This window comes from Allobosea sp. RIT-PG3_2 (assembly GCF_057321085.1).
The window spans coordinates 557,553-613,810 of sequence record NZ_JBXWCA010000003.1; the positions used below are offsets into that span (position 1 = coordinate 557,553).

At 67.0% G+C, this 56,258-nt stretch carries 53 protein-coding genes and 1 riboswitch (2 of these 54 cut by a window edge); of the genes, 31 read left to right on the plus strand and 22 right to left on the minus strand.

All coding sequences use genetic code 11. The features are described from left to right. Positions 1-275, plus strand: partial view of a pyruvate, phosphate dikinase gene (ppdK, locus tag AC2FAN_RS12960; protein WP_265052315.1) — the end only. 2,410 nt of this gene lie to the left of the window's left edge; only the last 275 of its 2,685 coding nucleotides appear in the window; its start codon lies off the left edge, out of view; it ends in the stop codon at positions 273-275. 22 nt (positions 276-297) lie between these two features. On the opposite strand, the gene AC2FAN_RS12965 is transcribed toward ppdK, so the two are convergent. Both AC2FAN_RS12965 and AC2FAN_RS12970 read right to left on the minus strand, forming a co-directional pair. Continuing rightward, positions 298-684: a type II toxin-antitoxin system VapC family toxin gene (locus tag AC2FAN_RS12965; RefSeq protein WP_485174462.1), complete on the minus strand. Its 387-nt coding sequence runs from the start codon at positions 682-684 to the stop codon at positions 298-300. Continuing rightward, positions 681-926: a type II toxin-antitoxin system Phd/YefM family antitoxin gene (locus AC2FAN_RS12970; protein ID WP_265052317.1), complete on the minus strand. Its 246-nt coding sequence runs from the start codon at positions 924-926 to the stop codon at positions 681-683. Before AC2FAN_RS12970 ends, AC2FAN_RS12965 begins: the two co-directional genes overlap by 4 nt. A gap of 112 nt (positions 927-1,038) precedes the next feature. On the opposite strand from AC2FAN_RS12970, the gene AC2FAN_RS12975 reads away from it, so the two are divergent. Then, positions 1,039-1,740 (plus strand): HAD family hydrolase, encoded by a 702-nt coding sequence (locus tag AC2FAN_RS12975; RefSeq protein ID WP_485174465.1) that lies wholly within the window; start codon positions 1,039-1,041, stop codon positions 1,738-1,740. 18 nt (positions 1,741-1,758) lie between these two features. Here the strand turns inward: AC2FAN_RS12975 and AC2FAN_RS12980 are convergent, their stop codons facing one another. Beyond that, positions 1,759-2,253, minus strand: a complete 495-nt coding sequence (locus AC2FAN_RS12980; RefSeq protein ID WP_485174467.1) for a GFA family protein — start codon at positions 2,251-2,253, stop codon at positions 1,759-1,761. A gap of 274 nt (positions 2,254-2,527) precedes the next feature. On the opposite strand from AC2FAN_RS12980, the gene AC2FAN_RS12985 reads away from it, so the two are divergent. The 4 genes from AC2FAN_RS12985 to AC2FAN_RS13000 all read left to right on the plus strand — a co-directional run bounded on the left by AC2FAN_RS12985 (position 2,528) and on the right by AC2FAN_RS13000 (position 4,997). Further along, positions 2,528-2,737, plus strand: coding sequence for a cold-shock protein (locus AC2FAN_RS12985; protein WP_265052320.1), 210 nt, complete (start codon positions 2,528-2,530; stop codon positions 2,735-2,737). A 174-nt stretch (positions 2,738-2,911) separates the two neighbouring features. After that, positions 2,912-4,357, plus strand: coding sequence for a DEAD/DEAH box helicase (locus AC2FAN_RS12990; protein ID WP_485174469.1), 1,446 nt, complete (start codon positions 2,912-2,914; stop codon positions 4,355-4,357). A gap of 92 nt (positions 4,358-4,449) precedes the next feature. Next, positions 4,450-4,719: a translation initiation factor IF-1 gene (gene infA / locus AC2FAN_RS12995; protein ID WP_047578165.1), complete on the plus strand. Its 270-nt coding sequence runs from the start codon at positions 4,450-4,452 to the stop codon at positions 4,717-4,719. Positions 4,720-4,730: 11 nt separating this feature from the next. Beyond that, complete coding sequence (locus tag AC2FAN_RS13000) at positions 4,731-4,997, plus strand: hypothetical protein (protein WP_265052322.1); 267 nt, start codon at positions 4,731-4,733, stop codon at positions 4,995-4,997. A gap of 229 nt (positions 4,998-5,226) precedes the next feature. Here AC2FAN_RS13000 and AC2FAN_RS13005 read toward each other — a convergent pair whose 3' ends face one another. Together AC2FAN_RS13005 and AC2FAN_RS13010 are read right to left on the minus strand one after the other, a co-directional pair. Continuing rightward, positions 5,227-5,820 carry a hypothetical protein gene (locus AC2FAN_RS13005; protein ID WP_265052323.1) on the minus strand — a complete coding sequence of 198 codons (594 nt, stop codon included), beginning with the start codon at positions 5,818-5,820 and terminating at the stop codon, positions 5,227-5,229. A gap of 177 nt (positions 5,821-5,997) precedes the next feature. Next, positions 5,998-7,305 carry a cell wall hydrolase gene (locus tag AC2FAN_RS13010; RefSeq protein ID WP_476805105.1) on the minus strand — a complete coding sequence of 436 codons (1,308 nt, stop codon included), beginning with the start codon at positions 7,303-7,305 and terminating at the stop codon, positions 5,998-6,000. Positions 7,306-7,540: 235 nt separating this feature from the next. On the opposite strand from AC2FAN_RS13010, the gene AC2FAN_RS13015 reads away from it, so the two are divergent. Further along, positions 7,541-8,773: an MFS transporter gene (locus AC2FAN_RS13015; RefSeq protein WP_485174472.1), complete on the plus strand. Its 1,233-nt coding sequence runs from the start codon at positions 7,541-7,543 to the stop codon at positions 8,771-8,773. Between the two features lie 99 nt (positions 8,774-8,872). Further along, positions 8,873-9,859 (plus strand): acrylyl-CoA reductase (NADPH), encoded by a 987-nt coding sequence (acuI, locus tag AC2FAN_RS13020; RefSeq protein WP_485174474.1) that lies wholly within the window; start codon positions 8,873-8,875, stop codon positions 9,857-9,859. Between the two features lie 66 nt (positions 9,860-9,925). Here the strand turns inward: acuI and AC2FAN_RS13025 are convergent, their stop codons facing one another. The 3 genes from AC2FAN_RS13025 to AC2FAN_RS13035 form a co-directional block, all read right to left on the minus strand. Then, positions 9,926-10,510: a DJ-1/PfpI family protein gene (locus AC2FAN_RS13025; RefSeq protein WP_485174586.1), complete on the minus strand. Its 585-nt coding sequence runs from the start codon at positions 10,508-10,510 to the stop codon at positions 9,926-9,928. Between the two features lie 107 nt (positions 10,511-10,617). Then, a riboswitch (ZMP/ZTP riboswitch) is annotated at positions 10,618-10,698 on the minus strand. 43 nt (positions 10,699-10,741) lie between these two features. After that, a complete protein-coding gene (locus AC2FAN_RS13030) occupies positions 10,742-11,641 on the minus strand; it encodes a LysR family transcriptional regulator (RefSeq protein ID WP_485174476.1) in 900 nt (299 codons plus the stop codon). An 85-nt stretch (positions 11,642-11,726) separates the two neighbouring features. Beyond that, entirely contained in the window at positions 11,727-12,704 is a 978-nt protein-coding gene (locus AC2FAN_RS13035; protein ID WP_485174478.1) for an L-threonylcarbamoyladenylate synthase, read from the minus strand. Between the two features lie 174 nt (positions 12,705-12,878). Between AC2FAN_RS13035 and AC2FAN_RS13040 the strand changes: the two genes are divergently transcribed. After that, positions 12,879-14,654 carry an acyl-CoA dehydrogenase family protein gene (locus AC2FAN_RS13040; RefSeq protein WP_485174480.1) on the plus strand — a complete coding sequence of 592 codons (1,776 nt, stop codon included), beginning with the start codon at positions 12,879-12,881 and terminating at the stop codon, positions 14,652-14,654. A gap of 17 nt (positions 14,655-14,671) precedes the next feature. Here the strand turns inward: AC2FAN_RS13040 and AC2FAN_RS13045 are convergent, their stop codons facing one another. Then, the gene (locus AC2FAN_RS13045; RefSeq protein WP_485174482.1) at positions 14,672-15,466 is read right to left on the minus strand and encodes a class I SAM-dependent methyltransferase; all 795 of its coding nucleotides are present in this window, start codon (positions 15,464-15,466) and stop codon (positions 14,672-14,674) included. Between the two features lie 284 nt (positions 15,467-15,750). Between AC2FAN_RS13045 and AC2FAN_RS13050 the strand changes: the two genes are divergently transcribed. The 4 genes from AC2FAN_RS13050 (at position 15,751) to AC2FAN_RS13065 (ending at position 20,357) form a co-directional block, all read left to right on the plus strand. Further along, entirely contained in the window at positions 15,751-16,632 is an 882-nt protein-coding gene (locus tag AC2FAN_RS13050; RefSeq protein WP_485174483.1) for an SDR family NAD(P)-dependent oxidoreductase, read from the plus strand. Then, on the plus strand, positions 16,616-17,476 hold the full coding sequence (locus AC2FAN_RS13055; protein ID WP_485174485.1) for an SDR family oxidoreductase: 861 nt from the start codon (positions 16,616-16,618) through the stop codon (positions 17,474-17,476). The genes AC2FAN_RS13050 and AC2FAN_RS13055 overlap by 17 nt, the downstream gene beginning before the upstream one ends. A 79-nt stretch (positions 17,477-17,555) precedes the next feature. Next, entirely contained in the window at positions 17,556-18,545 is a 990-nt protein-coding gene (locus AC2FAN_RS13060; protein WP_265052334.1) for a magnesium transporter CorA family protein, read from the plus strand. A gap of 33 nt (positions 18,546-18,578) precedes the next feature. After that, entirely contained in the window at positions 18,579-20,357 is a 1,779-nt protein-coding gene (locus tag AC2FAN_RS13065; protein ID WP_485174487.1) for an SLC13 family permease, read from the plus strand. Between the two features lie 27 nt (positions 20,358-20,384). Here the strand turns inward: AC2FAN_RS13065 and corA are convergent, their stop codons facing one another. Together corA and AC2FAN_RS13075 are read right to left on the minus strand one after the other, a co-directional pair. Then, positions 20,385-21,443 (minus strand): magnesium/cobalt transporter CorA, encoded by a 1,059-nt coding sequence (corA, locus tag AC2FAN_RS13070; protein ID WP_485174489.1) that lies wholly within the window; start codon positions 21,441-21,443, stop codon positions 20,385-20,387. 112 nt (positions 21,444-21,555) lie between these two features. Next, positions 21,556-22,602: a cysteine synthase A gene (locus tag AC2FAN_RS13075; RefSeq protein WP_485174491.1), complete on the minus strand. Its 1,047-nt coding sequence runs from the start codon at positions 22,600-22,602 to the stop codon at positions 21,556-21,558. Positions 22,603-22,691: 89 nt separating this feature from the next. On the opposite strand from AC2FAN_RS13075, the gene AC2FAN_RS13080 reads away from it, so the two are divergent. The 5 genes from AC2FAN_RS13080 to AC2FAN_RS13100 all read left to right on the plus strand — a co-directional run bounded on the left by AC2FAN_RS13080 (position 22,692) and on the right by AC2FAN_RS13100 (position 28,605). Then, a complete protein-coding gene (locus AC2FAN_RS13080; protein WP_485174492.1) occupies positions 22,692-23,981 on the plus strand; it encodes a class I SAM-dependent RNA methyltransferase in 1,290 nt (429 codons plus the stop codon). A 15-nt stretch (positions 23,982-23,996) separates the two neighbouring features. Further along, complete coding sequence (locus AC2FAN_RS13085; RefSeq protein WP_485174494.1) at positions 23,997-25,409, plus strand: FAD-binding oxidoreductase; 1,413 nt, start codon at positions 23,997-23,999, stop codon at positions 25,407-25,409. 268 nt (positions 25,410-25,677) lie between these two features. Continuing rightward, positions 25,678-26,751 carry an ABC transporter substrate-binding protein gene (locus AC2FAN_RS13090; RefSeq protein ID WP_485174588.1) on the plus strand — a complete coding sequence of 358 codons (1,074 nt, stop codon included), beginning with the start codon at positions 25,678-25,680 and terminating at the stop codon, positions 26,749-26,751. Positions 26,752-26,841: 90 nt separating this feature from the next. Further along, the gene (locus AC2FAN_RS13095) at positions 26,842-27,642 is read left to right on the plus strand and encodes an ABC transporter ATP-binding protein (protein WP_485174496.1); all 801 of its coding nucleotides are present in this window, start codon (positions 26,842-26,844) and stop codon (positions 27,640-27,642) included. A 186-nt stretch (positions 27,643-27,828) separates the two neighbouring features. Continuing rightward, positions 27,829-28,605 (plus strand): ABC transporter permease, encoded by a 777-nt coding sequence (locus tag AC2FAN_RS13100; protein ID WP_265052340.1) that lies wholly within the window; start codon positions 27,829-27,831, stop codon positions 28,603-28,605. Between the two features lie 202 nt (positions 28,606-28,807). Here AC2FAN_RS13100 and AC2FAN_RS13105 read toward each other — a convergent pair whose 3' ends face one another. Beyond that, entirely contained in the window at positions 28,808-30,406 is a 1,599-nt protein-coding gene (locus tag AC2FAN_RS13105; RefSeq protein ID WP_485174498.1) for a gamma-glutamyltransferase family protein, read from the minus strand. A 49-nt stretch (positions 30,407-30,455) separates the two neighbouring features. Then, a complete protein-coding gene (locus AC2FAN_RS13110; RefSeq protein ID WP_485174500.1) occupies positions 30,456-31,223 on the minus strand; it encodes an SOS response-associated peptidase in 768 nt (255 codons plus the stop codon). 87 nt (positions 31,224-31,310) lie between these two features. On the opposite strand from AC2FAN_RS13110, the gene AC2FAN_RS13115 reads away from it, so the two are divergent. After that, positions 31,311-31,811 (plus strand): hypothetical protein, encoded by a 501-nt coding sequence (locus tag AC2FAN_RS13115; protein ID WP_485174502.1) that lies wholly within the window; start codon positions 31,311-31,313, stop codon positions 31,809-31,811. Here AC2FAN_RS13115 and AC2FAN_RS13120 read toward each other — a convergent pair whose 3' ends face one another. Together AC2FAN_RS13120 and dxs are read right to left on the minus strand one after the other, a co-directional pair. Further along, positions 31,812-32,540, minus strand: a complete 729-nt coding sequence (locus AC2FAN_RS13120; RefSeq protein ID WP_485174504.1) for a TlyA family RNA methyltransferase — start codon at positions 32,538-32,540, stop codon at positions 31,812-31,814. A 197-nt stretch (positions 32,541-32,737) separates the two neighbouring features. Then, positions 32,738-34,648 carry a 1-deoxy-D-xylulose-5-phosphate synthase gene (gene dxs, locus AC2FAN_RS13125; protein ID WP_485174506.1) on the minus strand — a complete coding sequence of 637 codons (1,911 nt, stop codon included), beginning with the start codon at positions 34,646-34,648 and terminating at the stop codon, positions 32,738-32,740. A 180-nt stretch (positions 34,649-34,828) separates the two neighbouring features. Here dxs and AC2FAN_RS13130 point away from each other — a divergent pair, with 180 nt between their 5' ends. Next, positions 34,829-36,058, plus strand: a complete 1,230-nt coding sequence (locus tag AC2FAN_RS13130) for an MFS transporter (RefSeq protein ID WP_485174508.1) — start codon at positions 34,829-34,831, stop codon at positions 36,056-36,058. 206 nt (positions 36,059-36,264) lie between these two features. Here the strand turns inward: AC2FAN_RS13130 and AC2FAN_RS13135 are convergent, their stop codons facing one another. The 4 genes from AC2FAN_RS13135 to AC2FAN_RS13150 form a co-directional block, all read right to left on the minus strand. Beyond that, entirely contained in the window at positions 36,265-37,185 is a 921-nt protein-coding gene (locus AC2FAN_RS13135; RefSeq protein ID WP_476805125.1) for a pirin family protein, read from the minus strand. A gap of 128 nt (positions 37,186-37,313) precedes the next feature. Beyond that, positions 37,314-37,583, minus strand: coding sequence for an exodeoxyribonuclease VII small subunit (locus AC2FAN_RS13140; RefSeq protein ID WP_476805126.1), 270 nt, complete (start codon positions 37,581-37,583; stop codon positions 37,314-37,316). A gap of 287 nt (positions 37,584-37,870) precedes the next feature. Next, on the minus strand, positions 37,871-38,335 hold the full coding sequence (locus AC2FAN_RS13145; protein WP_173049670.1) for an Lrp/AsnC family transcriptional regulator: 465 nt from the start codon (positions 38,333-38,335) through the stop codon (positions 37,871-37,873). A gap of 148 nt (positions 38,336-38,483) precedes the next feature. Beyond that, positions 38,484-38,996 (minus strand): tyrosine phosphatase family protein, encoded by a 513-nt coding sequence (locus AC2FAN_RS13150; protein WP_265052349.1) that lies wholly within the window; start codon positions 38,994-38,996, stop codon positions 38,484-38,486. Between the two features lie 120 nt (positions 38,997-39,116). On the opposite strand from AC2FAN_RS13150, the gene AC2FAN_RS13155 reads away from it, so the two are divergent. Further along, on the plus strand, positions 39,117-39,677 hold the full coding sequence (locus AC2FAN_RS13155; RefSeq protein ID WP_485174510.1) for a thioesterase family protein: 561 nt from the start codon (positions 39,117-39,119) through the stop codon (positions 39,675-39,677). Between the two features lie 6 nt (positions 39,678-39,683). On the opposite strand, the gene AC2FAN_RS13160 is transcribed toward AC2FAN_RS13155, so the two are convergent. Continuing rightward, on the minus strand, positions 39,684-43,256 hold the full coding sequence (locus AC2FAN_RS13160) for a PAS domain-containing hybrid sensor histidine kinase/response regulator (RefSeq protein ID WP_485174512.1): 3,573 nt from the start codon (positions 43,254-43,256) through the stop codon (positions 39,684-39,686). Positions 43,257-43,536: 280 nt separating this feature from the next. On the opposite strand from AC2FAN_RS13160, the gene mscL reads away from it, so the two are divergent. From mscL to AC2FAN_RS13180, 4 genes are all read left to right on the plus strand, one after another. Then, positions 43,537-43,956, plus strand: coding sequence for a large conductance mechanosensitive channel protein MscL (gene mscL / locus AC2FAN_RS13165; RefSeq protein WP_265052353.1), 420 nt, complete (start codon positions 43,537-43,539; stop codon positions 43,954-43,956). A 122-nt stretch (positions 43,957-44,078) separates the two neighbouring features. Further along, positions 44,079-45,272, plus strand: coding sequence for a pyridoxal phosphate-dependent aminotransferase (locus tag AC2FAN_RS13170; RefSeq protein WP_485174514.1), 1,194 nt, complete (start codon positions 44,079-44,081; stop codon positions 45,270-45,272). A 119-nt stretch (positions 45,273-45,391) separates the two neighbouring features. Beyond that, on the plus strand, positions 45,392-46,456 hold the full coding sequence (locus AC2FAN_RS13175) for an AbrB family transcriptional regulator (RefSeq protein WP_485174516.1): 1,065 nt from the start codon (positions 45,392-45,394) through the stop codon (positions 46,454-46,456). A 134-nt stretch (positions 46,457-46,590) separates the two neighbouring features. After that, positions 46,591-47,946 (plus strand): protoporphyrinogen/coproporphyrinogen oxidase, encoded by a 1,356-nt coding sequence (locus AC2FAN_RS13180; RefSeq protein WP_485174518.1) that lies wholly within the window; start codon positions 46,591-46,593, stop codon positions 47,944-47,946. Positions 47,947-48,137: 191 nt separating this feature from the next. Here AC2FAN_RS13180 and AC2FAN_RS13185 read toward each other — a convergent pair whose 3' ends face one another. Beyond that, on the minus strand, positions 48,138-49,070 hold the full coding sequence (locus tag AC2FAN_RS13185; RefSeq protein ID WP_485174520.1) for an SMP-30/gluconolactonase/LRE family protein: 933 nt from the start codon (positions 49,068-49,070) through the stop codon (positions 48,138-48,140). Positions 49,071-49,221: 151 nt separating this feature from the next. Beyond that, entirely contained in the window at positions 49,222-50,127 is a 906-nt protein-coding gene (locus AC2FAN_RS13190) for a LysR family transcriptional regulator (RefSeq protein ID WP_485174522.1), read from the minus strand. Positions 50,128-50,265: 138 nt separating this feature from the next. On the opposite strand from AC2FAN_RS13190, the gene AC2FAN_RS13195 reads away from it, so the two are divergent. From AC2FAN_RS13195 to hisS, 6 genes are all read left to right on the plus strand, one after another. Continuing rightward, the gene (locus AC2FAN_RS13195) at positions 50,266-51,702 is read left to right on the plus strand and encodes an FAD-linked oxidase C-terminal domain-containing protein (protein WP_485174524.1); all 1,437 of its coding nucleotides are present in this window, start codon (positions 50,266-50,268) and stop codon (positions 51,700-51,702) included. A gap of 171 nt (positions 51,703-51,873) precedes the next feature. Next, on the plus strand, positions 51,874-52,161 hold the full coding sequence (locus AC2FAN_RS13200; RefSeq protein WP_485174526.1) for a GIY-YIG nuclease family protein: 288 nt from the start codon (positions 51,874-51,876) through the stop codon (positions 52,159-52,161). A gap of 169 nt (positions 52,162-52,330) precedes the next feature. Beyond that, positions 52,331-53,518 (plus strand): glycolate oxidase subunit GlcE, encoded by a 1,188-nt coding sequence (gene glcE / locus AC2FAN_RS13205; protein WP_485174528.1) that lies wholly within the window; start codon positions 52,331-52,333, stop codon positions 53,516-53,518. A 74-nt stretch (positions 53,519-53,592) separates the two neighbouring features. Beyond that, positions 53,593-54,153 (plus strand): DUF2585 domain-containing protein, encoded by a 561-nt coding sequence (locus AC2FAN_RS13210; protein WP_485174530.1) that lies wholly within the window; start codon positions 53,593-53,595, stop codon positions 54,151-54,153. Between the two features lie 3 nt (positions 54,154-54,156). Then, entirely contained in the window at positions 54,157-55,530 is a 1,374-nt protein-coding gene (gene glcF / locus AC2FAN_RS13215; RefSeq protein ID WP_485174532.1) for a glycolate oxidase subunit GlcF, read from the plus strand. 196 nt (positions 55,531-55,726) lie between these two features. Then, positions 55,727-56,258, plus strand: partial view of a histidine--tRNA ligase gene (hisS, locus tag AC2FAN_RS13220; protein ID WP_485174534.1) — the beginning only. Its footprint extends 1,043 nt past the window's final position; 532 of the gene's 1,575 nt are visible here — the first part of the coding sequence; its start codon is at positions 55,727-55,729; its stop codon lies off the right edge, out of view.

The following is a 56,258-nucleotide window of genomic DNA, read 5'->3' on the forward strand; positions in this document are numbered from 1 at the left end:
ACACCGCCAAGGGCCTGCTCGACGCCGATCCCTTCGTCACCATCGACCAGGAGGGCGTCGGCGAATTGGTGAAGCTTGCGGCCGAGCGCGGCCGCAAGACCCGCCCCGACATCAAGCTCGGCATCTGCGGCGAGCATGGCGGCGATCCGGCCTCGATCGGCTTCTGCGAGAGCGTCGGGCTGGATTATGTCTCCTGCTCGCCCTTCCGCGTGCCGATCGCGCGGCTTGCGGCGGCGCAGGCGGCGCTGGGCGCGGTGAAGCAGAAGGAAGGCTGATCGCCTTCCGGAGTGTTCGCTTCTAAACGGGCAGGATCGAGCCGGGATAGCGGGCGACGACCTCATCGGCGGTGACGAGCGTGATGCTTTCGACCAGGGCCTGCGCCAGCAGGAGCCGGTCGAAAGGGTCCTTGTGCAGCGTCGGCAGATGCATCGTCGCCACGGCGTGTGCGCCGGAGATCGGCAACTCGATATAGCCGTTGTCGATCAGGCCGCGCCGCAGCTGTGCCGGATCGACCGTGAAGTCCCGCCTGTCGAGGCCGCGCTTGATAGCGATCTCCCACAGGCTCGCGGCGCTGAACAATAGCGTATTGGAGGGATCGTCGAGCAGGGCTCGTGCCTTCGCCGACAGCTTCTCTGGTTCGCCGGCAGCCCAGAGCAGCAGATGCGTGTCGAGCAGAAGCTTCACGGGGGGGAGCCAAACAGGCTCGCGATCTCGTCCTCGCCCATGCGGTCGAAGTCGTCCGGGACCTCGAACTGTCCGCTCATGAAGCCGACGCGACGACTTTGGGCTCGGGCGGGTGCGTCCAACGGAACGACCTTCGCCATCGCCTTACCGGCTTTGGCGATGATAAAGCTCTCACCCTTGGCGGCGCGCTCGACAAGGCGGGAGAGGTGGGTCTTCGCTTCGTGGATGTTGATGACGTCCATGGCTGGCCTCGCTGGACTTAGTTTAACAGACTTAGTTCAATAAGGAAGTGATGCCAAGAGGCTTTTATTACCGCTCTGTCGTCGAGCCTGGTTTTGAGGAGAGCCGGTACCGATGCCGCATTTGACCACCATCGGCTTCGACGCCGACGACACGCTCTGGCAGAACGAGCAGTTCTTCCACATGACGGAGGAGCGCTTCGTCGCGCTGCTCGGCGAGCACGGTGAGGCGGCCGAGATTTCCGGGCGCCTACTGGAGGCCGAGAAGCGCAACCTCGGCTTCTACGGCTTCGGCATCAAGGGCTTCGTGCTCTCGATGATCGAAACTGCGATAGAGATCACGCGCGGCCAGGTTCCGGCCTCGGTGATCGGCGAAATCCTCGCCGCCGGCCGGGAGATGGCGGCTCATCCGGTCGAGACCCTGCCGCATGTGCGGGAGACGCTGGCAACCCTGTCGGGCGATTATCGGCTGGTGCTGATCACCAAGGGCGATCTTTTCGACCAGGAGCGCAAGCTGGCCCAGTCCGGCCTCGGCGATTTCTTCCACGCGGTCGAGATCGTCAGCGACAAGAAGGCCGCTACCTATGACCGCATCTTCGCCCGGCATGGCGACGGGGCAGGGCGGGCGATGATGGTCGGCAACTCGCTGAAATCCGATATCCTGCCGGCGTTGGACGCGGGTTCATGGGCGGTGCATGTGCCGCATGAACTGACCTGGGTGCTCGAGCAGGCCGAGGAGCCCGTGGGGCACGGGCGCTTTCATGCGATACCGCATCTCGGCCTTTCACTTGGCCTTGTCGCGCGGCTCGCGCGATAACCTGTCCGCAGCCGGTCTTCAATCGACCCAAAGGCCGCGTTTGCGATGCCATTCCTCGATCGATTCCTCCGGGTAATCGTCGAAGCTCTGGTCGTTCGCTGCGATATCCGGCTCGACCCAGCTGGCCTTGAAGCGCAGCATGAGATGGGTCTTCTCGGGAGCGCGCGGCATATGGCTGTCGATCGCCGAGGCAAATGGGTGCAGTAAATCCGGCCAGCGCGGGTCGAACAGCCATAGCGCCGTCCCGCAGATCTTGCAGAAGCGGCGCTGTGCTTGCGAGCGTTCGCAGTGGCCGTCATCGTCACGAATCTCGGCGCTGAAGCTGCCGATGGCGTCCTCGCCTTCGATCTTCAGCGTCGCGGCTTCGGCCGAGAGGTTGATCGCGAAGCCGCCACCGCCAGCCGTCTTGCGGCAAATCGAACAGTAGCAGAGCTGGTAAGGGACGGGCGCATGGCTTTCGGCCGAGAAGTGAACCGCTCCGCAACGGCATGAGCCCTTCAGCATGATCGGCATGATCGACCTCCTTTTACTGTCAAACATCCGCTTTCGCGGCCGGTTCCGCGATGTCTGTGGGTGCCTTGCTGGACCTGCCTTGCATTTCGTGCTAGGTCCCCCGATGTAAGACGAGATGCGGCCGGGTTCTGGCCACCCCTCCGCTCGGCGGCTTGTCCGGTCGGCGGTTACGAATCAGATCCACCACACATCGCTACAAGGCCATGGCGAGGCGTTCCGCGCGTCCCGCCGTGTCATCACGATAGACGCGGATCTGAAACGTAAGGACTAACCCATGAACAAGGGCACCGTGAAGTGGTTCAACGCCACCAAGGGCTACGGCTTCATCACCCCTGAGAACGGCGGCCAGGACGTTTTCGTCCACATCAGCGCCGTCGAGCGCGCCGGCCTGCGCGAGCTGCGCGAAGGCCAGGTCGTCTCCTTCGAGATGGTCGCCGATCGCAAGACCGGCAAGACCTCGGCCGGCAACCTCGCCGTCGCCTGATAACCTATTGACCGTGTGGGCTTTTGCCCGCTCGGTCCACGACAAGCCTGCCGGCGCTGTGGCTAGCGGTTCGCCGGCAGGATCGATTATCTGATATCAAGGCCGGATACGGGCCGGCGGCGCAGCCGAAACCACATGCGCCCCCCGTCATCACGGCGCCCAGAAAGCTTCTTCTTGACCAAGTTCACTGATCTCGGCCTCGCCGAGCCGCTGCTCAAGGCGCTCGCGACCGAGGGTTATGAGACGCCCACGCCGATCCAGGCCCAGGCGATCCCCCACATTCTGAAGGGCCGCGACCTGCTCGGCGCCGCCCAGACCGGCACCGGCAAGACCGCTGCCTTCTCGCTTCCGATGCTGCACCGGCTGCTCGGCAAGCCGCGCCAGATGCCGCAGCGTGCGGTGCGCGTGCTGATCCTGTCGCCGACGCGTGAGCTCGCCGCCCAGATCGAGACCTCGATCCGCACCTACGCGCAGTTCACCACGGTGCGTTCGACGGTGATCTTCGGCGGCGTCCCGGTCGGCAAGCAGATCCGCGCCCTCGGCGACAAGATCGACATCCTCGTCGCCACGCCCGGCCGCCTGCTCGACCTCGTCGACCAGCGCGCCGTCTCGCTGCGCGAGATCGAGTTCCTCGTCCTCGACGAGGCCGACCAGATGCTCGACCTCGGCTTCATCCACGCGCTGCGCCGCATCTCCACGCTGATCCCGAAGGAGCGCCAGACGCTGCTCTTCTCGGCGACCATGCCGAAGCCGATCCGCGAGATCGCCTCCGCCTATCTGACCGATCCGGTCGAGGTCGCCGTGACCCCGGTTGCGACCACCGCGGAGAAGATCGACCAGCGCGTCATCTTCACCGAGCCGAACGACAAGCCGGCGCTGCTGGCGAAGACGCTGAGCGTGCCGGAGATGGAGCGGGCGATCGTCTTCACCCGCACCAAGCACGGTGCAGACAAGGTCGTGCGTCAGCTCGATCAGGCCGGCATCGAGGCGGCGGCGATCCACGGCAACAAGAGTCAGGGCCAGCGCGAGCGTGCGCTCGGCGCCTTCCGCGACGGCAGCCTGCGCATCCTCGTCGCGACCGACATCGCCGCCCGCGGCATCGATGTCGACGGCATCAGCCATGTCGTGAACTACGACCTGCCGAACGTGCCGGAGACCTATGTCCACCGCATCGGCCGTACCGCGCGCGCCGGAGCGGCCGGCGTTGCCATCGCCTTCTGCACGCCGGAGGAGCGCGGCGACTTCGCCGCCATCGAGAAGCTGACGGGCATCAAGCCGACGCCGGTCGGCGAAGTGCCTTACTGGGATGGCCGCACGCCCAAGAAGCCGCAGCAGAATCGTGGCGGGCGCGGTCAGCAGCAGTCTCGCCCGCAGGGGCAGGGCCGTCCGCAGGGTCAGCCGGGCAAGCGTTCCGAACAGGGCGGTCACCACCATGCCGGTGGCGGCGCACGCCAGGAGCGCCATGAACGGCCGCGCAATCCCGAGCGCGCACCGCGTCCCGAGCAAGCGGCACAGCGAAAAGACGGTGCTTCGGCAAAAGAAGGGCTTGGCGGCGTCGCGTTCTTGCAGCAAAGAACACAGCAACCACGCACCAACGGCGCCCGGCGGCGCGCGCGCTGACGCGCGATCGGCCAGAACAGGGCGGGCCTCATACCGGTTTCTGACCGGGCGATGGCCCGCTTCCGCGCCAAAGGGCTCACGAAGGACGACAGATGGCGAAAGAAGAACTGCTTGAATTCGACGGCACCGTGGTTGAGGTGCTCCCGGACGGCAATTACCGGGTCAAGCTCGACAACGATCACGTGATCCTGGCCTATGCGGCCGGCAAGATGAAGAAGAACCGCATCCGCACCATCGCGGGCGACCGCGTCATCGTGGAAATGTCGCCTTACGATCTCGATCGCGGCCGCATCAACTTCCGCCAGAAGACGGCCGGTCCGGCCCCCGGCGGTCCTCCGCGTCAGAACTTCCGCCGTCGCTGAGCGATCTGCCGATGCGCCTGTCGCGAAATGAGCTTCTCTTCATCGCGCTGGGCGCCATTCTCGGTGCCGTGGTCGCTTACGCCGCGAAAGCCGGCTTCGTCGTTCAGGACGGAGCCTTTCCGCCTTTCGTCATCGTGCTGCTCGGCCTGGGGCTGACCGAGCTGCTGCTCGGTTATGTGGCCGGCCGTTCGCCGGGCACGTTGGTCGGCATGCCCGCCCGCTTCCTCGCCTTCGTCGTCGGCGTCGGCGTCTTCCTGCTCGGCGGCAAGTTCGTCTGAGCTGCTGCGGCGCGAAACACACGTTCCGTCATGCTCGGGCTCGCCCCGGGCATCTCGCAAGCCGGTGCTCTTCCTCCCGGACATTGCGGTTCTAGGCTCGCTCCGCCCGGGACAGATGACGCTTTCCCGCGAGAAAAATGACCAAGAAAAAACCCCGGCGCGAGGCCGGGGTGAAAGTGGTCGTTTCCGTGGTAAAAAAAGGGTCTGCGTAAAACTCTGCCCGACCGGCTCAGTAGCCGGCGCGGGACCAATACTGCGAGCCTTGGCTGACCAGGACCTGGCGCTGCCGCGTCTCGTAGACGGCGGGGATTTCTTCCCGCACGACTTCGGTAGGACGCACCATCACCTTGCGCTGACGCTGCGTGTAGACGGCCGGAACCATCTCGTATTCGACGGTCGCCGGCGAAACCTCGACCCGGCGGCTCTGCACGCCATATTGCGCGGGCACCACGACCCAGCAGCCGACCATGTTGCCCCAGGCGTCGCGGCTCACATCCCAGCGGCGGGTGGCCGGCGCGATCAAAACTGTCTCGGTCACCGTGTCGTAGACCGCAGCGCGGCGGTGCCCGATGCGCCGCTCCGGCGCGATCATCACATTGTCGGTCACGGTCTCGTATTCGGCGGGGACGACACGGTGCTGCGTCTGCGCAGGACGAACCTGGTAGGTCTCGTTGACCGTTCCGTAGACCGGCGGCGCGGTGACGAGGTTGTAGCAGGCGGAGCCGCGGCAACCGCCGGCCTGTGCAGCCGAGGCGCCGATGAGAAGCGCCGTCGTGAAGGCGGAGGCTGCAATGATCCGGGATGACGAGAGCGAGCGCAGCATGTTGGGCCTGACCTGTCGGTTCCGGCGTCAGCGCGCCGTTCGTTGAGGTCAGGAAGCCCGCTTGAAGTGATGAACGCAAGGTAAACGCTAAAACAAGGTAAAATTAACCAAGTCCGGCCTTGTGCCGATTTCACTCACATTGCCTTCAAGTGAATGGAAACGCTCGATTTTTAGCGATCAGGTCTGACCCGGCCGAAGCTGGTAGAACACGTGCTGGCCGATCGTGTCCATCTTCTTCAGCTTCTTTGCCCAGTACGGCCGGACATAGTTTGCGTGGTAGTGCGTGGAGGCGCCGACCTCCGGCAGGTAGGTCGTCCCGTCATAGACCTCGCGCGCGATCCTGACCGCGTCGCGCCAGGGGCCGGGCTCGGTGATCCGCAGCGACTTGCCCTCGCAGGTGAAGGTGAACTGGCAGGCGAGGTAGCGGTTGCTGTTCTGGTAGACGACGCCGCAGACGCTGCTCGGATAGAGGCCGCTCTTGGCCCGGTTGAGCACCACCTGCGCCACCGCAGCCTGGCCCAGAAGCGATTCCGAACGCGCCTCGAAATAAACCGCTTCCGCCAGGCAGCGCTGTTCCTTCGCCATGTTTTCCGGCGCGATCAACGCGGTGTAGTCCTGCTTTACGCCGGGCTCGGCCAGGCGCAGGTCGCGGTTGGTCGGGGCCGGCGCCGGGGCGAGCGCGATGCGCCCGCGCTGCTGCGGCGCGCCGTGGGAGGGCAGGGCCGGCGGCGTCAGCGTGCCGATGACCGAGCCGACCAGCGGCGTCGACGAGGATTGCCGGCTCGCCTCCTGCACGGAAGGCGAGGAGCCGTCGATGCTTTCCAGATGGAGCTCGGCCTGTCGCGCCGAGGTGATCTTCGGCTTGAGCGAGACCGGCGAGGAATCCGACAGCGCCGGATCGGTCAGCCCTTCCTCGTTGGCATAGGGCTCGAAACCTGTTTGAGGGCCGTCGACGGCTTCCGCAGCGCGCATGGCGTCGATCGAGAAGCCGCCCGAGATCAGCTTCGGCTGGGTGTCGCCGAAGACGACGCGTTCCAGTTCGACTGAAGGATGTTCGGTGAGGCCGGGCCGCAGGTTCGGCAGCAGGTCGCCCTTGGCGCTGCGGTCGACCTCGGGGAAAGTTGCCACTGTGCGCTTGAGGTCCTCGCGCGGCGCGCGGGGATCGACGACGACGCGCCGCTCCGGATCCTCGAAGGAGAGCTTGGCCTGTGTGACGGCGGAGGTCAGCGCGAGGCCGGGCAGGCGAAAGGCGCTGGCTGCGACCAGCATCGACGGTCCTTCGGCGAGTTCCGAGGCCGGGCCGGGCGCGGCCCGCACGATGGCGCTGGAGGGCAGGCCGGTCGGCCCGAAATTCTGGCCGGCAGACGCGGTAAAGGAGACGAGCAGCCCGACCGACAGCGCCCAGGGCGCGACCGTGTTCGCGGCCCATTTGATGCCGAGCGGGCGCGCACCTCGCCCATGCCTGTGCTGACGCCAATGACTCAAAGCGACACACCCGTCCCGATCGCACGGAACGAAGACGCAGCCGACAACCCGCGCGCCTTCGTTGGAATCCGTTATCGCCTCGGTAAGGTTGAGCGGCGGTTAACGCCGCCGCCATGCGCGCCATTCCATGCCGCTCCGTGATGCCAAACGTCACGAAATCGCGCTGGTTGGCGCCTGGACAGGGCGATAACGTGTAGCCACACATTCGACTCGTCGCGACTCCCCGGAGATATTCATGACGCCTGCTCCAGCGCGCAGCTACGCACCGGAGGTCATCGTCGCCGCCGGCTGCCTGATCGCCCTGATCACCTTCGGGCCGCGAGCCAGCGCCGGCCTCTTCCAGATCCCGATGACGCTGCAGTTCCACTGGGGGCGCGACACCTTCAGTCTGGCACTGGCGATCCAGAACCTGCTCTGGGGCCTCGGCGCGCCCTTTGCCGGTGCGATCGCCGACCGATACGGCACGGTGCGCGTGCTCTGCGTCGGCGCGCTTCTTTATGCAGCGGGCCTCGTGACGATGGCCTATGCCACCACCCCGCTCCAGCTCCATTTCGGCGCCGGCGTGCTGATCGGCTTCGGCCTCTCGGCCTGCTCGTTCAACCTCGTGCTCGCCGCCTTCGGCAAGCTCCTGCCGGAGCAGTGGCGGCCGATGGCCTTCGGCGCGGGCACGGCGGCTGGCTCCTTCGGCCAGTTCCTCTTCCCGCCGATCGGCAACATCCTGATCGACACGTTGGGCTGGCAGCAGGCGCTGGTGGTCTTCGCGTTCACGCTGCTGCCGATCCTGCCGATCTCGATCGTCATGGCGACGCGCAAGACGGGCGCTGCGGCAGGCGCCGCCGCGGCCAATCTGCCGAACCAGACGATCGTGCAGGCGCTGACCGAGGCCTTCAAGCATCGCAGCTACGTGCTGCTGGTGCTCGGCTTCTTCACCTGCGGCTTCCAACTCGCCTTCATCACCGTGCACATGCCGGCCTATCTCAAGGATGCCGGCCTGCCGGCCTGGGTCGGCGGCTGGACGCTGGCGGTGATCGGCCTCGCCAATGCCGTCGGCTCGCTCACTTCCGGCTGGCTCTCGACGCGGATGCCGAAGCGCCATCTGCTGGCCTGGATCTATCTCGGCCGCGCAGTCGCGATCGCCGCCTTCATCATGCTGCCGCCAAGCCCGACGACCGCGATCACCTTCGGCGTCGTCATCGGCCTGTTCTGGCTCTCGACCGTGCCGCCGACATCCTCGCTGGTCATGCTGATGTTCGGCACGAAATACATGGCGATGCTCTATGGCTTCGCCTTCTTCTCGCATCAGGTCGGCGGGTTCCTCGGGGTCTGGCTCGGCGGCGTGCTCTACGAATCGATGGGCAACTACCAGTTCGTCTGGTGGCTCTCGGTCGCGCTCGGCGTCGCCTCGGCGTTGATCAACCTGCCCATCGTCGAGCGGCCGGTACAAAGGCCGGAGGCGCAACCGGCCTGATCCGGAACACGCTTGGGCGCACGATTTGCGGGGTTGCGGCGGCGGGCCGCCGCTGCAACCTTGTCGGTCGTTGCGCTTTCAGCGGTTCGGGAGACGGTGATGACGACGTTCAAGGCCCTCGTGGCGACCAAGGGCGAGGCCGGGCCGAATCTCGCCTTCACCGATTTCGCCGAGAGCGACCTGATGGAGGGCGACGTCACCGTCCGCGTCACCCATTCCACGGTGAACTACAAGGACGGGCTCGCGCTCACCGGCAAGGCGCCGGTGGTGCGCCGCTGGCCGATGATCCCCGGGATCGACTTCGCCGGCCGGGTCGAGGACTCCGACAACCCTGATTTCAAGCCCGGCGATCTCGTCGTCCTCAATGGCTGGGGCACCGGCGAGACGCATCTCGGCGCCTACGCCCAGAAAGCCCGCGTAAAGGGCGACTGGCTGGTGCCGTTGCCGGAAGGCCTGACGCCCGCCGAGGCGATGGCGGTCGGCACCGCCGGCTACACCGCGATGCTCTGCGTGCTGGCGCTCGAAAGGCATGGGCTCAAGCCTGCCGATGGGCCGGTCGTGGTCACCGGCGCGGCGGGCGGTGTAGGCTCGGTCGCGATCACGCTGCTGGCCAAAGCCGGATGGCACGTCATCGCCTCGACCGGCCGTGCCGAGGAGGCCGGCTATCTGAAGAGCCTCGGCGCGGCCGAGATCATCGATCGCAACGAGCTCGCCGCGCCCGGCCGGCCGCTCGGCAAGGAGCGCTGGATTGCGGGTGTCGATGCTGTCGGCTCGCATACCCTGGCGAACCTGCTCTCGATGACGAAATATGGCGGCGCCATCGCCGCCTGCGGCCTGGCGCAGGGCATGGACCTGCCGGCTTCCGTCGCGCCCTTCATCCTGCGCGGCGTCGCGCTGCTCGGCGTCGATTCGGTGATGTGCCCGAAGCCGCGCCGGCTCGAAGCCTGGCAGCGCCTCGCGGCCGATCTCGACCGCGACAAGCTCGCCCTGATCACCACGACGATTCCTCTGGAAGCGGTGATCGAGACGGGCAGGGCCATCGTCGAGGGCAAGGTGAAGGGCCGCGTCGTTGTCGAGATCGGCTGATATTCCGGCTGAGACTTTGACAATGAGATGGATCGCTACCAAGCGCGCCGACGCACGAACAGCGATCTAGCCGAGCCGCGCTCCGGCGCGGCGTGTCACGGCTTCGCGCGCTTCCTGGAAGGCAGCGGTGTCGGCGCGGACGGACGCGATCAACTCGGCCGGTGTCGTAGCGGGAGAGCCTCCACTGAAGGGCGGCTGCGGATCATATTCCATCTGTAGCTGGACTTTTCGTGCGCGCTCTTCACCGAAGACGCTAGCCGCGAGGGAAAGCGCGAAGTCGATTCCGGAGGTGACGCCAGCGCCGGTGATGCGATTGCGGTCGTAGACGACGCGCTCGGCGACCGGCTCTGCTCCGAGCAGGCTCAACTGCGGGAGCGAGAGCCAGTGACAGGTGGCCCGGTAGCCTCTCAGGAGCCCCGCGGCGCCGAGCACCAGCGAGCCGGTGCAGACGGAGGTGATGTAGCGCGCGCTGCTGGCCTGTTCGCGGAGGAAAGCGAGGACGTCCTCGTCCTCCATCAGCGCGCCCTGACCCGGGCCGCCGGGCACGAACAGGATATCGGCCTGCGGGCAGGTCCGGAAATCGGCTGTCGGCAGGATTGTCAGCCCGTTGGCGTCCCGGACAGGCTCGATCGTTTTCCAGACCAGATCGATCTTGCACTCGCGGAAGCGCCAGAACTTCGAACGGGCCCGTCAGATCGAGTTGGGTCAGGCGCGGATAAAGAAGCATCGCAATCTGCATGAGCTTGTCACCGTCGAGAGGATGAGGCCCAGGCGCGCGGCTCGTGCGTTCGCGTTTCCCGATGGTGACCCATCTTGCTGCGCCAGTCGCGCGAACAGGATGAGTGTAGAGCGCTCGATTCGAACGAGCAACGCGGCTTTCGCCTACCCCTCGAACAGCGCCCGCTGCCGGGCAAGCTCGCCGCTGCAGAAATCCATGAAGGCGCGCACGCGCGGGACGTGGCGGATGTCGGGATGGGTCAGCACCCACAGGCCCGTCGCGAAATCGGCGTTCGGCGGTGAAAGTCGCGTAAGTTTCGGCCGCTGGTCGGCGATGAAGCAGGGGACCGGGCCGATGCCGAGGCCATGCTCGACCGCTTCCGCAATGCCGAGCACGGCCGAGCTCTTCAGCGCGATCCGCTCCGGCGCGACATGTTCGCGCACGAAGCGGGCGGCCTTTACATGCGAGAGCTGGTCGCCGAGAGCGACCCAGTCGCGCTGGTAGAGCAGGGTCGGGTCGGCTTTTTCCTCGGCCGTCACGCCATCCTCGCTGCGGCCATAGATCGCCCAGGCGATGGTGGCGATGCGCCGGCCGACCAGCGTCTCGCCCGGGGTGTCGCTCGCTCGGATGGCGATGTCCGCGTCGCGCTTCGACAGGTTGAGCGCCTGGTTGCCGACGACGACATCGAGCCGGATCAGCGGATGCGCCCGGCGAAAGGCGGCGAAGATCGGCAGCAGCACGTTCTGATAGAGCGTGTCGGTGGTGGTGATGCGCAGTTCGCCCGAAGGGGCGACGTCCCGCCCGGCGAGGCGGCGGGCGAAGGCGGTGACGTCCTCGTCCATGCGGCTCGCCAGCGCCGCCATCTCGGCGCCGGCGACGGTCGCGACATAGCCGGTCTTGCGCCGCTCGAAGAGCGGCATGCCGACGATCTCCTCGATCTGTCCGAGGCGCCGGAACACCGTGGAATGGTTGACCGACAGCGCTCCGGCCGCCCCGGTCAGCCCGTCATGATCGGCGATCGCCTTGACCAGCCGGAAATCGTCCCAGGCGAGCTTGGCATTCATTGTTGTTGCTTCCTCCAGCGCCCACGCAAGCCGAAATCTTGCATCGATGCAAGCTGGAGGAATTCAAATCCGAGAGAGCGGAGTGCTAGCGCGGTGCCGCCGCGCGCCGCAGCCGGTCGTTGATGGCCTCGCCAAGTCCGTGCTCGGGGATGCGCGCGACGGCGATCGTCCGGGGGCCCATCTCGTCGAGCCGGCGCATATAGCCGAAGAGATTGCTGGCGGCCTCGCGCAGGTCGCCGGCCGGGCTGAGGTTGAGCGAGGCCGGGACATCCGGCCCCGGCCCGAAGCCGAGCCAGGCCTCGCCGTCTTCAGGTGCATCGGCATCGAGCCGGACCCGCGCCGCCGGCGCATAATGGGAGCTGAGCATTCCCGGCGCGATCGGCGCATTCCCGGCTTCACCCGCCAGCACCAGCGGGCGCCCGATCAGATGCTCGATGGCCGCGCGCGGCACGCCGCCCGGCCTCAGCAGCCGCGGCGCACCGTCAAGGCAAGCGACGATGGTCGATTCCACGCCGACCTCGGTCGCGCCGGCATCGATGATGGCGTCGATCCGTCCGTCGAGATCGGCGAGGACATGCTGGGCGCTGGTGGCGCTGATCCGGCCGGAGCGATTGGCTGAGGGTGCGGCGATCGGCCGGCCGGCCGCTTCGAGAACGGCATGCGCCACGGGATGGGCCGGCACGCGCAGCGCGACGGAGGGCAGGCCCGCCCGCGCCAGTTCGCTCACCGTGCAACCGGATGATGCGGGCACGACCAGCGTCAGCGGCCCAGGCCAGAAGGCTTGCGCCAGCGCCAACGCATTGGCGTCGAACAGTCCCTGCCGGCGCGCGCTGGCGAGATCGGGCAGATGCGAGATCAGCGGGTTGAAGCTCGGCCGCTCCTTGGCGGCATAGATGCCGGCGACGGCCGTGCCGGAGGTCGCATCGGCCGCGAGCCCGTATACGGTCTCGGTCGGCATCGCGACGAGCCCACCATCGCGCAACAGCGCCGCCGCCTCCGCGATGCCGGCGGCGTCGGCTGAGAGGAGCTTGGTCGGGCGGGGGGCGGGCAGGGCTTGGCTCAAGGCGAGATTGACCGGGTATCGTTTACATATAAACTAACTGGCGGGCACGACACGGAACGAAGGTCGCGCTTGGCCAGCGTGGCATAGGCGATAGTTCCTCGCTACCATCGCGGCAACGGCAAAAGCGGGCTGCGGCGTCCTTCAGTGTCAGCGCCGGCCTCAGGGAGACGACCTATGAGCTATCGCGCCCCGGTTTCCGACATGCTCGCCACCATGCGCCATGTCGCAGGCCTCGACCGGCTGATCGGCGACGGGCTGACCCCGGAGCTGGAGGGCGGCGTCACCGAGGCCGTGCTGGATGAAGCCGCGAAATTCGCCGCCGACGTCATCGCGCCGCTGAACCGGGTCGGGGACGCCTATGGCTCGAAGCTTAAGGACGGCGCGGTCACCACCCCGCCAGGCTGGAAGGAAGCCTACAAGGCCTGGGCCGACGCCGGCTGGAACGCGCTGCCGGGGCCGGAGGCCTATGGCGGGCAGGGCCTGCCGACCCTGCTGCAATCGGCCTGCATCGAGATGTGGAACTCGGCCGCCTTCGCCTTCGCGCTCGGCCCGCTGCTGACAGTTGGCGCCATCGAGGCGATTTATGCCCATGGCTCGGATCATCTCAAGGAGACCTATCTCGCCAAGCTCGTCTCGGGCGAGTGGATGGGCACGATGAACCTGACCGAGCCGCAGGCGGGCTCGGACCTCAATGCGCTCCGCAGCAAGGCCGAGCGCCAACCGGACGGCACCTACCGCATCACCGGCCAGAAGATCTTCATCACCTATGGCGAGCACGACCTGACGGACAACATCGTCCATCTCGTCCTGGCGCGCCTGCCTGATGCCCCTCCCGGCACGCGCGGCATCTCGCTCTTCCTCGTGCCCAAATATCTGGTCAATGCCGATGGCTCGCTGGGCGCGCATAACGACCTGCGCTGCTCCGGCATCGAGCATAAGCTCGGCATTCATGCCTCGCCGACCTGCTCCATGGCTTTCGGCGACAAGGACGGCGCGATCGGCTGGCTGATCGGCGAGGAAAATCGCGGCCTCGCCTGCATGTTCACGATGATGAACAACGCCCGGCTCAATGTCGCGCTGCAGGGGGTTGCCATCGCCGAGCGCGCCTATCAGCAGGCGCTTGCCTTCGCCCATGATCGCAAGCAGGGTGCGGCGCTCGACGCGCCGAAGGGCGCGCCGATGAGCTCGATCATCGTCCATCCCGACGTTCGCCGCATGCTGATGGACATGCGCGCCAAGACGCAGGGCGCGCGGGCGATCTCCTATCTGGTGGCGGAGGCGCTCGACCGCTCGCATCGCGAGACGGACGAAGCCGGGCGCAAGGTGGCCGCCGAGCGCGCCGCGATCCTCACCCCCGTCGCCAAGGCCTATGCCACCGATATCGGCATCGACGTCGCCTCGACCGGCGTGCAGGTCCATGGCGGCATGGGTTTCGTCGAGGAGACGGGTGCCGCCCAGCATCTGCGCGACGCCCGCATCGCCGCAATCTATGAGGGCACCAACGGCATCCAGGCGATCGACCTCGTCACCCGCAAGCTGCCGCTTTCGGGCGGGGATGCGGTCCATGCGCTGATCACCGAGATGCGCTCTGTCGTCAGTGAGGTCGAGCGCGCCAACACGCCGGGCTTCGGCCATACGGCCGCCCGCCTCGGAGCAGCCGTCGATGCCCTGGAGACCGCCACCGAATGGATGCTGGGCGCGATCGGCACGAAGCCGGCGGACGCGCTGGCCGGCGCGACGCCCTACCTCAAGCTCTTCGCGCTGGCGCAGGGCGGTACGGGACTGGCGAAGAAGGCGCTCGCGACCCGATCCGAGGCGGACGGCACCGGCGATCTCGCCACGGCCCGTTTCTATGCCGAATGCATCGCGACCGAGGCGCCGGCGCTCGAACTCGCGGTGACGGAAGGCGCGGGCGCCATCGCCGACGCGGCTGCGGTCTTCGCGGCGTGAGCGCTGCGGCGTCCGGTTCAGGCGGCCGCGCCCTTGCGGGCGCGGATATGCAGGAACAGCGGCGCGATCAGCGTATCGGCCAGATAGGGCTTGGCTTCCGCGGTCTGCGCATCGACGCTCGGCTCTGCCATGTGCTCGATCGTGAGGCCGGCGGCGACGATCATCGCGACCCATTCGCTCAGCGTGCGGTGGAAGCGAGGGACGCGGAAGGGCTCGACGCCCGCCTTTTCTTGCTCGGGCGCCGCGCCGAAGCGCCAGACCTCGATCGCTCCGGCGGGATCGCTGAAATACTCGGTGATGAGCAGCCCGGTCACGTTGCCCTGCGCATCGCGCAGGACCTTGCGGTTCGGCGGCGCGAAGCAGGGATGCAGGATCGAGAACTGCAGGAAACCGCCGGGCCTCAGCACGCGCGCGGCCTCGGCGATGCCGAGATCCTGCCGGTGCATGTCCATCAGCGACATGAAGGCGGTGGCGAAGTCGAAGCTGTCGTCGGCGAAGGGCAGGGCGGTGCCGTCGCTCTCCAGATAGGTGATGCCCAGCGGCGCCTGCGCCTCGGCCTCGCGGGCGTGGCGGATGAAGGTCGGCGCGATGTCGATCGCCGTGATCCGCGCCCCGCGCTCGGCGAGCTTGCGCGTATTGCCACCTTCGCCGCAGCCGATGTCGAGGCCGTTCAACCCGGCGATATCAGGCAGGTTCGCCAGGAAGACCGGGGTGTTCTGCAGATCGCGATAAAGGTCGTAGCCGGCGCGGGCATGCCGCGTCCAGGTTTCGGCATTGGCCTCCCAGCACGCCGCTACATCGGTTCTGTCCATGATGCTGCTCCGCTGCGAGGGGAGCGGGGCTATAGAGCAGAGGGCGGAGCGTGGCTAGCTCGTTTTTGTTCAATCCGCGCAGTCATTCCGGGGCGCCGCGAAGCGGTGAGCCCGGAACCCAGAACCGACGCCTTGTATAAGGAAGCGTGCGGAGACGGATCGTTTCCTTGTCCAAGCACATCGGTTCTGGGTTCCGGGCTCTTCGCTTGCGCGAAGCCCCGGAATGACGATAGCGCCTATAAAATCGCGCAGTCCGGATCGGCAGCCTGGCGGAGCCTGGAGCCATGACCGCCGTTTCTCCCCCGCTCGCCGGCCGCATCTGCCTCGTTGCGGGCGCATCGCGTGGACTTGGGCGGGGCATCGCGCGGGCGCTGGGCGAAGCGGGCGCGACGGTCATCGTGACCGGGCGCTCCAGCGAGGCCGGTCCGCATACCGACCAGCGGCCGGAGACCTTCGAGGACGCCGCGCGCGAGGTCGAGGCGGCCGGCGGCAAGGGCCATCCCTATCGCTGCGACCACACCAGCGAGCGGGAGGTCGACGGGCTCGTCGCCTGGGCGCTGCGCCGTTTCGGCCGGCTCGACTGCGTCGTCGATGCGGTCTGGGGCGGTAACGAGGGCTATGACGGCGAGCGTTATCCCGATGGCTCGGCCTTCGGCACGCCCTTCTGGCGCCGCCCCGCCGCACGGCTGGGCGAGAGCTTCGAGAGCGGCGTCTATGCGCAGCTCCTGCTGGCACGGGCTGTGGCGCCGGCCATGGCGCAGATGCGCTCCGGTCTCATCGTCACCGTGAGCTTCGATACCGAGACCGGCTATCTCGGCGACGTCTTCTACGATCTCGCCAAGGCGGCGATGAATCGGTTGAGCTTCGCGATGGCGCAGGAACTCAGGCCGTTCGGAGTGACCGCGCTCGGGCTCTCGCCCGGCCATGTCCTGACCGAGCGCGTCCGCGACGCGGGTCTCGCAGCCGAGACGACCGAGACGCCGCTCTATGCCGGCCGTGCCGTCGCGGCGCTGGTGGCAGATCCCGAATTGGCGCGCCATGCGGGCCGAGTCCTCCATGTCGCCGATCTCGCGCGCGAATACGGCTTCACCGACCGGGATGGCTCGCAGCCGGGCCGCTACGTCATTACGAACGAACAGGGAGGCGGCGATGTCGCTCAAGGGTAAGACGCTCTTCATCACCGGTGGATCGCGCGGCATCGGGCTCGCCATCGCCATCAAGGCGGCGCGCGACGGGGCGAACGTCACGATCGCCGCCAAGACCGCCGAGCCGCATCCGAAACTGCAGGGCACGATCTATACCGCTGCCGCCGAGATCGAGGCGGCCGGCGGCAAGTGCCTGCCGCTGATGGTCGACGTCCGCGACGAGCAGAGCGTCGCGGAGGCGATCGCCAGGACCGCCGAGACCTTCGGCGGCATCGACATTGTCGTGAACAACGCCAGCGCGATCTCGCTGACCAACACGCAGATGACCGACATGAAGCGCTTCGATCTGATGCAGCAGATCAATACGCGCGGCACCTTCATGGTCTCGAAATACGCCATTCCCCATCTGGAGAAGGCCGAGAATCCGCATATCCTGATGCTCTCGCCGCCGCTCGACATGAAGACGCACTGGTTCGCGCCGCACCTGGCCTATTCCATCGCCAAATACGGCATGAGCCTGTGCGTGCTCGGCCTCGCCGGCGAGCTCGCCTCGAAGGGCATCGCCGTCAACGCGCTCTGGCCGCGCACGACGATTGCCACCGCCGCCGTCCAGAACCTGCTCGGCGGCGACAAGATGGTGCAGGCGAGCCGGACGCCTGAGATCCTCGCCGACGCCGCACACATGATCTTCTCGAAGCCTTCGCGGGAGTTTTCCGGCAACTTCCTGATCGATGACAGCTTCATGGCCGGCGAGGGCGTCACCGACTTCACGCCCTATCGCGTCGATCCCTCGGTGCCGCTCATGCCGGACTTCTTCGTGCCGGCCGACAGCAAGCCGCCGCAGGGCGTCAAGGGCGGGGTCTGAGGCGTCGCCGGTTTGACATCGCCCTCGGATCAGCGTTCCTGCCGGTCTCCATCCGGACCGTGCAGCGAGATTCGTGCCCATGCTGATGATCCACGGCATCTGCCCCGATTCGCGCAACAAGCTTCGCCATGCCGAGCTCGGGCTCGATGAGGCCTTTCCGGCCGAGGCGGTCTGGATCGACCTGCTCAACCCGACGCCCGAGGAGGACCGGCGGGTCGAGCAGCATCTCGGCATCTCCATACCGACACGCGAGGAGATGCACGATCTCGAGCCTTCCGAGATCATCTATACCGAGAACGGCGCGCGCTACATGACGGCGCGCGTCATCTGCCAGTCCGAGACGATCGTCCCCAAACTGGCTGATGTCACCTTCATCCTGACCGAGAAGGCGCTGGTGACGGTGCGCTATGACGAACCCGGCGCCTTCAACATCTTCCTCAACCGCGCCACCAAGCCCGGCGGCTGCGGCCCGCAGCCGGAAGCGGTGCTCGACGGGCTGATCGAGGCGATCGTCGACCGCGCCGCAGAAGTGCTGCGCGGGGTCGGCGACAAGGTCGACATGGCGTCGCGGCGAATCTTCGCCGGCCGCGGCCAGGATGTCGAACGGGGCGGCGTCTATCAGGTGGTGATCCAGCATATCGGCCAGCACGAGCACATCATCTCGAATGTCCGGGAGAGCATGATGTCGGTCGAGCGCGTGCTGCTGTTCCTGTCCGCCAACTACACCCGGCCGAAGAAGGCGCAGACCGGCTTCTCGGCCGAATGGCGCTCGGCCGTGCGCGACGTGCAGGCCATCGAGGAGCACGCCACCTTCCTCTCCAACAAACTGCAGTTCATGCTGGACGCCACGCTCGGCCTCGTCTCGATCGAGCAGAACAAGATCATCAAGCTGTTCTCGGTCGTCTCCGTGGCGCTGATGCCGCCGACCCTGATCGCCTCGATCTACGGCATGAACTTCAAGACGATGCCGGAGTTGGAGTGGCAATGGGGATACCCCCTGGCGATCGGGCTGATGATCCTGTTCGCCGTGCTGCCCTATCTGCTCTTTCGCTGGAAGAAATGGCTCTGAAGCCAGGCTTGCGGCGGCTGCCCTGACGACCGGATGACCCAGCCTCAGATTCTCTCCGTTCTCCTCGTCGCCGGCATGATGGCGGCCTTCCTGTGGGGCCGCCTGCGCTACGACATCGTCGCGATGCTGGCGCTGCTGCTCGGCGTCTCGCTCGGATTGGTCCCGACCGCGGACGCCTTCAAGGGCTTTTCGGACGACATCGTCATCATCGTCGGCAGCGCGCTGGTGCTGAGCGCCGCCGTGGCGCGCTCCCGTATCATCGAGCGGCTGTTCGCCAGGCTCGGCTCGCACCTGAGCTCGACACAGCTGCAGGTGCCGCTGCTCGTCTTCATGGTCGCCATCATGTCGGCGATCATCAAGAACATCGGCGCGCTCGCGATGATGCTGCCGATCGCTTATCAGCTCGCGCGCAAGGACGGGAAATCGCCTTCGGTCTTCCTGATGCCGATGGCCTTCGGCTCCCTGCTCGGCGGCATCGTCACGCTGGTCGGCACCTCGCCGAACGTCATCGTCGCGCGTGTGCGGCAGGAGCTTGGCGGCGAGCCCTTCCGGATGTTCGATTTCGCTCCCGTCGGCATTGTCGTGGCGCTGGCGGGCTGCATCTTCCTCAGCGTCGGCTACCGTCTGCTGCCGCGCGACCGGCGCGGCGCGGTCTCGCTCGATCAGGCGATCGACATCAAGGATTATCTCACCGAGGCGAAGCTCGGCGAGAAGTCGCCGCTCGCCGGCAGGACGGTCGCCGACCTCAAGGCCATCGCCGGCAGCGGCGCCGAAATCGTCTCGATCCTGCGCAACGAGCGGCGCGTGCAGGCGCCGCTGCCGGATGCGGGCCTGCGGGCCGGCGACATCCTGCTGCTGCGCGGCGACGCCGCCGTGCTCGAGCGCGTCGTCGCGGAAGGCGGGCTCGATCTCATCGGCAAGGACCGCCCGACGCAGAAGGGCGACGCGCTCGACCCCGACCGCATCGCCGAGGCGATCGTCGGGCCGGATTCGGTGCTCATTGGTCAGTCGGCCGGCGACATGGCGCTGCACAGCCGTTTCGGCGTCAACATGCTGGCGATCAGCCGTTCCGGCGAGCGCTTCAGCCAGCGGCTGCGCGACATCAGGCTGCGAGCCGGCGACATCGTCGTCATCCAGGGCGACGAGAAGCTCCTGCCGGAGAAGCTCTCGGAACTGGCGCTGCTGCCGCTTGCCGACCGGCTCGTGCCGCTGGGCTCGACACGCCGCGTGGTGCTGACCGTGACGATCGTGCTGGCGGCCATCATAGCTCTCGCCGCCGGCTTGGCCCCTGTGCCGCTCGTCTTCTTCGCGGCGGCTGTCCTGCTGATCGCCTGCCGCTGCGTGCCGCTGCGCGAGGCTTATCAGAGCATCGACGCGCCTATCCTGCTCATGCTGGCAGCGCTGATCCCGGTCAGCGACACCTTGCGCAGCACGGGCACCACCGATCTCTTCGCCTCCTGGCTCGCCACGATCGGCGGCGGGTTGCCCGGCTGGGCCTCGGTCGCGCTGATCCTGGTGGCGGCGATGGCGGTGACGCCCTTCCTCAACAACGCCGCGACGGTGCTGGTCATGGCGCCGATCGGCGCGGGATTCGCCAAAAATCCTGGCTACAATCCCGATGCCTTCCTGATGGCGGTGGCCATCGGCGCCGCGTGCGACTTCCTCACGCCGATCGGCCACCAGTGCAACACGCTGGTGATGGGGCCGGGCGGCTATCGCTTCAGCGACTATGCCCGTCTCGGCGCCCCGCTTTCGCTCATCGTCATCCTGCTGGCCGTGCCGATGATCCTGCTGGTCTGGCCCCTGCGCTGACGGAACACTGTCGGAAATCGCCGCCCGCTACAGCCAGCCATTGCGCTTGAAGCGCCAGTACAGGATGGCGCAGGACGTGACGATGACCGAGAGCACGGCGTAGTAGCCATAGTGCAGCTCGAGTTCCGGCATGTTCTTGAAATTCATGCCGTAAACGCCCGCGACCGCAGTCGGGACCGCCAGAATGGCGGCCCATGACGCCAGCCTCTTGGTGATCGCATTCTCCTGCCCCTGGCCGACGAGCAGGCTCGCTTCGAAAGCGAAGGCCAGCACCTCGCGCAAACTGTCGATCTTCTCCTGCACGGTACGCACATGGTCGGTGACGTCCCGAAACATCGGCGCGAGCGTCGGCCGCACCTGCGGCACGCTGCCATTGGTCAGCCGCTGGCAGACATCGACCAGCGGTGCGATGGCGTTGCGCAGGCGCAGCAGGTCGCGCCTGAGCATGTAGAGCCGCTCGATATCGGCGCGCGCCATTGGCCTGGCGAGGACCATGTCCTCGATCTCCTCGACCTCTTCATGGATCGCCTCGAGCACCGGCATGTAGTTGTCGACGATGAAATCGAGGATCGCGTAGAGGATGAAGTCCTCGCCCTTCGCCAGCGAGGTCGGGCAGGTTTCCCAGTGCTGCCGGACCGATGTGTACGAGGTCGAGGCACCGTGGCGCACACTGACGATGTAGCCGCGGCCGACGAAGATATGCGTCTCGCCGAAGGCGATGCGGCCCTCGATCAACTGCGCGGTGCGCGCCACTACGAACAGGGCGTCGCCATATTGCTCAAGCTTCGGGCGCTGATGGGCGTTCGTCGCGTCCTCGACAGCGAGTGGATGCAGGTTGAACTGCTGCTGCACGCATTTGAGCAGGGCGGCTTCGGGCTCCAGCAGCCCGATCCAGACGACATGGCCGTCCTTCTGCGCCCAGTCCCCCGCTTCCTCCACCGGGATGTCGGCGATGCGGACGCCATGGGCATAGACGCTCGATGCGACGACGCCGGCCGCATGGACGTGGCCCGGTTCGGCGGCAGCGTCGCGGGGCCCTTGTTCCGGAGCCGCCGAAGCGGCGAACCTGACATTCGAGACTGCCATGCGACCACCTCGTCGATCGCGGGATAACCAAAGGGCAGGCTAGAACTGTTGCAGCCCGGTGGAAATCACTTTTCTGGCAAAATGACCCGGGTGCCGGCGGGTCTGTCGGCTCTTACGCCAGCACCTTCGACATGACCTGCTTGAGGCTGGCATCGTCCCGCTCCAGCCAGCCCGGCACCGGCAGGTCTTTCGAGCGCAGGAATTCCGGGTTGAACAGCTTCGACTGGTAGCGCGTGCCGTAGTCGCAGAGCACCGTCACGATGGTGTGGCCGGGACCCATCTGCTTCGCCAGCCGAATCGCGCCGGCGACGTTGATGCCGGACGAGCCGCCGAGACAGAGTCCCTCGTGCTCCAGGAGATCGAAAACGATCTGCACCGCCTCCGCATCCGGGATCTGGAAGGCGGCATCGACAGCCAGGCCTTCGAGGTTGGCGGTGATCCGCCCCTGGCCGATGCCCTCGGTGATCGACGAGCCTTCCGATTTGAGCACGCCGCTCGTGTAATAGGAGTAGAGCGCCGCGCCCATCGGGTCGGCGAGCCCGATCATCACCTTCGGATTGCGCGCCTTGAGGGCGACGCCGACGCCAGCGAGCGTGCCGCCCGAGCCGACGGCGCAGATGAAGCCGTCGACCTTGCCGGCCGTCTGATCCCAGATCTCCGGGCCGGTCGTGTCGATATGGCCCTGACGATTGGCGGTATTGTCGAACTGGTTGGCCCAGACGGCGCCGTTGGGCTCGGTCTTGGCCAGCTCTTCGGCGAGCCGGCCGGAAACCTTCACATAGTTGTTCGGGTTGGCGTAGGGCGCGGCCGGCACCTCGACCAGCGTCGCGCCGGCGAGCCGCAGCATGTCCTTCTTTTCCTGGCTCTGCGTATCGGGGATGACGATCACCGAGCGATAGCCGAGCGCGTTGCCGACGAGCGCGATGCCGATGCCGGTATTGCCCGCCGTGCCCTCGACGATGACGCCGCCCGGCTTGAGCTGCCCCTTTGCCTCGGCGTCGCGGATGATGGCGAGCGCGGCGCGATCCTTCACCGACTGACCGGGATTCATGAACTCGGCCTTGCCGAGGATGGCGCAGCCGGTCTCCGCCGAAGCGCGCGCGAGCTTGATGAGCGGGGTGTTGCCGATGGCTTCGATGACGCCGTCGCGGATGGTCATGGCGAAATTTCCCAATTCGTCCTCGACCTGATAGGCGAAAGCTTCGTTCAGGTCATCATCGAGCCGGCCGACTGCCGGAGGTAGGAAGAATGCCCGCCGCCAAAACCGATCAGCAGCAGGCTTCCACCGGCAAGCTCGCGATGAACGAGATTCTCGTCATCGATCGCCTCGGCCAGCGCGGCGATGGCGTCGTGCAGGCGTCTTCCGGCCAGGTCTTCGTGCCCTACGCGTTGCCGGGCGAGACGGTGCGTGCCGTGGTCGATGGCGAGCGCGGCCAGCTCGTCGAGATCATCGCGCCCTCCGAATCCCGCATCGCCGCGATCTGCCCGCTCTTCACCCGTTGCGGCGGCTGCGCGGCGCAGCATATGGCGCCCGGCCTCTATCGCGAATGGAAGCGCCAGCAGGTCGTGACGGCACTGAGCCGCGCCGGCGTCGAGGCCCCTGTCGCCGATCTGATCGATGCCCATGGCGAGGGCCGTCGCCGCGTCACCTTCCATGCCCGCCGGCAGGGCGAGGCCATGGTGGTCGGCTTCATGGCGGCGCGCAGCCATGAATTGATCGCCGTCGAAGCCTGCCCGGTTCTGGCGCCGGGGCTGGCGCGGGCGCCGGCCGTCGCGCAGATGCTGGCGAACCGCATGGGCGGAGCGAACAAGCCGCTGGATATCCAGATCACCGCCTCCGAAGCCGGGCTCGATGTCGACATGCGTGGCCATGGCCCGCTCGGCGACAAGCTCAGGCTCGCTTTGACCCAACTCGCGGAACGGCTCGATCTCGCCCGGCTCTCCAACCATGGCGAGATCGTCGTCGAGCGTCGCCCGCCCTTGCAGCATATGGGCAAGGCTTTGGTCGCGCCGGCCGCAGGCGGCTTCCTGCAGGCGACGGCAGCGGGCGAGGAGATTCTGGCCGGGCTCGTCATGGCGGCGCTGCCGAAGGGCAAACGCGTCGCCGATCTCTTCGCCGGCTGCGGCCCGTTCAGCTTCCGCCTCGCCGAGCGCATGCAGGTCCTCGCCATCGAGAGCGACAAGGCGGCGACGCTGGCGCTGAGCCGGGGAGCAGGAGCGACGCAAGGCCTCAAGCCCATCACGACCGAGACGCGCGATCTCTTCCGCCGTCCGCTGCTGGAGCATGAGCTCAACGGCTTCGACGCCATCGTGCTCGATCCGCCGCGTGCCGGTGCGGAGGCCCAGGTCAAGCGGCTGGCGGCCTCGAAGGTCCGGGACGTGATCTACGTCTCCTGCGACGCCGGCAGCTTCGCGCGCGACGCTGCGACGCTGGCTGCGGGCGGATATGCGCTGGAAGGCGTGACACCGGTCGACCAGTTCCGCTATTCCGCCCATGTCGAACTTGTCGGCGTCTTCCGGCGCGGCAAGAAGGGCTGAGGGCAGGGCTTCAGGATGAGTGCAATTCTCGATCGCATGGCCGGTATCATCGGTGCGAAGAACGTCATCACCGATGCCGACGCGATGGTGCCCTATCTCAAGGAGTGGCGCGATCTCTTCCGTGGCAAGGCTCAAGGCATCGTTCGTCCGGGCTCGACGGCTGAGGTTGCCGAGCTGGTGAAGCTCGCGGCCGAGACCGGCACGACGCTGGTGCCGCAGGGCGGCAATACCGGCCTCGTCGGCGGCCAGATCCCGACCGCGGATGGCAGGGAGGTCATCCTCTCGCTGCAGCGCCTCGACAAGGTCCGCACCGTCGACACCGAAGGCGATACGATGATCGTCGAGGCCGGCGTGACCCTGAAGCGGGCGCAGGATGCGGCCGAGGCTGTCGGGCGCCTGTTCCCGCTCTCGCTCGCTTCCGAGGGCTCCTGCACGATCGGCGGCAACCTCGCCACCAATGCCGGCGGCACCGCCGTGCTCGCCTATGGCAATGCCCGCGAACTCTGCATGGGCCTGGAAGTGGTGCTGCCGGACGGCCGCATTTGGAACGGGCTGCGCCAGCTCCGCAAGGACAACACCGGCTACGATCTGAAGAACCTCTTCATCGGCGCCGAAGGCACGCTCGGCATCATCACGGCCGCCGTGCTCAAGCTCTTCCCGCTGCCGGCGGCGCGCGCCACGGCCTTCCTCGCCGTGCCCAGCCCGGAAGCGGCGCTGGAGCTGCTGAACGATGCCAAGGCGGGCGCGGGCGGCACGCTCACCACCTTCGAGCTGATGCCGCGCGTCGGGCTCGAATTCGTCCTGCGCCACGCCTCAGGCGCGCGCGACCCGCTCTCCGAGCCGTCGCCATGGTATGTGCTGATGGAGGTTTCGGCTCAAGTTGCCGCCGGGCTCGACGAGCATGTCGAGGCCTTCCTCGGCGAGGCCCTGGAGAAGGGCATCGTCACCGACGCGGCGCTCGCCGGCTCGCTGACCCAGCGCGCCGATTTCTGGAAGCTGCGCGAGATGATGTCGGAGGTGCAGACCTATGAGGGCGGCTCGATCAAGCACGACGTTTCCGTGCCGATCCATGCCACGCCGGAGTTTCTGAAGCGCGCCATCGCGGTGGTGGAGGCGATGGTGCCGGGCTGCCGGCCGGTGCCTTTCGGCCATCTCGGAGACGGCAACATCCATTTCAACATCAGCCAGCCCGTGGGCGCCGACAAGGCCGCCTATCTTGCCCGCTGGAGCGAGATGAACGAGGCGGTGCATGCCATCGTCACGGAGCTGCATGGCTCGATTTCGGCCGAGCACGGCATCGGCCGCCTCAAGCGCGATCTGTTGCCGGGCGTGAAGGATCCGGTCGAGCTCGATCTGATGCGCACGCTGAAGAAGACGCTCGACCCGAAAGGGATTCTGAACCCGGGCTCGGTGCTGGCGCAGGGCTGAGCCCGCTGGGCGCACCTCATGCTCGGGCTTGGCCCGAGCATCTCCTGCCGAAGGAGGTTCCAGCGCCTCGTTCAGCCGGAGGTCCCCGGGTCTACGCTTCGCTCCGCCCGAGAATGACGGCAGCTTAATGAGCAGCCTGCCGCGCGCAAATACTCCTCCGAGCCTCTCTGCCTAAAAAAATGGCAGGACCAGTCTTCCGCCTGATTGACCGCTTTTCGCCGCGTCTCTAGCCTTCGGCCCATAAAGAAAACATGAGGGGTTGGCTGGAATGATCGGCGTGGCGCGGATGCTGTCGAATTGCGCATGGGCGAAGGGCTTTGGGCCGACGCGGCGCGGCCTTGTCGGCGCGGCTTTGGTCGGAGCGGCTGCGTTGGCCGGCGCGATGCCCGCGGCCGCCCAGACCCCGATCAAGTTCACGCTGGACTGGGTCTTCCAGGGGCCGACCTCGCCCTTCCTCGTCGCGCTCGACAAGGGTTACTACAAGGCCGAGGGGCTCGACGTCACGATGGATCCCGGCCAGGGCTCGGCCGGCGCCGTCCAGCGCGTCGCCACAGGCGCTTACGACATCGGCTTCGCCGACGTGAACTCGCTGATCGAGTACAACGCCAAGAACGCCGGCAAGGAGATCCTCTGCGTCTTCATGGCCTATGATTTCCCGCCCTTCGGCGTCCATGCGCTGAAGAAGAGCGGCATCGCCAAGCCGGCCGATCTCGCCGGCAAGAAGCTCGGCGCCCCCGTCTTCGACGCCTCCTTCCGGCTGTTCCCGGCCTTCGCCAAGAAGGTGGGGCTCGACGCCGCGAGCGTCCAGCACGTCAACCTGACGCCGCAGCTGCGCGAGCAATCGCTGGTCCAGGGCACGGTCGATTTCATCTCCGGCCACTATTTCTCGTCGATCCTCGACCTGAAGGCGCGCGGCGTGAAGGCGGAGGACGTCGTCTCGTTCAACTATTCCGACTTCAAGATGGACGTGTACGGCAACGGCATCATCGTCTCGCCGGCGCTGGCGGCGAAGCCCGAGGTCGTCACCGGCTTCCTGCGCGCCACCGCCAAGGCCTGGAAGGAGGTCGCCGCCAATCCGGCGCTCGGCATCGCCGCCGCCAAGAAGCGCGACCCGCTGATCGATGAGAAGCTGGAAACCGAGCGCCTCGACATGTCGCTGAGGCTGAACGTGCTGACGCCCTTCGTGAAGGAGAACGGCATGGGCGATGTCGAGCCGGCCCGCTTCGCCCGCTCGGTCAAGGACGTCGCCGAAGCCTTCGGCCTGCCTGCGGCTCCCGAGCCGGACAAGGTCTTCACCGGCAAGTTCCTGCCGCCGAAGGCCGAGCGGATGGTCGCGCCCTGACCGCTGCCGTCATGGCCGGGCCTGCCCGGCCATCTCCTTGGAGCCCTTCCTTCCCGAGATTCTCGGGGCAAGCCCGAGAATGACGCCCGGATGGCCGTGACAACAGAACCGCCTCTCGTCGAGCTGCGTCAGGTGAGCCTCGCCTATGGCAGCGGCCCTTCGCGCATGCAGGCGCTGGAGGATGCGACGCTCTCCATCGCCAAGGGCGAGTTCATCGCCGTGGTCGGGCCTTCCGGCTGCGGCAAGTCGACCCTGATGAAGCTCGTCACCGGGCTGCTGCCGCCCACCGGCGGCGAGGTCCGCGTCCACGGGCAGCTGGTCAAGGGTCCGATCCGCGGCGTCGGCATGGCCTTCCAGGCGCCGACGCTGATGCCCTGGCGCACGACGCTCGACAACATCCTGCTGCCGCTCGAGGTCGTCGAGCCGCATAAGCGGCGCTTCCGCGCCAACAAGGCCGAATATGTCGCGCGCGTCGAGGCGCTGCTGGCCTCGGTCGGCCTCGGCGGCTTCGGCGAGAAATACCCGTGGCAGCTCTCGGGCGGCATGCAGCAGCGCTCCAGCCTGTGCCGGGCGCTCATCCACGACCCCGACATCCTGATGCTCGACGAGCCCTTCGGCGCGCTCGACGCCTTCACGCGCGAGGAGCTCTGGGGCGTGATGCAGAAGCTCTGGATGGAGCGCCGCTTCACCGCCGTGCTCGTCACGCACGACCTGCGCGAGGCGGTCTATCTCGCCGACACCGTCTATGTGATGAGCCGCCGCCCAGGGAAGATCGTCAAGATCCGCAGGATCGAGCTGCCCCGCCCGCGCACGCTGGAGACAACCTTCACGGTCGAGTTCGTCGACATCGTCCACGAGCTGCGCGAGCGCATCCATCTGGAGCATGCGTGACCATGACCTATGATCATGGACGCTTGCCGTCATTCCGGGGCGCCGCGTCAGCGGCGAGCCCGGAACCCATGAACACGCCGCTGCTTGATCAAGCGCGACGGCGATTTGCGCCTGCTCCGGCTTCCACGGTGTTCATGGGTTCCGGGCTCATGCCTGCGGCATGTCCCGGAATGACGGAGTAGTCCGATGACCGAGACGCAAAGGCGCCTGCTGCTGGTCGCAATGCCCTGGCTCGCCATGATCGGCCTGCTGCTGATCTGGGAGCTGGCCTGCATCGTCTTCGATGTGCCGGAGATTCTGGCGCCGCGCCCCACGCGGATCATCGAGACGATGATCCTGCGCTGGGACATCCTGCTGCGCTTCTGCCTGGAGACGCTCTGGACCACCCTGATCGGCTTCGCGCTGGCGATCGGTTTCGGCCTGCTGCTCGGCCTCGCCATCGGCGCCTCGCCCTTCGTCTATTCGGGTCTCTATCCGCTGCTGATCGCCTTCAACGCGATCCCGAAGGTGGCCATCGTACCGATCCTGATGATCTGGGTCGGCGTCGGCGCCTTGCCGGCGGTGATCACCGCCTTCGTCATCTCCTTCTTCCCCATCGTCGTGAACGTCGCCACGGGGCTCGCCACCATCGAGCCCGAGATGCGCGACGTGATGCGCTCGCTCGGCGCGAGCCAATGGCAGATCCTGACCAAGGTCGGCGTTCCCCGCGCCATGCCCTATCTCTTTGCCAGCCTGAAGGTCGCGGTGACGCTCGCCTTCGTCGGCTCGGTGCTGTCCGAGACGGTCGGCGGCAATCGCGGCATCGGCTTCCTGATGCTCTCGGCCGGGGCGCGCAACGACGCGCCGACGACCTTCGCCGGCCTGTTCTCCATCGCCATCATGGGCATGGCGCTCTATGCGCTCTGCGCCCTGGTCGAGCGGCGGATGACCCGCTGGGCCTTCCGCGGCGAGATCGTCGCCTGAGATTTCCCGGCTGGGCTGCCCTTGGAGCCGCCCCGTCATTTCGTGGCATGGCGAAGCCATGAGCCCGAACCCAGAACCGATGCACGCCATCGTAACGCGGGCTGGTCGTCTACATCTTCTCGATGAGCGGCATCGGTTCTGGGTTCCGGGCTCGATCCTTCGGATCGCCCTGGAATGACGGGGAGATTCCCCGCAAAATGCCCTACGGCGTCGCGACGTAGCCGTCGCGGCGCGGATCGGCGGCCCCGGTGAAGATGCCGGTCGCCGGATCGACCGCAACCGCCTGCATGCCGCCGCAGCGCATCGTCCAGCCGACATCGAAAGCCCTGGCGTCGTGCCCGCGCCGGACGAGCTCGGCGATGGTCTCGGGCGCGATCCGGTTCTCGATCTCGACGAGGCGCCCATCCCAGAGCCGGGCACGGGGCGCCTCTATCGCGTCCTGCAGCGGCAGGCCGAAGGCGAGATGTTGCACCATGGCCTGCGCCTGCGTCTGCATGATGCCGTAGCTGCCGGGCGTGCCGAGCGCGAGCACCGGCTTGCCGTCCTGGGTCGAGATGGACGGAGACATGCACATCGGCAGCGCGTCGCCGGGCTTGGAGCGGTTTGGGCTGTGCGGCTGCACATCCGCCCAGTAGAGGAAGTTGTTGAGGCACAGGCCAGTGCCCGGCACGACCACGCCGCTGCCGAAAGGGCTGCCGAGGCTCTGCGTGATGCAGATCAGGTTGCCCTCGCTGTCGGCGATCGAGAACGAGGTCGTGTGCGCCGGATCCTCGTTCTCCTGCGGTGTCCACTGCTCGGTCGGCCCGGTCACCGGCCTGCCGTCTGTGAGACGCTTGCGCAACTGCTCGACTGAGGCGTCGGACAGCATCTCGGCAAGCTTCTCCGGGCTCGGATTGTTGTGGGCGATGCGCTCACCGGCGGCGAGGCGGATCGCGCGGTAGACGAGGTCGAGATGATCGGGCCCATCCTTCGGCAGGGCCGCGAGATCGAGCCCGTCGAGGAGGCGCAGCGTCAGCAGGAACTGGAAGCCCTCGCAGGACGGCGGCGGCACATGCACGGAAAGCCCGCGATAGGAAGCCGCCAGCGGCTCGCGCCAGACCGTCTTCACCGCAGCGAGGTCGGCCATGGTCAGCGAGCCGCCGAGCGCCTGCAGATGCGCGACGACGCGCTCACCCAGCGCGCCGCGGTAGAAATGATCGGGTCCCTTCTCGGCGATCTCGCTCAACGTCCTGGCAAGATCGGACTGGACCAGCAGCGAGCCGAGATGCAGCGTCTCGCCGCCGGGCTGATAGTTCGCGGACCAGGCTGGATAGAGAGCGGGATAGGTCTTCAGCAGCGGGTCGTTCTCCTCGAACTCCGCGGCGCCGAACTCGGCCAGCGCGAAACCGTCCCGCGCCAGAGCGATCGCCGGCGCGAAGACATCAGGCAGCGACTTGCGGCCATAGCTCTTCACGAGCTCGCACCAGCCGGCGAGATTGCCGGGGGAGGCGACGGCGAGCGCGCCGCGCTCGAGGTCCGTGCGCTTGCTGAAGCGCCCGGCCGGGAAGCTCGCAGGCACCGGCGGCACGAAATCGAGCACGCGCACGCGCTGCTCGGCCGCGACCCACATCGTCGCGAAGCCCATCCCGGCGAGGCCCGACATGAAGGGTTCGACGACGTTGAGTGCGGCGGCGGTCGCGGCGGCGGCATCGAAGGCGTTGCCGCCCTGCGCCAGGACGCGCGCGCCGGCCTGTGCCGCCAGTGGATGGGCCGCGGCGACCATGCCGTGGCGGGAGGTCATGGTGGGGCGGCGGCCGTGCATGCTTCGTCTCCTCGTCGTCTTCTGTGACGATCAGAGCATGATTCCGGCCTTAGAACAGGCTGCCCTGCCCATCATCGGCGGGAGGCCGGGCCGCTTTGCGCGCATGACGCTTCGGCTCTTCGCTCGGTTCGGGTCGAGGCAGGTCGGCGAGAGGCAGCTGTACCTCCGGCGCGTCGTTGGCGACCTTGTTGACGGTGCTGCCGATGGCGATGGCCTCCAGAAGATCGTCCGGCGGCGGCTTCAGCAACCGGGCCGTCTGCTGCGGGGTGCTCTGAGGATCGAGCCAGGCGTCATGGTCATCAGGGTCCAGGATGATCGGGCTGCGGTGATGGATCGGTGCCATCAGTCCATTGGCGGGTCCGGTCATCATCGCCACCGTGTCGATCTCGGAACCATCCGGCGAATTCCAGGTCTCCCATAGCGCGGCGAAGGCGAAGAAGCCGCGATCCGGCCGGCGGAACAGGAAGGCCTCGTTCTGCGCCTGGCGGCCGGAGCCGCTGCGCCGCCATTCATAGAAGGCATCGGCCGGCAGCAGGCAACGCCTGCGCGTCAGCGCGTTGCGGAAGGAGGGCTTCTCGGCTGCGCTCTCGCTGCGCACATTGATGACGAGCGGGAAATCCTTGGCGTCCCGGACCCAGCCTGGGATGAAGCCCCAGCGCATCAGCAGGAAGCGCCGCGCCCCGTCATGTGGCAGCACGACAGGAATCGGCTGCGTCGGTGCGATATTGTAGCGCGGCGGGAAATTCGGCTGCTCGCGATAGCCGAAGGCCTCGCGCATAGCTTCAGGGGGCAGGGTGATCGCATAGCGTCCGCACATGCCGGCTGTTTACGGCGAGACGAGGCGGTCAGATCAACACTTTCTTTCCGGTTGGCCAAACATAGTCGCCCCGATTCGGGGCAGAAGATGAGCGCCATCGCGACGAATGTGCCGGTCGATGCGCCGGCAAACCGGGCCGGAAGCGTCGACGCACCCCGTCTGTCGACCGATTTCCTCAACCGCTACAGCGAAGCCCTGATGCTCATCGAGATGGCGGCGCTGGATGACACCGTCCTCGCCGATCTCCACGCCTGGCACAGCATCAGCTATCGCGAGCATTTCCGCTCCTCTCAGCTGCGCTGTGCGGCCTCGGCGCTCGCGGCCTATGACCGGGTCGATCCCGTCCGGGCAAGGGCTTTCGAGGATATCTGCCTGTCGATGACCCGGCTGGTGCGGACAGTGTGCGCGCTTCTGACCGAAAAGCCGCAGCCGCCGGAGTTGCCGATGATCATCGAGGTGGCCGGCGAGGCCCTGCGCCGGCAGATCGGCCGCGCGACGCAGTTCATCAACGCCAACGGCATGATCGACATTGCCATCTTCGAGGACGCCGCCCTGCAGGAGGAGATCGACGCGCTGCTCGCGCGTTGATCAGGGCTTGCGCCGCGCTCCGACGAGAAACTCGCGATTGCCGTCGCCGCCTTCGATCGGGGAGGGGATCGGTCCTTCGACGGTGAAGCCCAGCGTGCCGAGCAGCGCGACGATGTCGTCGCAGACTTGCTGCTGAATCGCCTCGTCCCGGACGATGCCCTTCTTGAGCGCCGCCCGTCCGGCCTCGAATTGCGGCTTGATCAGCGCCGCGATCCCGGCTTGCGGCGCGAGCAGGGCCGCAACCGCCGGCAGAACGAGCTTGAGCGAGATGAAGCTGACATCGATGGCGGCGAGGGCTGGGTGCTCCGGCAGTGCCTCCGGCGCCAGCGTGCGAATGTCCTGACCTTCGAGACTGGTCACCCGCGGATCGGCGCGCAGCGAGGCGTGGAGCTGGTCGCGCCCGACATCGACGGCCACGACATGGCGTGCGCCGCGCTTCAGCAGCAGATCGGTGAAGCCGCCGGTCGACGACCCGACATCCAGGCAGACCTGCCCGGCCGGATCGAAGCCGAAGGCATCGAGCGCGCCGGCGAGCTTCAGGCCGCCGCGCGAGACGTAAGGATGCGGCGCCTCGGCCGTCAGCGCGGCATCCCGCGCCACCATCTCCGAAGCCTTGCGCACCGGCTGACCATTGGCGCTGACCAGCCCGGCCGCGATCGCAGCCTGCGCCCGCGCCCGGCTCTCGAAGAAGCCGCGCTCGACGAGCAACTGGTCCGCACGGCTCTTCATCGCGATCCGCCCGCGCCGGCGCGGCTTTCTCTCCAGCCCTCATCCTGAGGAGCCATTTCGCCAGAAATGGCGTCTCGAAGGATGCTCCAGATGGTTCCGGAGTTTCCTGGAGCATCCTTCGAGACGCGATCCTCCGGATCGCTCCTCAGGATGAGGGCTGAAGGGGGCGAGACCACTGCCATGGCTGTCGGCCTGAATCAGGCGCGCTTGACGACGCTTGGCGCTCCGAGCGCGCCATCGACGGCCGCGACGATGCCGCCGGCGTCGAGCCCAGCGGCGGCATACATCGTGTCGGGCTTGTCATGGTCCTGGAAGACGTCCGGCAGCGTCAGCGTCCGCACCTTCAAGCCGGTATCGAGCGCGCCGTTGCGGGCGAGCAGATGCAGCACATGGCTGCCGAAGCCGCCGACCGAGCCTTCCTCGATCGTGATCAGGATCTCGTGCTCGCGGGCAAGCTTGAGGATCAGCGACTCGTCGAGCGGCTTGGCGAAGCGCGCATCCGCGACCGTGGTCGAAAGCCCGCGTTGCGCCAGCAGATCGGCCGCCTTCAACGCTTCGGCAAGGCGCGTGCCCAGCGACAGCAGCGCGATCCGCGTTCCCTCCCGCACGATGCGGCCCTTGCCGATCTCCAGGGGCATGCCGACGTCGGGAATTTCGACGCCGACGCCCTCGCCGCGCGGATAGCGGAAGGCGATCGGCCCTTCGTCGTAGGCTGCGGCGGTCGCGACCATATGGGTCAGCTCCGCCTCGTCGGCCGCGGCCATCACCACCATGTCGGGCAGGCAGGCGAGATAGGCGACGTCGAAAGAGCCGGCATGGGTCGCGCCATCGGCGCCGACGAGCCCGGCCCGGTCGAGCGCGAAGCGCACCGGCAGCTTCTGGATCGCCACGTCATGGACGATCTGGTCGTAGGCGCGCTGCATGAAGGTCGAGTAGATCGCGACGAAGGGCTTGTAGCCTTCGGTGGCGAGCCCGGCCGCGAAGGTCACCGCGTGCTGCTCGGCGATGCCGACATCGAAGGTGCGGCCGGGAAATTCCTTGCCGAAGGCATCGAGCCCGGTGCCGGACGGCATGGCGGCGGTGACGGCGACGATCTTGTCGTCCTCCCGCGCCTCCTTCATCAGGGCATTGGCGAAGACGCCGGTATAGCTCGGCGCATTCGCCGGGGCCTTGGCCTGCAGGCCGGTGACGGGGTCGAACTTGACGACGCCGTGATACTTGTCGGCGCTGGCCTCGGCCGGGGCGTAGCCCTTGCCCTTCTGCGTCACGACATGGACGAGGATCGGCCCGTTGCCGGCGTCGCGGACATTGCGCAGCACCGGCAGCAGATGGTCGAGATTATGCCCGTCGATCGGCCCGACATAGTAGAAGCCGAGCTCCTCGAACATCGTCCCGCCCGTCCAGAAACCGCGGGCATATTCTTCGGTGCGCCTGGCCTTGTCGTGGAAGAAGCGCGGCAGCCTCTCGGCGAGCTGCTTGGCGACCTCGCGCAGCGAGCGATAGGTCCGGCCCGAGACGAGCCGCGCGAGATAAGCCGACATCGCGCCGACCGGCGGCGCGATCGACATGTCGTTGTCGTTGAGGATGACGATCAGGCGCGAGCCGAGCGCGCCGGCATTGTTCATCGCCTCATAGGCCATGCCTGCCGACATCGCGCCGTCGCCGATCACGGCGATGACATTGTTGCCCTCGCCCTTGAGATCGCGTCCCACGGCCATGCCGAGCCCGGCCGAGATCGAGGTCGAGGAATGGGCGGCGCCGAACGGGTCGTAGGCGCTCTCGGAGCGCTTGGTGAAGCCGGAGAGCCCGCCCGGCTGGCGCAGCGTGCGGATGCGCTCGCGCCGCCCGGTCAGGATCTTGTGCGGATAGGCCTGGTGGCCGACATCCCAGATCAGCCGGTCGCGCGGCGTGTCGAAGACATGGTGCAGCGCGACGGTCAGTTCGACCACGCCGAGCCCCGCGCCGAGATGCCCGCCCGTCACGGAAACGGCGTCGATCGTCTCCAGCCGCAGCTCGTCGGCGACCTGTCGAAGCTGTGCATCGTCGAGCGCCCGCAGATCGGCGGAGTCATGGATCGTGTCGAGGAGCGGCGTGGCGGGGCGGGGCACGAGGGTGTCTGATCCTTCGCTGAGACGATCTGGAAATAGAGCCTGCGCGGCGCGCTGGCAAACGGGGGGTGGGATTCCGCTTCGATTCCCGAAGGGGGTCTCCTCTTCCCACGAAACGGGTGGTTCCGGTGCCGGCAAGGCGTTTCAGTGTCCGCACACCGCTTTCGAGGACACCGTTCGATGCAACCGACCGATACCACACCGCTGCCGGCGGCATTCAGACGCATCGGCTGGTCCAATCTCTTCGCACAGTTCTCGGAGCAGATAGCGCTGGCCGCGGCACCTCTGGCCGCGGTTCTCCTGCTCGCGGCCGGGCCGGCCGAGACAGGCTGGCTGCAGACGGCCCAGACCTTGCCCTTTCTCCTGCTGTCCATTCCCGTCGGGCTGATGGTCGATCGCGCCTCCCGGCGTCGCCTCATGGTCGGCACGGAAGCGTTGCGTGCGGTTTCGCTGCTGGCGATCCCGCTGCTGCTTGCCGCGGGCGGCCTCAACCTGACCTGGCTCGCCGTGCTCGGTGCGCTCGGCGCCGTCGGCACGGTCTGCTACAGCGTGGCGGCGCCGGCCTTCGTTCCCTCGGTGGTGCCGCGCGCGGGGCTTGCCGACGCCAATCGCTGGCTGGAGCTGGCGCGCAGCGCCGCCTATGCTGGCGGACCGGCGCTCGGCGGGGCGCTTGTCGGCTGGATCGGCGTATCGACGGCCTATGGCCTCGCCGCCGGGCTCTCGATCCTCGCCGCGCTCCTGCTGGCCGGCCTGCCGAAGGATGAAGTGCCGTCCGGCCCGCGGCGCGATCTGCTTGATGATCTGAAGGAGGGCGCGCGTTTCGTCGCCGGCCACGACCTGCTCAGGCCGATCCTGATGACGGCGGTCTTCTTCAATATCTCCTGGTTCATCTTCCAGGCGGTCTATGTCGCCTATGCCATTCAGAATCTCGGCCTCAGCGCGACCCAGGTTGGCGTGACGCTCGGCATCTACGGCGCGGGCATGATCGTCGGCGCCGTCCTCGCGCCCGCCATCGCACGGCAGGTTTCCTTCGGGACGCTGATCCTGCTCGGACCATTCGCCGGCCTCTGCGCGGCCGGCGTGATGCTCGCGACGCTCTGGGTTCCGTCGGTTTATCTGGTCGGCGCGAGCTTCTTCCTGTTCGGCGTCGGGCCGATCATCTGGACGATCTCGACGATGACATTGCGGCAGGCGGTGACCCCCAACGCGATGCTCGGCCGCGTGTCGGCCCTGATCATGACGGCGACCTTTGGCGCGCGGCCGGTGGGCGCCGCGATTGGCGCCTCCGTGGCGGCGCATCTCGGCATCTCGGCCTGTCTTGCCCTGGCGACCGCAGGTTTCCTGATCCAATTGCTCGTGATCGGCTTTTCGCGGGTCCCGCGCCTACGGGACATTTCCGAGGCGGCCTGAGCCTGTGGCGCATCCTCTGCCGTCATTCCGGGGCAGGCCGCAGGGCTGAGCCCGGAACCCAGAACCGATGCGGCTATGAGTTCGAGCGATGGCCCCACCGCGTCCTTCTTCGAAGCGGCATCGGTTCTGGGTTCCGGGCTCGATCCTTCGGATCGCCCCGGAATGACGGCGCATAAGCCATCGGTTGGTGTCAAAGGCCGACCGCTTCAGCCCTCGGGCAGCGGGATGAATTCGCTCTCGTCGCCGGGGACGGTATCGAAGCGGCCGGTTTTCCACTCATCCTTGGCCTGCTCGATGCGCTCCTTCGATGAGGAGACGAAGTTCCACCAGATATGGCGCGGCCCGTCCATCGGCTCGCCGCCGACGATCATCACCCGGCTCTGGTCGATGGCGAGGATCGAGATGCGGTCGCCCGGCTTGAAGACGAGGAGCTGGCCGGCGCCGAATTCCTCGCCGGCGATGTCGACCTTGCCCGAGACGATGTAGATCGCGCGCTCGTCATAGTCGGGGTCGAGCGGCAGGATCGCGCCCGGCGACAGCACGGCCTCGGCATAGAGCGCGTCCCAGGGAAACTTCACCGGCGAGGTCTGGCCATAGGCCGAGCCCATGATCAGGCTGATCCGCTTTCCGCCTTCGACGATCCTCGGCAGTTCGGGCGCGCCGTGATGCACGAATTCCGGCGCGACCTCCTCATGCGTCTTCGGCAAGGCGAGCCAAGCCTGGATGCCGTAGAGCTTCGGGCCGGTGGCTCGGGCTTCCATTCCGGTACGCTCGGAATGGACGATGCCGCGCCCGGCCGTCATCAGGTTGACCGCGCCGGGCTTGATGGCGAGCGCCGTGCCGAGCGAGTCGCGATGCATGATCTCGCCGTCGAAGAGATAGGTGACGGTCGAGAGCCCGATATGCGGGTGCGGACGAACGTCGAGCCCCTCGCCGAGATGGAATTCGGCCGGCCCCATCTGGTCGAAGAAGATGAACGGGCCGACCATGCGCTGGCCGATCGCCGGCAAGGCGCGCCGGACCTGGAAGCCGCCGAGATCATGCGTGCGTGGCACGATCACCTTTTCGATCGCCTCGCAGGAGCGGGCATCGCCCAGGATCGGATCATCGGCGGGCAGTTGCGACATGGCGGCCTCCTTGGTCAGGCCGAAGCCTGATCCCGTTCGGGCCGCCGGGCAAGCCGGCAGGTGCAACTGGCCGTTGGCGGGCGCGCAATATCGAGGCGCCCGCGTGGAAGCCGCGCCTCGGGCCGCGTTTAGTTGTCGACGTCGAGCGGCGTGGTGCCCGTCGGCTTGCCGTCGGCGCCGAGCGTGATGCGCTCGATACGGGCTTCGGCCTGCTTCAGCAGCGCGTCGCAACGCGCCTTCAGCGCCTCGCCGCGCGTGTAGATCGCGATCGATTCCTCGAGCGGCACGTCGCCGCGCTCCAGCCGCGCAACGATGCCTTCGAGCTCCTTCATCGCAGCCTCGAAGGGCAGGGCCGCGACATCGGCATTGGAGTTGTCTTGCGTTTTGTCTTGGCTCACGGACCCGATTCCTCTTTGCGGCAAGCTTATCGGCCGGAGCGCGCTCCGCCGCAACCCGGGAATGGATCGAGCGACCGTCGGTTTGACACGGAACCAGGCCGTCATTCCGGGGCGGGCCGCAGGCCCGAGCCCGGAAGCCATGAACACGACGGCAGATCAGATGGTGCTGTCGATCGGCGAGCTTACCCGTCCAGCCGGTGTTCATGGGTTCCGGGCTCTTCGCTGACGCGAAGCCTCGGAATGACCGGGTGGTTCTTGGAAACGCGAATTTACAATAGCCGCCGGATTCAGACCGGCAGCGCGGACGTCTTCTTGATCGTGCGCAGCGTCAGCGTCGACTGCACGCGGGTGACGCCCGGCAGCTGCGTGATGATGTCGGTGTGGATGCGCTCGAAATCGGCGCTGTCGCGATAGATCACGCGCATCAGATAGTCGTGCGCGCCGGCAAGCAGATGGCATTCCAGGATTTCCGGCAGGCTCTGCACGGCCTGCTCGAAGCTCTCCAGCGAGGCGCGGCCCTGCTGGTCGAGCGTGACGAAGACGAAGGCCGTGCCGGGGAAGCCCGCGATCTTGTCGTCGAGCATCATCGCATAGCCGCGGATGAGGCCACTTTCCTCGAGCTGTCGCACGCGCCGCAGGCAGGCCGAGGGCGAGAGATGCACCTTCTCGGCGAGGTCGGAATTGGTGATGCGGCCATCCTGCTGGAGAATCCGCAGGATGGAGCGGTCGCGTGAATCGAGCTCGATCGTCATGGTCACGGTAGAAACCTCCCGCGTGATGCATCGTCGCAAAATTCACGCGATGCAAGCAATCTTCTGCGCCGATATCGAGCCGACGCGCTTCTATCCGCAGCAAGCGTGGCGTGGCGTTGCAGGAATATGCGCAGGCCGAACGGCCCGTTCAGGTCAGCGGCATCGCGAAAGGCGTGCCCTCGAACGCATCGGCGCCGCGTCCGATTCGCTCGATCGCGCGGATCATCCGGCCATCGCGGCCAAGCGTTGCATCGGCGAGAGCGACAAGCCTGACATTAGGCGTCGCCGAAGGGGCGGCGGTCCGCAATGCGTCGGCAACCTCCTCCTCGTCGCGCTCGGGGCTGATGGCGCAGGCCGCGATATAGGCGGCGGCGGTGGAGCGGCTGATGCCTGCCCAACAATGGATCACCATCGGCGCCTCACGGTCCCAATTCCGCACGAAGGCGAGGAAGCGCCCGATATGGTCCTGGCCGGCGAGGACATGGCCGTCCAGGGGCTGGTTGATGTCGGACATGCCGAGAAAGAGATGGCGGCTCTCCGCGATGCCGGCAGGGCGCTCGACGACGGAGCCGACATTGATCAGGGTCACGAGATGGCGGGCGCGGACGGCGGCGACGGTCTCGCTGAGCCTGGATAGCGGGGAAACATGAAGGCTGGGCAAGAGGCCGGCTCCGGGTTCCGCGGCTGGAAACGATGGGACAGACGATAGCATGATCGACAGCGCCGACGTCTCCATGACATGGAAGCCGCAACCCATCGACCTGTCCTGGCGGCGCTCCCCATGAATCTCTGGTTCCGGCTGATCTGGCTCCTGCTGACGACGCGCTTCCGGCCAAAGCTCGCGCTGCCGCGGCAAGCCTCCATCCTGCCCTTCCGGGTCTGGTTCCACGATCTCGACACCAGCCTGCACATGAACAATGGCCGCTACTGGTCGCTGATGGATCTCGGCCGGCTTGATCTGATGCTGCGCAGCGGGCTGTGGCGGGCGGTGCTGCGCCATGGCTGGCTGCCCGTCGTCAATGCCGGCACCATCCGCTTCCGGCGCGAGATGCGCCTGTTCCGGCCGTTCCGGCTGGAAACCAGGATCCTGTGCTGGAGCGAGAACTGGCTCGTGATGCAGCATCGTATGCTGATGCATGGGAGCGACGGCAGGGAGATCGTCGCGGCGGTCGCGCTGGTCCGGGCGGCGCTCTACGACAAGCGTGCCCGCGCTTATGTCCCGGTGGCCCGAATCCTGGGCGAGATCGGCGTCGCCGCGACAAGCCCCGAGCCGAGCCCGGAAGTGGTGGCTTTCATTGCCTCCGAAGAAGCGATGCGCAGCGCCGCCTCGACGGCAGTCTGAACCCGGTTATTCGGCCGCCAGCCTTGTCGCGCGCCATTGCGCCAGCAGGGCGCGCAGCGCCGCAGGCTTCAGCGGCTTGTTGAGCAGATAGACATCGAGCGCGCTCGCGGCTTCGCGGACATGCGGCGTCCGGTCGGCGGTGAGCAGGATCGCCGGCATCGGCGTCCGGGCCCGTGCGCGCAGGGCGGTGATGGCTGTCAGCCCGTTGCCGTGGTCGAGATGATAGTCGGCGATCAGCACGTCGGCCTCGCCCTTGCTCCCGACATGCGGCAGCGCCTCGTCCAGCCCCGGCGCGATCGTGACCTGGCAGCCCCAGCCTTCGAGCAGGCGCTTCATGCCGTCGAGAATGGCGGGCTCGTTGTCGATGACGAGCAGCCGCATCCCGGCGAGCTGCCCGGCCGGGGCATTGCGCGGAGCGGCGCCGGTCGCCATCGCCGGCAGCGGCGCGGCGCGCGGCACCAGCACCGAGAAGCGCGAGCCGCGCCCCGGCGCCGAATCGAGCGTCAGCCCATGGTCGAGCGCACGCGCGATGCGCTGGACGATGGAAAGCCCGAGTCCGAGCCCGCGCGCCACCTTGGCGCCCTGGTCGAGCCGCTGGAACTCGCGGAACACCGTCTTCTGCTTGCTTTGGGGAATGCCGAGACCGGTATCGATGACCTCGACGGCGACCTGATTGCCCCGTCGGCGGCAGCCGATCAGCACCTTGCCGTTCGGCGTGTACTTGATCGCGTTCGAGATCAGGTTCTGCAGCAGCCGGCGCAGCAGGCGCCGATCCGAGCGCAGCGTCAGGCTGGTCGGCATGAAGACGAGCTTGAGCCCCTTCTCCTGGGCGCTGGGCTCGAACTCGCGCTGGAGCTGGCGCATCAGCTCGTCGAGCCGGAAGGAGGACAGTTCCGGCTTGAGCGCTCCGCCGTCGAGGCGCGAGATCTCGAGCAGCGCGGTCAGGATTTCCTCGACGGCGTCGAGCGAGGCGTCGATGTTCTCGGCGAGATCGGGCTGGCCGGCGGTGCGGTCGCGCTCGACCAGAGACGTCGCATAGAGGCGCGCGGCATTGAGCGGCTGCAGGATGTCGTGGCTGGCGGCCGCGAGGAAGCGCGTCTTCGAGGCGTTTGCGGCTTCCGCCTCGGCCTTGGCGCGCTGCAGCTCGGCATTGACGTGCAGCAGCTCCTCGGTGCGTTCCGCGACGCGCTTTTCGAGGCTCTCATTGGCGCGTTCGAGTTCCTCCTCGCCGGCGACGGTCTCGGTGATGTCGGTATAGGTCGTGACGAAGCCGCCATCGGGCAGCGCGTTGGTGCGGACCTCGATCACCTTCTTCGAGGGAAAGAGCTTGAGGCGGACCGGCTCGCGGTCGTTGACGAAGCTCTCCAGCCGCGCTGCCATCAGATCGTCCTGCGCGCCGTCGCCATAGGCGCCGCGCGCCGCGTTGAAGCGCACGATCTCGTCGAGACCCGTGCCGAAACGCACCAGCGAGGGCGGCAGGTCGTAGAGCTGGATGAAGGCCTGGTTCCAGGCGAGCAGCCTCAGATCGCGGTCGAGCACCGTGATGCCCTGGCCGGCATGGTCGAGGCCGTGCTGCAGGATGTCGCGATTGTACTGGAGCGCGGCCGAGGCGTCGTCGAGCAGCTTGAAGGCGGCCTCGGTCGAGAGGTTGCGGCGCTTCAGCAGCAGCGAGAGCACGAGGCGCGAGGAGGCCGCGCCGATCGCCGAGGAGAGCAGATGCTCGCCGAAGCGCAGCAGGTGGATATCGGCGTCGCGGCCGGGTTCGGTGGTTTCGCCGCGGCCGGTATTGAACCCGTCGAAGGCGCGCTCGGTGCGCTCCTGGCCGAGATAGCGCGCAATGGTCGACTGCAGCTCGCCCTCGGTGACGCTGGTCCGCCAGAGCGAGAAGGACTGCGCCATGGTCGCCGGCTGGGATTCGACGAAGGCGTTCGCCTGCAGGCGCTCCATCGCATTGGCGGGCCTCAGCAATGAGAAGCCGATATAGGCGAGGACGTTGAGCCCGAGGCTCCAGAACACGCCATGCGGCAGCGCCGGCCAATCCAGGCCGAACAGCGCTTCGGGCCTCAGGCTTTCGGCGCCGAACGGGCCGTTCGCGATGATCTCGCTCCACCAGCCGCCGGGCAAAGCGAGGCTCGGCATCAGCAGCGTATAGGCCCAGACCAGCGTGCCGATCGTCAGCCCCGCCACGGCGCCGAGCGCAGTCCCCCGTCGCCAGAGCAACCCCCCGAAGAAGGCCGGTGCGATCTGCGCCGTCGCCGCGAAGGACAGCAGGCCGATCGAGACCAGCGCCGCCTCGCCCGAGGCACGGTAATAGACATAGCCGAGCAGGATCACGAGGAAGATGCCGAGGCGGCGGATGATCACGACCTGGGAGCCGAGATCGCCGCCGGTGCTGCCGTTTCCGTCGCTGCTGCGGTTGAACCGCCGGCCCGCACGGCTGGGATCGCTCAGCGTGCGCCGCCCGCGCAGCAGCAGGGGCATGACGATATGGTTCGAGATCATGATCGCGAGCGCGACGGAGGCGACGATCACCATCGCCGTCGCCGCCGAGAGCCCACCGACGAAGACGAGGAGCGCGATCACCCCGGCTTCGCGCTGCAGCGGCAGCAGCAGCACGGTCATGTCGCGGTCGATGCCGCTGCCGGGGATGAGGATCTCGCCGGCCGCCGCCAGCGGCAGCACGAACAGGTTGATCAGAACGAGATAGAGCGGGAACATCCAGGCCGCCCGCCGCACGTCGCGGACATCGCGGTTCTCGACGATCGTCATGTGGAACTGGCGCGCCAGCAGCAGCGCCGCACAGCTCGACAGCAGGGTCAGAGTCAGGAAGTTCGGCCAGCTCGATGTCCGCTCCCAGATCGGCGGCATGCCGGACGGCGGCTTGGCGGCCTGGGAGAGCAGGTCGCCCGGCCCGCCGAACAGCCCGTAGACGATGAAGAAGCCGAGCACGAGGAAGGCGACGAGCTTGATCAGCGATTCGACCGCGATCGCGAGCACGAGCCCGTCCTGGTGCTCGGTGGCGTCGATATGGCGCGTGCCGAAAGCGCAGGCGAAGCCGGCGAGCACGATCGCCACCAGAAACGGCAGGTCGCTCAGCAGCGGAACACCCGGCATCAGCATGTGGCCGCCCGTCGCGGTGAGGAAGACCGACAGCGAATTGGCGACGGCCTTCAACTGCAATGCGATGTAGGGCAGCGCGCCGATCACGGCGACGATGCAGACCAGCGCCGCCACGCGCTCGCTCTTGCCGTAGCGCGCGCCGACGAAATCGGCGATCGAGGTGATGTTCTGCGACTTGGCGATGCTGACGATGCGCCCGACGAAGCGATGACCGAGGCCGATGACGAGGATCGGCCCGACATAGATGCCGAGGAAGTCGAAGCCGGCGCGATTGGCGAAGCCGACCGAGCCGTAGAAGGTCCAGGACGTGCAGTAGACGCCGAGCGCCAGCGCATAGATCGTGGTGCGCGCCCGGCCGGTCATCAGCTTGCGGCCGGAGGTGTCGGCGATATGGGCGACGGCGAACAGCCCGCACAGATAGGCCAGCGCGACCAGGATGACGGACCACGTGGGAATCATGGTGCGATCCGTGGCGCTGGGATGCGCGAGAAGGGCCGGAGTTCGGGCGCCATGAACCTTCGCTTCGAAATAAGCTTCCGCTTCGAGCTTTGTGACATTTTATCGGACGCCTCCGGCCCCCGCCATAAGACATTGGCGCAAGTCATCCCCAGCTCTTTGTCGCAAAAGCCGCAATCGACGCTGTTTTCGCGGGTATTCAGGCTTTCCCTGGTCCAGCGGGTTGGTCTAGCGTCCGATATCGGCTGATGGGGAAGCTCGTCGACTAGCTTAGGGGTACAGCATGCTGAAGGAATTCAAGGAATTCGCACTGAAGGGCAATGTCATGGATCTCGCCATCGGCGTGGTCATCGGCGCATCCTTCGGCAGGATCGTAGACTCCCTCGTCCAGGATATCATCATGCCGTTCATCGGCGCTCTCGGCGGCGTCGATTTCTCGAACTACTTCTTCGGCCTCAACCGTGCCGTCACGGCCCCTGTGCTCGACGAAGCGAAGAAGCAGGGCGCCGTGCTGGCCTACGGCAACTTCGTCACGGTCGCGATCAACTTCGTGATCATCGCCTTCGTCCTCTTCCTCGTGGTCAAGGGCATCAACCAGCTCAAGCGCAAGGCGGAAGCGGCGCCGGCGACGCCCGCGGCAACCCCCGCCGATGTCGCACTCCTGACCGAGATTCGCGATCTCCTGAAGCAGAAGGCCGTCTGAGGCGGGTGGTTGGGAGGCGCTGATTCATCACCGGCGCCGATTGACCTGATCTCGCGATTTCATGCCAGCCGGCGCCGCGATCGGCTAAAGGAGGGCATCGAATTTCGCGAGGTCGAAGCCCCATGAACACCACCGTCCTGCCCGGCAGCACCCTGGTCGCCGAGCTTCGGCCCGAAGCGCGCAACGCGCCGGAAAGCGGGATCGTCGAGGTCATGAACTACGGCCGGCTGCGGCCGGGCCTGATCCCGCTCTGGGTCGGGGAGGGCGATCTGCCCACTCCGTCCTTCATCAGCGAGACGGCGGCGCGCTCGCTGGCGGCGGGCGAGACCTTCTACACCTGGCAGCGCGGCATTCCCGAGCTGCGCGAGGCGCTGGCGCGCTATCATGAGCGCCTCTACGGCCAAAGCTTCTCGCCGGAGCGCTTCTTCGTCACCGGCTCGGGCATGCAGTCGGTCCAGATCGCGGTCCGCATGATCGCCGGCCCCGGCGACGAGCTCATCATTCCGACGCCGGCCTGGCCCAATTTCGGCGCAGCGGTCTCCGTCGCCGGCGCGCTCGCCGTCTGCGTGCCGATGGACTACGCCCAGGGCCGCTTCACGCTCGATCTCGACAAGCTCGCCGCCGCGATCACGCCGAAGACGCGCGGCATCCTGATCAACTCGCCCTCCAACCCGACCGGCTGGACCGCGACACGGGCCGAGCAGGAGGCGCTGCTCGCGCTCTCGCGCAAGCACGGCCTGTGGATCGTTGCCGACGAAATCTATGGCCGCTTCGTCTATGACGGTTCGGAGCGTGCATCGTCCTTCCACGATATCATGGATGCCGAGGACCGTGTCGTCTTCGTCCAGACCTTCTCCAAGAACTGGGCGATGACCGGCTGGCGCATTGGCTGGATCGAAGCGCCGGAAGCTTTCGGCCAGGTCATCGAGAACCTGATCCAGTACTCGACCTCCGGCTCGCCGGTTTTCGTGCAGCGCGGCGCCGTGGCTGCGCTCGACGAGGGCGAGGGCTTCGTCGCCGAGCAGATCGCGCGCGCCGCGGAAGGCCGCCGTATCATCTTCGAGGGCCTGAAGGCCACGAACCGGGTCACCCTCTCTGCGCCCGTCGGCGCCTTCTACCAGTTCTTCTCGGTCGATGGTCGCGAGGATTCCCGCAAGCTCGCGCTCGATCTGGTCGACACCGCCAATGTCGGGCTTGCGCCGGGCACGGCCTTTGGCCCCGGTGGTGAGACCGGCCTGCGCCTGTGCTTCGCGCGCAAGTCGTCCGATCTGGTCGAGGCTGTCGCACGCCTGCAGAAGGCGCTGACGGCAGCCTGACACGACCCCTGCCGCAGGCACAGGGCGGCTCTGTTCCAGAGACGCTCCTGACCGGTTGACCACTGGGGAGCCCGCCGCCATGAACGGCGGGCGCCGCCTTCCTCCGGCGCGCCCGGAGCATGATGAAACCGTTCGGCTACCCATCGACCCGGCTGACGATCCTCTGGCGGGAGATCCTGGTCATAGCGCTGGCCGCGGCGGGAGGAGGCGCTTTCGCGCTGCTGGGCATGCCCGCCGCGTGGCTCTCGGGCTCGATGCTGCTGAGCGCGATCGTGGCGCTGCTGCGCCCGCTGCCGACGCTGCGGCGTCCCTGGTTCGATGCGACCATGGTGCTCTCCGGCACGATCCTCGGCTCCGCTGCCACCCCGGATGCCCTGGCCGCTGCGGCGCGCTATCCGGCCTCGCTCGCGATCCTCCTGCTCGGTGTCGCCGCGATCATGTTCGCGACCGGCGCCTATCTGCGCCATGTCGCGCGCTGGCCCTGGATCGACGCGCTGCTGGCCGCCGCGCCCGGCGCTCTCTCGACCGTACTTGCCGTCGCACAGGCGAAGGGCGCGAATATCGGCCGCATCTCGGTCGTCCAGCTCTTCCGCCTGCTCGTGCTGGTGGCGCTGCTGCCCAGCGTGATGCAGCTCACTGGCGCATCGGCTGGGATGCCGGTTCCCGATGTCCTGTCGGTCGGCGCCTCGACCATGCTCGGCGTAACGATAGCAGGGCTCGCGCTTGGCCTCGTCTTCGAGCGCCTCGGCATGGCCGCGCCGCTGATGTTCGGCGCGACCTTCGCCAGCTCCTTCCTGCATGGCAGCGGGATGGTCGAGGGCTCGCTGCCCATGCCGATCCAGATCGCCGTGCAGGTCCTGCTCGGCTCGACCATGGGCGGGCGCATCGCCCATATCCCGCGCAACGAGCTCAGGGGTCTGTTTCCGCTCGCCATCGGCGGCTTTGCGGTCTCGATCGGCGTCGCCTTCCTCTTCGCCTGGCCGGCGGCCTGGCTCGCGGGCGTCTCCTATGCCAGCGGCATGGCGGCCTTCGCGCCGGGCGGGCTGGAGGCGATGGCGATGCTCGCCTTCGCCATGAGCCTCGACACGCTCTATGTCGGCGCCCACCATCTCGTTCGCTTCGTCATCATCGGGCTGGCGATGCCGCTGGTCCTGACCCGCATCAAGAGCGCGCCGCCGCGCTGACGGTCCGCGCCGGGTAAGCTTAACAATCCATTATACTTCATCTCCTTCATTGCGAGTTCGGTGCAAATCCGAATTCACTCGCTCCTGTTAAGTCATGGCCGTCGACTTGCTTCGACGGATACGGAGCGATCTCCATGAACATCGCCGTCCAGTCGCCCAGCGTGTGGCGCCGCTTTGCCAAGCCCGTCGCGATCATCGGTGCCGGCATCGCCGGCCTGACGGCCGCCTTCGACATCGAGCGCCGGGGCCTGCGCGCCACCGTCTTCGAAAGCGGCAAGGCGGTCGGCGGCATGGCATCCTCCTTCAAGGACGCCGACGGCTACACCTACGATTTCGGCGCGCATTTCGTCAGCAACCGGCTGGCCGATGCGATGGGCGCCAGCTCAGTCTCGAGGACCGTCCATCACTACGGCGAGGCGGTCGCGCTCGGCCAGAAAAGCTACAGCTACCCCTTCGGCCTGGCGCTTTCGCCGCGATACGCCGTCAGCGCCGTGTCGGCACGTCTCAATCCCCAGCCCGTCCAGAACGCCGCCGATTGGTTCCGCAACGCCTATGGCGAGGCGCTGGCCGAGGATGTCGCGATCCCGCTCGCCGAGGCCTGGTCGGGCGCGCCGGCGAGCGAGCTTTCGCCTGCCGTCGGCAACAAGCTCGCCGCCGGGGTGATGAAGACCTTCTATCTGAAGGCGGCCTCGCGCCTCTCGGGCAGGGCGGTCTGCAACGGCTATTCGCATGAGATGCCGGAGAGCCCGCGCGTCTACCACGTCTATCCGGAAGGCGGCGTCGCCAAGCTGCTGGAGCCGACCGTGGCCCACCTCAGTGACAGCATCGCGCTGGAATCGAAGGTCGAGCGCGTCTTCGTCGAGAACGGCAAGGTCGCCGCTGTGAAGGTCAACGGCCGCGAGATCGGCGTCTCCGCCGTCATCAGCACGGCGCCGGTCCATATCCTGCCCAATCTCGTCGAGGGCACCGACGCGCTCGACGAGCTGCGCAGCTTCCGCTACCGCCCGATGATCTTCGTCAACCTGCGCTTCGAGGGCCGCAACCTGCTGCCCGACACGATGCTGTGGGTGCCGGATCGCACGCAGCCCTTCTTCCGCGTGACGGAAGCGCCTTTCTCGATGCCCTGGCTCGCGCCGGAGGGGCGCACGCAGCTGACCTTCGACATCGGCTGCGAGGTCGGCGACGCCTGGTGGACGATGTCCGACGAGAAGCTGGCCGAAGCCTGCCTCGAAGGGCTCTGCCGCATCTATCCGCATCTGCGCAGCCGCTATGTCGGCCCCGGCGGCATGCTGAAGACGCCCTTCGCCTATCCGGTCTATCTCGGCGCCTATGAGCAGCGCCGCCAGGATTTCGCCCGCAGCACCGGCGTGGCCGGCCTCTACAGCATCGGCCGCAACGGCGAGTTCGCCCATCTCCTGATGGAGGACATCTACTGGCGCACGCTCAAGCGGATGAACGACGTTGCCGACTATGTCGGGCGGGAGGTCTGAGAAGCCGGCTGCTCGTTCGATATCGCCTGTTGACCTCTGAGCTTCCCGGAACCGCCACCGTCATTCCGGACAAGCCGCGAAGCGGCGCCGATCCGGAATCCATTATAGGGCTCGATGCACTACGATGGATTCCGGGTCTGCGCTGCGCTTGCCCGGAATGACGGTGCGTTTCCGCGTAAAAACGGCGGACTCTAAGGCCGCTGCGCTCCATTGGTGTGCGTCATCACCGCATAGAGCGAGGTCGTGCCGCAGATGAACAGGCGGTTGAACTTCGGCCCGCCCCAGCAGACATTGGCGACGATCTCGGGGATCGCGACCTTGCCGATCAGGGTGCCGTCCGGGTGGTAGATGTGGACGCCATCGGCCGCGCTCGTCCAGATCCGGCCCTCGATGTCCAGACGGAAGCCGTCGAACAGCCCCGCCGTGCAGGTCGCGAAGACTTTTGAGGCGCCGAGCGTCTCGCCATCAGCCTCGACAGTGACGGCGCGGATGTGGCGCGGCCCGTTCTCGGGATCATGGCTCGCGCCGGTATCGGCGATGTAGAGGATGCTCTCGTCCGGCGAGAAGGCGAGGCCGTTGGGCTTGACGAAATCGTCGGCGACGATCGCGATCTCGCCGGTCCGCCCGTCGATGCGGTAGACGTTGCAGGTGCCGATCTCGCTCGGCGACTTGTCGCCCTCGTAGTCGCTGAGGATGCCGTAATCGGGATCGGTGAACCAGATCGAACCGTCCGATTTCACCACCACATCGTTTGGCGAGTTCAGGCGCTTGCCGCCGAAATGGCTGGCCAGCACCGTGATCGAGCCGTCATGCTCGGTGCGCGTCACCTGCCGCCCGCCATGTTCGCAGGTGACGAGCCGGCCTTGCGTGTCGACGGTGTTGCCGTTGGAGTTGCGCGCCGGCTGGCGGAAGACCGCCGTCTGGCCCGAAAAGGCGTCGTAGCGCAGCATCCGGTCGTTCGGAATGTCGGACCAGACCAGCGAGTTGTGCGCCGGAAACCAGGCCGGCCCCTCCGACCAGCGTGCGCCCGTCCAGAGCCGCTCGACCCGGGCCGAGCCGGGGATGACGCGGTGGAAACGCGGATCGAGGACCGAAACCCCCGTGCCTTCGAGCACGCCGAACATGTCATTCCTCCCTTGCTGCCGGATCGTCATTCACGGGCGAAGCGAAGCGTAGACCCGAGAATCTCAGGCAGAAAGAGCGGCTCTCTTGTCTTGAGATGCCCGGGTCAAGCCCGAGCATGACGGTACGGCCCGATCTCGATCCGGCAAGCGTCTACAGCGCAAGCCCCGCATCCCAATAGGGCGTGGCGCCGTAGAGCTCGCCGAGATAGTCGACGAAAGCGCGCACCTTCTGCTCGAGATGTCGGCGGCTCGGATAGACCGCATAGACCGCGACACGCGAGCCCACCGCATAGGCCGGCAGCACGCGCTGCAACGCCCCCGATTTCAATTCCGGCCCGACATCCCAGGTCGAGCGCAACGCGATGCCGACGCCCGCCAGCAGCGCCTCGCGCACGACCTCGCTCGAATTGGTGCGTAAGGGGCCGTTGATCCGTACCGAGACCGGCCCCTCCGGCCCGTCGAGCCGCCAGTGGTCGGCATTGTGGGCGATCAGGGTGTGGCGGCTGAGATCGCCGATCTCGCTTGGCGTGCCATGGGCGGCGAGATAGCCCGGCGTGGCGCAGAGGACGCGATGGTTCGGCGCGAGCCGCTTCGCGACGAGGCTCGAATCCTGCAGGTCGGCGATCCGGATCGCGAGGTCGAAACCCTCCCCGACGACATCGACGAAGGCGTCGCTGAGCACGAGGTCGACCGTCACCAGCGGGTTGGCGTCGAGGAAGCGTTTCAGATGCGGCGCGACATGCATCCGGCCGAACGAGGTCGGGGCCGAAACCCGTAGCGTACCCCGCACTTGCCCCGCGCCGCTCGCCACCCAGGCCTCGGCCTCCTCGATCGAGGACAGGATCGAAACGACGCGCTCGTAGAAGCCCTGTCCGGCTTCTGTCAGTGCGAGCTGGCGGGTCGTGCGCTGGAGCAAGCGCACGCCGAGCCGCTCCTCCAGCCGGCGGATACGCTTCGAGATCACGGCCGGCGACAGGTTGAGCTGGCGCCCGGCCGCCGACATGCTCTTGGTCGTGACGACATGCGCGAACACGTCGAGATCGCCGAACCGGTCCATCAGCGCGCCACCTTTTCCATTTCGGAAATAATGGCTGGCTTTATGCGCACGCTGCAAGAGGCATTGAATTGGTCTAATCTGCCGCGCACAGAGAGTGCCGTATGCGGCGCGTCCGAGCCGTGGAAATGGGAGGGAGAGATGAGCGCAATAGCTTTTCCGGTGCCGGATGCCGGCATCCTCGCCCGCCGCGAATCGATCATCGCAGGCCTCGCCGGGCTCGTCGCGCCGCAGGCGCTGATCACCAGCGATGACGAGCGCAGGCCTTACGAGACCGACGCGCTCACCGCCTATCGCCGCATGCCGCTGGCCGTCGTGCTGCCCTCGACCACGCAGGAGGTCGCTGCCGTGCTGCGCTATTGCAGCGACCAGGGTGTGCCGGTGGTGCCGCGTGGCGCCGGCACCTCGCTGGCCGGCGGCGCGATCCCGCAGGAAGACGCCATCGTCATCGGCGTCTCGAAGATGAACCGCATCCTCGAGATCGACTACGCCAACCGCTTCGCGAAGGTTCAGGCCGGCGTCACCAATCTCGCCGTCACCGGCGCGGTCTCGGCCGATGGCTTCTTCTACGCGCCCGACCCGTCCTCGCAGCTCGCGTGTTCGATCGGCGGCAATATCGGCATGAACTCCGGCGGCGCCCACTGCCTGAAATACGGCGTCACGACCAACAACGTGCTCGGCGTCACCCTCGTCATGCTCGACGGCAGCATCGTCGAGATCGGCGGCAGCCACCTCGATTCGCCGGGCTACGACCTGCTCGGCCTGATCAACGGCTCGGAAGGCCAGCTCGGCATCATCACCGAGGCGACGGTGCGCATCCTGCGCACGGCGGAAGGCGCGCGGCCCGTCCTCTTCGGCTTCCCGACCAGCGAGCAGGCGGGCGCGGCCGTCGCCGCGATCATCGGCGCCGGCATCATTCCGGTCGCGATGGAGTTCATGGACAAGCCGGCGATCGAGATCTGCGAGGCCTTCGCCAAGGCCGGCTATCCGATGGATGTCGAGGCGCTGCTGATCATCGAGGTCGAGGGCTCGGATGACGAGATGGACGCCCAGCTCGCCCGCATCGTCGCCATCGCCCGCGAGCACGGCGTCGCCACCGTCAAGGAATCGAAATCGGCGATGGAGACCGCGGCGATCTGGAAGGGCCGCAAATCCGCCTTCGGGGCGACCGGCCGCATCGCCGACTACATCTGCATGGACGGCACCATCCCGACCGGCCAATTGCCTTATGTGCTCAAGCGCATGGCGGAGATCGTGAAGAGCTACGGCCTGCGCGTCGCCAACGTCTTCCACGCCGGCGACGGCAACCTGCACCCGCTCATCCTCTACAACTGCAATGACCCGGTCGAGGCGCAGAAGGCGGAGGATGCCGGCATGGACATCCTCAAGCTCTGCGTCGAGGTCGGCGGCTGCCTCACCGGCGAGCACGGCGTCGGCATCGAGAAGCGCGACCTGATGACCTTCCAGTTCAATCTGGAGGATCTGGCGCAGCAGATGCGGGTGAGGGCAGTCTTCGACGAGCGCTGGCTGCTCAACCCCGCGAAGGTGTTCCCGCTGGAAGGCAGGGTGGCGGCGTGACGAACCTCTCCGTCATTCCGGGGCTTCGCGCAGCGAAGAGCCCGGAACCCAGAGCCGATGCGGGGTATCGTTGTCTTGGTCAGGTCGATCCGCTTCACTGTCGGGCGGCATCGGTTCTGGGTTCCGGGCTCGCCGCTTCACGGCGCCCCGGAATGACGAGGGAGGATGTTCTTGCCCTTTCACGTCTACCTGCTTGCGAGCGGCCAGCATGGAACCCTCTATCTCGGCGTGACCCGCGATCTCGCTCGGCGTGTTCACGAGCACAAGACCAAGGCTTACCGTGGCTTCTCCCGCAAATACGGCGTCGACAGGCTGGTTTGGTACGAGGAGCATGCGACGGCGGCCGATGCGATCGAGCGCGAAAAGGACATCAAGAAGTGGCGTCGCGACTGGAAAGTCAGGTTGATCGAAGAACAGAATCCGCTTTGGAGCGATCTCTACCCGCTTCTGGTGCAATGAACCTCCACCGTCATTTCGGGGCAGCGCGAAGCGCTGAGCCCGGAACCCAGAACCGATGTCTGCAATCGTTACTCTGGCGAAATCGTGCTGTTTCAATCCCGAATGGCATCGGTTCTGGGTTCCGGGCTCGCGCCTTCGGCGTGCCCCGGAATGACGGCGGAGCTTGGTCGTGACCATCCACACTCCCACCACCGAGGCGCAGGCCTGCGCCGTCGTGAAATCCGTGATCGATTCCCGCGTGCCTCTCACCTTGCGCGGCGGCGGCACGCGCGCAGGCCTTGGGCGGCCGGCCCAAGCGGAAAGCACCTTGTCCAGCGCTGGCTTGACTGGAATTACCCTCTACGAGCCGGCCGAGATGGTCATCGCCGCCCGGGCCGGCACGCCGCTCGCGCTGGTGCAGGAGACGCTCGCCGAGCGCGGCCAGATGCTGCCCTTCGAGCCGATGGATCATCGCGCGCTCTTCGGCACCGAGGGCGAGCCGACGATCGGTGCCGTCGCGGCCTGCAACATCTCCGGGCCGCGCCGGATCAATGCCGGCGCCGCGCGGGATTCGCTGATCGGCATCCGCCTGATCAACGGCCGCGGCGAGATGATCAAATCCGGCGGGCGGGTGATGAAGAACGTCACCGGCCTCGACCTGGTGAAGCTCGTTTCCGGCAGCCACGGCACGCTCGGCTTCCTCACCGAGGTCACCTTCCGCGTGCTGCCGAAGCCGGAGCGCATCGTCACGCTGCGATGGTCCGGCCTCTCGGACGAGCAGGGCGTCGCGCTGCTTGCGAAGGCGCTGGGCTCGCCTTTCGAGCCGATGGCGGCCGCCCATCTGCCGGCAGGTCTCGCAGGCGATGCCGCGCAGACGCTGCTGCGGCTGGAGAATTTCTCGGACTCGATCGAATACCGCGCCGGCGAACTCGCGCAGCTGCTCGGCGAATACGGCCTGCCGGATCGTCTGGAGGGAGCGGAGCCGACCGAGCTTTGGAGCGACATCCGCGACGCCGGCGTCTTCGCTGGAACGACGGAGACCGTCTGGCGGCTCTCGCTCGCGCCAACGAACGGGCCGAAGGCGGTGGCTGCGATCGCCCGCACCATGCCGGACGCGCGCTGGTTCTACGACTGGGGCGGCGGGCTGGTCTGGCTCGCCACTTCTGCGGACGGGGATGCCGGCGCGGCAGCGATCCGCGCCGCGCTGAAGCCGCTCGGCGGCCATGCCGCGCTGGTGCGCGCGCCCGATGCGGTGCGTGCCGCCGTCGACGTGTTCCAGCCGCTGGCCGAGCCGCTGATGCGGGTCACGGCCGGCATCAAGAAGAGCTTCGACCCGGCCGGCATCTTCGAGCCCGGCCGGATGTATGCGGGGATCTGATGGCGTTTGCTGAATCGCTTTCTTCCGAGGCACCGTCCGCGCGCAGGAGCTGGGCGCCCAATCGCCTGGGGCCTATGACGCTAGTCCTGCTGGCGGCGCTGCTGATCGCCGTGGCGGCGGGCATCCTGCTCTGGATGGGGCGCGAGCCGATCTGCAAATGCGGGAACATCAAGCTCTGGCAGGGCACGGTGATGTCCTCCGAGAACTCCCAGCACATCACGGACTGGTACACCTTCTCGCACATCATCCACGGCTTCCTGTTCTACGGCCTGTTCTGGCTGATCCGCCGTCTCACCGGCCTGCCGATTTCCTTTGGCCTCGCGCTGCTGCTGTCCATCGTCGTCGAGAGCGCCTGGGAGATCACCGAGAACACCGATGCGGTGATCAACCACTACCGCTCGGCGACGATCTCGCTCGACTATTACGGCGACAGCGTGCTGAACTCGGTCAGCGACATCCTCTCGATGGTGCTGGGTTTCATCATCGCCCGGCTGGCGCCGGTCTGGGTGACGGTGACGAGCGCGCTGGCGATGGAGCTGATCGTCGGCTGGCTGATCCGCGACAACCTCACCCTCAACGTCATCATGCTGCTCTGGCCGATGGACTGGATCAAAGCCTGGCAAGGCGGAGCTTGAGCGATGCAGACCAATTTCAGCCCCGAGCGTCTCGCCTCCGATCCGCGCATGCCGGCCTCGGAGAAGATCCTGCGGACCTGCGTGCATTGCGGCTTCTGCACCGCGACCTGCCCGACCTACCTCCTGCTCGGCGACGAACTCGATTCCCCGCGTGGGCGCATCTACCTGATCAAGGACATGCTGGAGAACGGCAAGCCGGCCACCGCCGAGGTGGTGAAGCACATCGACCGTTGCCTCTCCTGCCTCTCCTGCATGACGACCTGCCCCTCGGGCGTGCACTACATGCACCTTGTCGACCATGCCCGCGCGCATATCGAGGAGACCTATCGGCGCTCCTGGCATGACCGGCTGCTGCGCAAGGTGCTGGCGGCGATCCTGCCCTATCCCGACCGCTTCCGCGCGGCGATGCTGGCCGCGCTCGCGGCCAAGCCCTTCGCCCCGCTGCTCGGCCTCGTGCCGGGCGTCGGCCAGAAGCTGAAGGCGATGCTGGCGCTGGCGCCCGCGCGTTTGCCGACACGCTCAATGATGGAAGGCCCGCAGAACTTTCCGCCGCCCGCGGCGCGGACGAGACGCGTGGCGCTGCTTTCCGGCTGCGCCCAGCCGGTGCTCGACCCGGCGATCAACGAGGCGACGATCCGCCTGCTCAACCGCCACGGCGTGGAGGTCGTGCTGCCGAAGGGGGAGGGCTGCTGCGGTGCGCTCGTCCACCATATGGGGCAGGAGCATGATGCGCTCGGCTTCGCACGCAAGAACATCGACGCCTGGATGGCTGAGGTCGATGGCGAGGGGCTCGACGCCATCCTGATCACGGCGAGCGGCTGCGGCACGACGATCAAGGATTACGGCTTCATGTTCCGCAACGAGCCGGCTTATGCCGAAAAGGCGGCGAAGGTCTCCGCGCTGGCGAAGGACGTCATCGAGTTCCTGGAGACGCTGGAACTTGCCCCCGTCCGCGACGTCGCCATGCCCATCGCCTATCACTCCGCCTGCTCGATGCAGCACGGCCAGCAACTCAAGGATGGGCCGAAGCGCTTGCTGTCCGGCGCGGGCTTCAAGGTCAAGGAGGTGCCGGAGGGCCATATCTGCTGCGGCTCGGCCGGCGTCTACAATATCCTCCAGCCCGAGATCGCGGGCAGGCTGCGCGAGCGCAAGATCGGCAATATCGAGCGCACCAAGCCGATGCTGGTCGCGACCGGCAATATCGGCTGCATGACCCAGCTCGCCAAGGGCTTCGCCGACAAGGGTGCAACCACCCCTGTCGTGCATACCGCCGAGCTGCTCGATTGGGCGACTGGCGGTCCGCTGCCGGAGAAGCTGGCGCGGGCTGGGATCGAGGATCGGCCGCTAAGGGAACCGGCGCTGGTCGCGGCGGAGTAGCAAGCGCGTCATGCTCGGGCTTGACCCGAGCATCTCTGGCCGCAGAAGGCTCCCGCGCTTTCTCGTATGAGATTCTCGGGTCTGCGCTTCGCTTCGCCCGAGAATGACGACGCGTGACTTGCCCCTCGCGTCTGTACGGTCTAACCCGCCGTCCAGTCCTTTTTCGTATACACGAAATCCGGTTTTGAGCTCGCCCATGTCCGCCGACAAATCCGCTCCTGCCAAGCTGAAGGCCCGCCAGCCGCGCGGCTTCGTCGATCGTGGCCCGGCCGATGTCGCCGCCACCGAGCGCATGCTCTCCGTCATCCGCGAGAGCTTCTCGGTCTATGGCTTCGATCCGGTCGAGACGCCTTTCGTCGAGTACACTGACGCGCTCGGCAAGTTCCTGCCGGACCAGGACCGGCCGAACGAGGGCGTCTTCTCCTTCCAGGACGATGACGAGCAGTGGCTCTCGCTGCGCTACGACCTGACGGCGCCGCTCGCCCGCTATGTCGCCGAGAATTTCGACGCGCTGCCGAAGCCCTATCGCAGCTATCGCGTCGGCTACGTCTTCCGCAACGAGAAGCCGGGTCCGGGCCGCTTCCGCCAGTTCATGCAGTTCGACGCCGATATCGTCGGCTCGGGCACCGTCGCGGGCGATGCCGAGATCTGCATGCTCGCCGCCGACACGATGGAAAAGCTCGGCATCAAGCGCGGCGACTATGTCGTGAAGGTCAACAACCGCAAGG

Bases quoted from the DNA above. Each gene is read 5' to 3' on its own strand.
- AC2FAN_RS12970 (WP_265052317.1), bottom strand. From the start codon at position 926: ATGGACGTCATCAACATCCACGAAGCGAAGACCCACCTCTCCCGCCTT.
- AC2FAN_RS12975 (WP_485174465.1), top strand. From the start codon at position 1,039: ATGCCGCATTTGACCACCATCGGCTTCGACGCCGACGACACGCTCTGG.
- AC2FAN_RS12980 (WP_485174467.1), bottom strand. From the start codon at position 2,253: ATGCCGATCATGCTGAAGGGCTCATGCCGTTGCGGAGCGGTTCACTTC.
- AC2FAN_RS12985 (WP_265052320.1), top strand. From the start codon at position 2,528: ATGAACAAGGGCACCGTGAAGTGGTTCAACGCCACCAAGGGCTACGGC.
- infA (WP_047578165.1), top strand. From the start codon at position 4,450: ATGGCGAAAGAAGAACTGCTTGAATTCGACGGCACCGTGGTTGAGGTG.
- AC2FAN_RS13000 (WP_265052322.1), top strand. From the start codon at position 4,731: ATGCGCCTGTCGCGAAATGAGCTTCTCTTCATCGCGCTGGGCGCCATT.
- AC2FAN_RS13005 (WP_265052323.1), bottom strand. From the start codon at position 5,820: ATGCTGCGCTCGCTCTCGTCATCCCGGATCATTGCAGCCTCCGCCTTC.
- AC2FAN_RS13015 (WP_485174472.1), top strand. From the start codon at position 7,541: ATGACGCCTGCTCCAGCGCGCAGCTACGCACCGGAGGTCATCGTCGCC.
- acuI (WP_485174474.1), top strand. From the start codon at position 8,873: ATGACGACGTTCAAGGCCCTCGTGGCGACCAAGGGCGAGGCCGGGCCG.
- AC2FAN_RS13030 (WP_485174476.1), bottom strand. From the start codon at position 11,641: ATGAATGCCAAGCTCGCCTGGGACGATTTCCGGCTGGTCAAGGCGATC.
- AC2FAN_RS13040 (WP_485174480.1), top strand. From the start codon at position 12,879: ATGAGCTATCGCGCCCCGGTTTCCGACATGCTCGCCACCATGCGCCAT.
- AC2FAN_RS13045 (WP_485174482.1), bottom strand. From the start codon at position 15,466: ATGGACAGAACCGATGTAGCGGCGTGCTGGGAGGCCAATGCCGAAACC.
- AC2FAN_RS13050 (WP_485174483.1), top strand. From the start codon at position 15,751: ATGACCGCCGTTTCTCCCCCGCTCGCCGGCCGCATCTGCCTCGTTGCG.
- AC2FAN_RS13055 (WP_485174485.1), top strand. From the start codon at position 16,616: ATGTCGCTCAAGGGTAAGACGCTCTTCATCACCGGTGGATCGCGCGGC.
- AC2FAN_RS13060 (WP_265052334.1), top strand. From the start codon at position 17,556: ATGCTGATGATCCACGGCATCTGCCCCGATTCGCGCAACAAGCTTCGC.
- AC2FAN_RS13065 (WP_485174487.1), top strand. From the start codon at position 18,579: ATGACCCAGCCTCAGATTCTCTCCGTTCTCCTCGTCGCCGGCATGATG.
- corA (WP_485174489.1), bottom strand. From the start codon at position 21,443: ATGGCAGTCTCGAATGTCAGGTTCGCCGCTTCGGCGGCTCCGGAACAA.
- AC2FAN_RS13075 (WP_485174491.1), bottom strand. From the start codon at position 22,602: ATGACCATCCGCGACGGCGTCATCGAAGCCATCGGCAACACCCCGCTC.
- AC2FAN_RS13080 (WP_485174492.1), top strand. From the start codon at position 22,692: ATGCCCGCCGCCAAAACCGATCAGCAGCAGGCTTCCACCGGCAAGCTC.
- AC2FAN_RS13085 (WP_485174494.1), top strand. From the start codon at position 23,997: ATGAGTGCAATTCTCGATCGCATGGCCGGTATCATCGGTGCGAAGAAC.
- AC2FAN_RS13090 (WP_485174588.1), top strand. From the start codon at position 25,678: ATGATCGGCGTGGCGCGGATGCTGTCGAATTGCGCATGGGCGAAGGGC.
- AC2FAN_RS13095 (WP_485174496.1), top strand. From the start codon at position 26,842: ATGGCCGTGACAACAGAACCGCCTCTCGTCGAGCTGCGTCAGGTGAGC.
- AC2FAN_RS13100 (WP_265052340.1), top strand. From the start codon at position 27,829: ATGACCGAGACGCAAAGGCGCCTGCTGCTGGTCGCAATGCCCTGGCTC.
- AC2FAN_RS13105 (WP_485174498.1), bottom strand. From the start codon at position 30,406: ATGCACGGCCGCCGCCCCACCATGACCTCCCGCCACGGCATGGTCGCC.
- AC2FAN_RS13110 (WP_485174500.1), bottom strand. From the start codon at position 31,223: ATGTGCGGACGCTATGCGATCACCCTGCCCCCTGAAGCTATGCGCGAG.
- AC2FAN_RS13115 (WP_485174502.1), top strand. From the start codon at position 31,311: ATGAGCGCCATCGCGACGAATGTGCCGGTCGATGCGCCGGCAAACCGG.
- AC2FAN_RS13120 (WP_485174504.1), bottom strand. From the start codon at position 32,540: ATGAAGAGCCGTGCGGACCAGTTGCTCGTCGAGCGCGGCTTCTTCGAG.
- AC2FAN_RS13130 (WP_485174508.1), top strand. From the start codon at position 34,829: ATGCAACCGACCGATACCACACCGCTGCCGGCGGCATTCAGACGCATC.
- AC2FAN_RS13135 (WP_476805125.1), bottom strand. From the start codon at position 37,185: ATGTCGCAACTGCCCGCCGATGATCCGATCCTGGGCGATGCCCGCTCC.
- AC2FAN_RS13145 (WP_173049670.1), bottom strand. From the start codon at position 38,335: ATGACGATCGAGCTCGATTCACGCGACCGCTCCATCCTGCGGATTCTC.
- AC2FAN_RS13155 (WP_485174510.1), top strand. From the start codon at position 39,117: ATGAATCTCTGGTTCCGGCTGATCTGGCTCCTGCTGACGACGCGCTTC.
- AC2FAN_RS13160 (WP_485174512.1), bottom strand. From the start codon at position 43,256: ATGATTCCCACGTGGTCCGTCATCCTGGTCGCGCTGGCCTATCTGTGC.
- mscL (WP_265052353.1), top strand. From the start codon at position 43,537: ATGCTGAAGGAATTCAAGGAATTCGCACTGAAGGGCAATGTCATGGAT.
- AC2FAN_RS13170 (WP_485174514.1), top strand. From the start codon at position 44,079: ATGAACACCACCGTCCTGCCCGGCAGCACCCTGGTCGCCGAGCTTCGG.
- AC2FAN_RS13175 (WP_485174516.1), top strand. From the start codon at position 45,392: ATGATGAAACCGTTCGGCTACCCATCGACCCGGCTGACGATCCTCTGG.
- AC2FAN_RS13180 (WP_485174518.1), top strand. From the start codon at position 46,591: ATGAACATCGCCGTCCAGTCGCCCAGCGTGTGGCGCCGCTTTGCCAAG.
- AC2FAN_RS13185 (WP_485174520.1), bottom strand. From the start codon at position 49,070: ATGTTCGGCGTGCTCGAAGGCACGGGGGTTTCGGTCCTCGATCCGCGT.
- AC2FAN_RS13190 (WP_485174522.1), bottom strand. From the start codon at position 50,127: ATGGACCGGTTCGGCGATCTCGACGTGTTCGCGCATGTCGTCACGACC.
- AC2FAN_RS13195 (WP_485174524.1), top strand. From the start codon at position 50,266: ATGAGCGCAATAGCTTTTCCGGTGCCGGATGCCGGCATCCTCGCCCGC.
- AC2FAN_RS13210 (WP_485174530.1), top strand. From the start codon at position 53,593: ATGACGCTAGTCCTGCTGGCGGCGCTGCTGATCGCCGTGGCGGCGGGC.
- glcF (WP_485174532.1), top strand. From the start codon at position 54,157: ATGCAGACCAATTTCAGCCCCGAGCGTCTCGCCTCCGATCCGCGCATG.